Here is a 54,139-nt window from a genome sequence, read left to right as displayed (position 1 = left end):
CTCCGGCTGCTCACCGACGATATAGGTCAGGCCGATATCCGGCAGCTTGGCCACTTCCACCTGCAACTCGCGGGCGAGGCGGGTCAGCCCGTTCGCGGTCCAGCGCGCGGCGGCGGTCGGCTCGGGGGCGAGCGTGACCACGACGATGGCCACGTCGTCGATGCCGCGCCCCACGATCAGGGGCTCGGGAATGCCCACCGGGATGCGGTCCAGGTTCGCCCGCACCTTGTCGTGCACGCGCAGGATCGCGGCATCGGAGCTGGTGCCGACGAGGAACCGCGCGGTGACGACGACGCCATCGTCCTCGGTCTGGGAATAGACGTGCTCGACGCCGTCGATGCCCTTGACGATGGTCTCCAGCGGCTCGGTGACCAGTTTGACCGCATCCTCCGCCCTGAGGCCATTGGCCTCGATGCGGATGTCGACCATGGGAACCGAGATCTGCGGCTCCTCCTCGCGCGGCAGCGTGACGAGGGCGACGATGCCCAGCGCGAAGGCGGCCAGCAGGAACAGGGGCGTGAGCGGCGAGCCGATGAAGGCGCGCGTCAGGTTGCCGGCGATACCGAGCTTCATTTCGTGCTTCCCGGCAGGACGATGCGGTCGCCGTCCTTGAGCCCCGTCAGGACCTCCACCCGCGTCCCGCCATTGTCCGGGAAGGTCTCGCCGAGGATCACCGCCACGTCGAGCGGGCCATCGGGGCTGGCGACGCGGATATAGTCGATGCCGTGGCGCGTCGTGACCGCTTCCGGTGGAACGGCGATGACCGCCCGCCTGCCGACCGGGATCCAGACCAGGGTGCGCTCGTTCACAAAATAGTCGCCCAGCCCCGCGACCTCCACATCGGCGATGACGCGGCCGTCCGATATCTCCGGATAGATCTTGACGATGCGCCCCGGCCGCGCGGTCGTCCGGTCGCCCCCCTTGGCGGGGGAAAGGCCGCGCTGCCCGATCAGGACCGTGTCATTCTCCTTGATGTCCGCGGCGTGGCGCTCGGGCAGGGACAGTCGCAGATAATACTGGCCGCTGGCGATACGGGCGACTTCCTCGCCGGCAAGGATGACCGAGCCGAGAGTCACCGGCACCGTCAGAACGCGCCCGGTCGCCGGCGCGACAATGGCGCCCTCGGTGGCCCTTTGCGCAATGACCGCCTTGTCGGCCTCGGCGGCGGCAACCTGGTTGGCGGCCACGTCGAACTGGGTTTGCAACTGGTCGAGCCGGCTCTGGCTGACGACGCCCCGTGTCAGGAGCTGCTGGTTCCGATCCAGCTCGGTGCGGGCATTGGCGAGCTGGGACCTGAGCTCCTTGATCTTCGCCTCGGCGGCGTTGAGTTCGAGGGCCAGCTTGTCGTCCACCACCAGGGCGATGGCTTGCCCTTCCTTCACTTCGCTGCCCTCGGTGACGCCGATCTGGCGGATCGTGCCGCCGATGCGCGCGCGCGCCGGCACGACGGTGCGGCTTTCCACCCGCCCGAACACCGCCTTCAGTTCCGGGACCGGAATTGCTGTGATTGTCAGCTCCGCGGCGGCGGCAGACGCCCGGCCCATGCCGCCCCCGCCTTCGGCGAGAAGCAAGGCCAGCACGAGCGCGGGAACGAGGACGGTGGTTCGTGGCATGGTTTGCTCGGTGAACGAGGAACTGGCCGGACTCCCGGCGGGGTCGGCGCGCGACACTCCGTCATCGGAAGGACGATGGGCAGCGGCGGGGCCGATTTATTCGAAGGCGACACCGGGCTTGCAGCCCAGTCTCTTGAAGATGAGAGCGGCCGGACAGAAGCCGGTTACCGATGCCTGCATCAGGTTCAATCCGACGAAGGCGGTTAAAAAGTGCCAGTAGGGCGACACGTAAAGCCCGAGCGCCAGGGAGACAAGAACCATAAACCCGGCCAACATGAGCACGGCACGATCTACGGTCATTTTGATACGCTCCTTTGTCTTCGTTCGGCGGTGCTGTCGGCTTCGTGACGGGCCTTCCGCTCGAGGCCTGCACGCCGGCGTGCGGAGGAGATAACATTAAAAGAATTTAAATTCAAGATTATGAATGTAGTGGGCAGGATCCCCGCGGCGGAGGGCCGCCGAGCTGGCATGCCGCCTGTCGTTTCCGCAGCGCCTTTGCGGCCGCTCGCCTATTTTTCCCGGAGCCGCAGCGTGCCGCGGACCAGGTTCATCAGCGAGCCCTCCATGAGCAGGGCGATGCCGATCCGCGCGCCCACCGCCATGCCGGCCAGCGCGAGCGGCCAGGACAGGGCGAGCAGCGACCCTGCGGTCAGTCCCTGTCCGATGGTGCAGCCGCCGCACAGGATGCCGCCTGCGCCCATGAGCACCGCCCCGAGCAGGTGGCGCTTCATTTCGCGGGGATCGTCGAATGCTTCCCAGCGGAATTCGTCCGCCAGCCGGGCGGCCGCGAACGCACCGACGGCGACGCCGAAGACGCTTCCGGCACCGAACTCGGCGAGGCTCGCCTGATCGAACAGCACACCGAACAGCGCCCGCGCCACCGGCGAGACGAAGGTGAGGCTCTGCGGCGCGACCGGATGCGCGAACTCGTCCACCAGCAGGGTCGTGGCGAGCCACCCGGCGACGATGCCGAGCCCGAGCAGCGCGCCCGCCGTCATCAGTCGGGGCGCACGGTGGAGCCGGCGGTCGGCCAACGCCAGCGCCACAAGGCCGAGGCCGGCGAGCCCGAACGCGGCCCGCAGGTCATGACCGGACAGGCGGCCGAGAACGGACGGCAGGTCCGCCTGCAGCCCGGCGGGGAGCGCCACCGCCACCCGCTCCAGCCCATCGACCCGAACTCCCGCGAAGATGCCGCGCAAGGTGGCGTAGGCCGCCGCCCCGAACACGATCAGCACCACGAAGCTGCGCAGGTCGCCCGAGCCGCACCGGACCAGGGATCCGAACGCGCAGGTCCCCACCAGCGCCATGCCGAGGCCGAACAGCAGGCCACCCAGAAGAATGCCGAGCCACGGCACCGCTGACGCCACATAATTGGTGCGCTCGGGCGCGAGAATCCCGAGAAGGGAGAGAAGCTGCGTGCCGGCCACCGCGATGCCGAGCGCCAGCCCGAACACCTTCATGCGACGCCAGTCCTGACCGACCATGGCATCTTCCAGCGCACCGAAGGTGCACAGGCGGGCGCGAAACACCGCAAAGCCTACGCAACATCCCACCAGGAGGCCCGCAAGCGCGGTCCACCAGGGGCTCGAAACGTCCATGCGCCTCCTCCCTGAGACGGCCGGAGCGGGACTTATGCAGTGTCCCGTCGCCGGCCCGGCGCCGAATTTCTTTACTTTTCGCCTGTGGCCGAGGCTCCGCAATAGATGCCGTAGATCACCGAGATGACGCTACGCACGTTCTCGTTGGCCAGGCTGTAGTAGATGGCCTTGCCCTCGCGACGCGTGGTCACGAGACCGTCGAGGCGCAGGCGCGCCAGCTGCTGCGACACGGTCGGCTGGCGCAGCGAGAGAATGTTCTCCAGCTCCGTCACCGAGCGCTCGCGCTCGGCCAGAAGGCACAGCAGCAGCAGGCGGTTCTCGTGCGACAGGGCCTTGAGGAAATCGCTCGCCTTGCGCGCATTGCGCATCAGCTGGTCGAGTTCAGGCGAAATCTCCGGGCCTTCCCGCAGTTCGTCCTCGATCCGCGTGGAGACGATGGGCGGCATGTTCTCAAAACCTTTTCGCTCTCGACGGCAGGCCCACGGCGTCACGGCCGGTCGGGCATGAGCTTGTCCGTCAACGCACCGAGCAGACCCCAGAACGCTTCATCAGAAGCATAACCCGTAATGCGCCCGATTTCGCGCCCGTGATCCACGAGCACGAAAGTGGGCGCGAAGCGCACCGGAGCGGCGAGCGCCATGTCCGCCGGCACGCCATCCGACAGGTCGACCAGGCGCAGCGGCGCCCGCTGACCTTCGTCCGTCCGACCGTAGATCGGCAGCACGTCCTGCTCGAACCTGCGGCAATAGACGCAGCCCGGCCGCTCGAACATCACGAGCTCTCCCGCCTGCGCGCCGTGTGTGGCGGGCAGGCACGAGAAGCCGACGACAAGCCCGACCAAAACCCGGCGAATAACGGAATTGCGCATCAATCTACGGCTCGGATGTGCATTTTGCTATTCATATTATCGCATTCGCATATATCATGAGCAACATAAATCCGCGCCGGCAATGTGCGCGGGAGGGAGGATCATGTCGCTGGATGTCAGCCTGCCCGGCGCCTTCCTGGCCGGGCTTCTGTCCTTCGCCTCGCCCTGCGTGCTGCCGCTGGTGCCGGCCTATCTCGGCTTTCTCACCGGCGCGGCAGGAGCGCAGGAGGATGCGCGGCGGGGCAGGGGCCGCCGCCGCGTGATCCTGGCGGCTGGCTTGTTCGTGCTGGGTTTCGCCTCGGTGTTCATCCTGCTCGGCGCCACCGCCTCCACCCTCGGCCAGGCGCTGATGCGCCACGTGGAGATCCTGACCCTCGTTTCCGGCGCGGCCTTGATTGTCTTCGGCCTGCACATGACCGGGATCCTGCGCATCCCGCTGCTCTACCGCCAGGCGCGGTTCGATGCCGCGGCGACGCCGGCCGGCATTCTCGGTCCCTATCTCATCGGCCTTGCCTTCGGCTTCGGCTGGTCGCCCTGCGTCGGGCCGGTGCTCGCCGCCATCCTGATGGTGGCGGGGGCCGAGGGGTCCGTGGGCAGGGGCATGCTGCTGCTCGCGGTCTATGCGGCGGGCATCGGCCTTCCCTTCCTCCTCGCGGCCGCCTTCACCGGGCCGTTCCTCGCCTGGGCGGGGGCGGCACGGCGGCGGCTGGGGCTGGTGGAGAAGGTGGCCGGCGGCCTCCTCATCCTCACCGGCCTTGCCTTCATCACCGGCTTCATGCCGCAACTCGCCCAATGGCTGCTGGAGAGCGTGCCGGCGCTCGGCACCATCGGCTGACGACCACCCGGAGGACCCACATGTCGGACGCTTCCTCGCTCACCCGCCGGGGCCTTCTGGGCGGCGCAGCTGGCCTTGCCGGGGCGATGCTCGGCCCGGACACCGCCGCGGCCGCCCCCCATCTCGGCGAAGACGGGCTCTATACCCAGGACTGGTACGTGGACAGCTTCCTCGATCTTGCCGAGGACCTCGCCGCCGCCACCGCGCAGGGCCGTCACTTCGCCCTGCAGTGGAGCCAGCGCGGCTGCATCTATTGCAAGACGCTGCACACCGGCTATTTCGCGGATCCGGCCATTGAAGGCCCGATCAAGGCGGCGTTCGACATCGTGCATCTCGACCTGTTCGGCGCGCGCGAGGTGACCGCCTTCGACGGGACCAGGCTGGCGGAGAAGGCGCTCGGCCAGCGCGAGCGCATCCGCGCGACCCCGACCTTCCAGTTCTTCGCGCTGCGCGACGGCACGGCGCGGGAGGTGGCGCGCATGCCGGGACTGCTGCCGCAGGCGGAATTCTCGGCCATGTTCACCTATGTGGCGGCGGGGGCCTACGCGCGCGAGAGCTTCGACGCCTGGCTCGCCCGCGCAGGCCGCAAGAGCTGACCCCCGGGCAAACGAAAACGGCCCCGGCGGACCGGGGCCGTCGCGTGCCGGGACGGCCTACTTGAGCGGCTTGTTGACCGGCGACGCCGGATCGAACAGGTAGGCCACCACGTCCTTGATCTGCTCGCTTCCGAGCACGCCATTGTGCCCGAAGCGCGGCATGGAGGAGCAGGCGAACACGGCCTGGGCGTTGTACACCTTGGCGTAGGCGGCTTTGGCGTCCTCGGCGGCGAACTTGCGGTCCGCGCCGTAATTGACGAGGCTCGGCCCGAGCGTGCCGTAGCTCACCTCCCGCGGGTCCATCTGGTGGCAGGCATAGCAATTGCCGCCGCTGACCGTGCCGGGTGGGTCGGAGAACTGGCCGCCGCGGCCGTTCTGGGCGATCTTCTCGCCCTCCTTCCAATTGCCGATGACGCTGCCTTCCGGCACCTTCACCGTCCTTGCCTCTCGGGCCATGATGGCTTCCGCCTCCCTGGCCGATGGCTGGTTCCGCGTGACCGAGCAGATCTGCATGGTCTCGTCCGGCACAAGGCGCGCCGCCCAGCCTTCCGGCAGCTTGGTGAAGCTCTCCTTCACCACCCTGTCCACCACCGACGGCGGGGCCGCCGGGATCTGCTGGGCGAGGGCGGGCGAGAGCGCCACCGGGCCGGCGAGGAGCGCCGCCGCGAAAAGGATTCTCTGCATGTGTCTTCTCCCCGTCAGCGCTTGATGGACGGAACGTTGAGTTCGCCGCCCGCCGCCTGCGCGTTCAGGAACACGGTGAGGGCGGTGACGACCTCCGAGGCGTAGTCCGGCGCCGGCATGCGCATCTGGCGATAGCAGTCCCACATGCGGTGTTGCATGGTCCTGAGCGCGCTCTGGGAAACGCGGTAGGTGGGCCAGGACGCCATGGTCAGCTGCGCGTCCTTTCCGGGCTTATCGAGCTGGGGCAGCCCCTGCAGCCGGATGCGCTTGCCCAGGTCGCCATGGCAGGTGGAGCAGGAGAAGTCGTTGATGGAGGAGCGCCGGTAGAACAGCGCCTCGCCGATGGCATAGGCCTCCTTCTCCTTGGGATGGGAGAGTGGGACCGCGATGTTCATGCCATTCGACTTGTTGGCGATGAAGGCGACGAGGTCCTCCATGTCCGAGCCCCGGCCGGGGCCGGAAAAGGGCTTGGCCACGATGGGCTTGATGTCGAGGCCCTGGATCTTGTCCATGCACCACAGAAGGCGCTGTTCCAGGTCCATCACCTTGTCGGCGTCGGCGAAGTAGCGCGGCAGGGCGGCGTAGGCGCCCTCCAGCTTGCCCGGCCCCCGGCCGAGGTCACAGGTCTCCAGGGAGACGTTCTTCGTGCCCCGCGGCTCGGACCACAGCGCTTCGCCGCGGTCCACCGCGAGATAGCCGGGATTCGCCATGGGATCGTTGATCATGGCGCGGTAGCGCTCGATCTCCTTCTCGCTCGCATCCTCCTGCGCCCTGAGGGTCAGGAGGGGGACGAGCGCCAGGGCGAAGGCGCACAGACATGTGAGTAATGTGGCTTTGGGTCGCATATATCCTCCCGGACGTGGCGGGCCGTGCGGTTGGGCTTTCTGGCTGAAGCCCTTCAAGGAACACGGCGTCCGATCGTGGAACCCGCCCTCGATAGACGAGAGCGATCATCGGATGGGAGCTACTTTACATTCAAAAAAATCGATATCACAATATGTGAAATTGATCGAGGACGGCGCAGCGCGCGCTGTCCACATCATCAAGCAAAAATAATGGCTTATGAGCCGGCATCGCAGCCGGCCCCAGGAGGAAACGGATGACTCTTCACATGGACGCCACCCTTGTGCCTTCGCGCCGACAGGCGCTGCAACTGGCAGGATTCGCCGCCTTTGCCGCGGTGCTCGCCCCGCGCATGAGCCTCGCGACCGAAGCCCAGGTGGCGGAGGAGATGAAGAAGCTCTTCGGCGGCAAGGCGATGGGCGAAGGCAAGGTCAAGCTCGACGTGCCCGAGATCGCCGAGAACGGCCTCGTGGTGCCCATCAACATCGACGTGGACAGCCCCATGACGGACGCCGATTTCGTCAAGTCTGTTCATGTCTTCGCCGACGGCAATCCGCTTCCCCAGGTGGTCACCTACCATTTCACGCCGGAGAGCGGGAAAGCGTCGGCATCGACCCGGATGCGGCTGGCGCAGACGCAGAACGTGATCGCGGTGGCCGAGATGTCCTCCGGCGCGCTCTTCTCCGCCAAGTCGCAGGTGAAGGTCACCATCGGCGGCTGCGGCGGCTGAGCCGGACGCCAAGCCGAATCACAATAAGCGCGGGCGAAAATCGCCCCACCGAAAGTGTTGGAGGACACAAATGGCCATCAAGTCCGCACCTCGCGTGCGCGTCCCCGCCCAGGCGAAAGCCGGCGAGATCATCGAGATCAAGACCCTGATTTCCCACGAGATGGAAAGCGGCCAGCGCAAGGATGCCGCCGGCAAGACGGTGCCGCGCGACATCATCAATACCTTCGAGGCCTCGTTCAACGGCAAACCCTTCTTCAAGGCCGAATGGTTTCCGTCCATCTCCGCCAATCCCTTCCAGTCCTTCTTCTACAAGGCCAAGGAGAGCGGCGAGTTCACCTTCTCCTGGAAGGACGACACAGGCGGCGAGCAGAAGGCCATCGCCAAGCTCACTATGGCCTGACGTCGAAGCAAATCGCTCGCCACTCATCCGGCCTTCTGGTGCGCTGTGTTGCCGGATCACGCGTTGATCCGGCAAACGGCACCTCCATGACTTTTGGAAAGCGCGATCACCATGATCTCAAGGCGCGATTTTCTGTCCGCCGGGACGGCCCTCGCCGGCCTCCTCGCGACCTCGGGAGCGGGGCTGGCGCAGGCCGTCGGGGGGCAATTGACCCAGAACGACCTCCTGAAGTTCGGCCGGCCCGGCACCTGCACGATCCTGCACGTCACCGACATCCACGCCCAGCTCAATCCGCTCTACTTCCGCGAACCGTCCATCAATCTGGGCGTCGGTGACGCGCGGGGCGTGCCCCCGCATTTGACTGACACGGCCTTCCTTACCTACTTCAACATCAAGCCGGGCACGCGCGACGCTTATGCGCTCACCTCGGAAGACTTCACGGCGCTTGCCCGCAGCTATGGCCGCATGGGCGGGGCGGACCGCCTCGCCACCCTCATCAAGGCCATCCGTGCCGAACGGGGGGCGGACAAGGTGCTGCTGCTGGACGGTGGCGACGGCCTGCAGGGCTCCTGGTCGTCCCTGAAGACGCGGGGCGAGGACATGGTGCGGGTGTTCTCCGCCCTCGGGCTCGACGCCATGGTGGGGCATTGGGAATTCACCTACGGCGCCGACCGGGTCACCGAGATCAAGGAAAAGGCCCCTTTCGCCTTCCTCGCCCAGAATGTCCGCTCCACCGAGTGGGGCGAGCCGGTGTTCGACGCGGTGAAGACCTTCGAGAAGGGCGGCGCCAAGATCGCGGTGATCGGCCAGGCCTTCCCGCGCACCCCCATCGCCAACCCGCGCTGGATGATCCCCGACTGGGAGTTCGGCATCCGCGAGGAGGAGATGCAGAAGCAGGTGGATGCCGCCCGCGCCGGCGGCGCCGACGTGGTGGTGGTGCTCTCGCACAACGGCTTCGACGTGGACCGCAAGATGGCCTCGCGGGTGAAGGGCATCGACGTGATCCTCACGGCCCACACCCACGATGCCATGCCCGCCGCCACCGAGGTGGGCAAGACCTTGCTGATCGCCACCGGCTCCCACGGCAAGTTCCTGTCGCGCCTCGACCTGGACGTGAAGGACAAGTCGGTCACCGGCTACAGGTTCCAGCTGATCCCGGTGTTCTCGGACGTGATCGCGCCTGATCCGGAGATGGCGAAGCTGGTGGCGGACATCCGCGCACCTTATGCCAGGGACCTCGCCCGCGAGGTGGGACGGGCGGAGAGCCTGCTCTATCGGCGCGGGAACTTTAACGGCACCTTCGACGACATGATCTGCGACGCGCTCATGCAGGAGCGGGATGCCGAGATCGCCCTCTCCCCCGGCTTTCGCTGGGGCGGCACGCTGCTTCCGGGCGATCCCATCACCTTCGAGGCCATCTCCAACGCCACCGCCATCACCTATCCCGCCTGCTACCGCAACGCCATGACCGGCCGGCAACTGAAGGATGTGCTGGAGGATGTGGCCGACAACATCTTCCATCCCGATCCCTACTTCCAGGGCGGCGGCGACATGGTGCGCGTGGGGGGTGTCGGTTACGCCATCGACGTCTCCAAGGGCGTCGGCCAGCGCATCTCCGGCCTGACCTTCCTGAAGAGCGGCAAGCCGCTGGACGCGGACAAGACCTATACGGTCGCCGGCTGGGCCTCCATCGCCCAGAACGTGGAAGGGCCGCCCGTCTGGGAGATGGTGGAACGCTATGTGGCCGGCGCGAAGACCGTGAAGATCATCCCTAACGCGTCGGTGAAGGTGACGGGGGCGTGAGGGGGATGGTGGAGCGTTTCGCGCACCGTTCCGTTCAGCTTTCGCCATAAATATTCAAACTTGCGAATAAAAGAATATCAGGGAGGACACCATGCCCGACAACACGGTCCCCCGGACCGGCCACTCCGCCGGAAACGGTGCCGCACCAGCCCTCTCGCGCCGCCGCTTCCTCTCCGTGGCGGGGCAAGGCGCCGTCGTCTCGGCCGGTGTCGCGGCGGCGGCCACCGGTCCCCTCCTGGCGGCTCCGGCCGCCGCCGGGCCCGATCCCAACATCGTGCCCGTGCCGAACTGGTCGAAGGCGCTGGGCGCCGGAGTCAACGTCAACCCCTATGGCAAGCCTTCGAAATTCGAGAAGGACGTGGTGCGCCGGGAAGTGACCTGGCTCACCGCCAGTTCCGAGAGCTCGGTGAGCTTCACCCCGCTCTATGCGCTCGACGGCACCATCACGCCCAACGGCCTGTGCTTCGTGCGCCATCACGGCGGCGAGGCGGAGATCGACCCGGACAAGTATCGCTTCATGGTCCACGGCCTGGTGGACAGGGAACTGGTCTTCACGCTCGAAGACATCAAGCGCATGCCGGGTCGGGTCAACCGCGCCTATTTCCTCGAATGCGCGGCGAATTCCGGCATGGAGTGGCGCGGCGCGCAGCTCAACGGCTGCCAGTTCACCCATGGCATGATTCACAACGTCTATTACACCGGCGTGCCGCTGCGCGCCTTCCTGGACGTGGCCGGCGTGAAGCCCAAGGGCAAATGGGTGCTGGCGGAAGGCGCGGACGCGGCCGTAATGACCCGCTCGATCCCCATCGAGAAGGCGCTGGACGACTGCCTCGTCGCCTTCGCCATGAACGGCGAGGCGCTGCGGCCCGAGCAGGGCTATCCGGTGCGGCTGGTGGTGCCCGGCTGGGAAGGCAACATGTGGGTCAAATGGCTGCGCCGCATCAAGGTGGGCGACCAGCCGTGGCAGCAGCGCGAGGAAACCTCGAAATACACCGACCTCCTCGCCGATGGGCGCTCCCGCCGCTTCACCTTCATCATGGATGCGAAGTCCGTGGTCACCAGCCCCAGCCCGCAGGCGCCCCTGAAGCAGAAGGGCCCCACCGTGCTCACCGGCATCGCCTGGTCCGGGCGCGGCGCCATCAGGCGCGTGGATGTATCGCTGGACGGCGGGCGCAACTGGACCACGGCGCGCATCGAGGGGCCGAACACGCCCATGTCCATGACACGCTTCTACCTCGACTTCGACTGGGGCGGCGAGGAGCTGATGGTGCAGTCCCGCGCCATGGACGACACCGGCTACGTGCAGCCGACCAAGCAGGAGCTTCGGGCCATTCGCGGCACCAACTCCATCTATCACAACAACGGCATCCAGACGTGGCTGGTGCGCTCCAACGGGGAGACGGAAAATGTGGAAGTCGGCTGAGGCGCTGATCGTCGCCGCCGCCCTCGCGGGCACCTTCGCCGCGGCTTCCGTCTCCGCCGTCGCCGATCCCGCTTCTGCGAAGGGCGAGGCGACGAAGGCGGGAGCGCAGGCCAAAGGCGAGAAGGCCCCGGACAAGGACAAGGCCCGGCAGGCCGTCAACGTGCCGGCAGTGGTGCGACCCGGCGTCCCTCCGGCGAAGGCCATCGCCCTCGGCCGGCCCGCGCTGCCGGAGGAGATCGCGGCCTGGAACATCGACGTGCGCGCCGATGGCGAAGGACTTCCCGCGGGCAAGGGATCGGTGAAGCAGGGCGAGGAGCTCTTCCTGCAGAGCTGCGCCGTCTGTCACGGCGAATTCGGCGAGGGCGCCGGCCGCTGGCCGGTGCTTGCGGGCGGTCGCGGCACGCTGAAGTCCGACCGGCCGGAGAAGACCATCGGCTCCTTCTGGCCCTATGCTTCCACCGTGTTCGACTACGTCCACCGTGCCATGCCGTTCGGCAACAACCAGTCGCTCACGCCGGACGAGACGTATGCGATCGTCGCCTATCTCCTGAACCTCAACGACCTCGTCCCGGAAGATTTCGTGCTCTCGAAGGAGAATTTCCCGAAGGTGAGCCTCCCCAACGAGGCGACCTTCTATGACGACGACCGGGAGACGACGGAAAAATCGTTCTGGAAGGCCGCCCCGTGCATGAAGGACTGTTCCGGCGAGGTGCATGTGACCGCCCGCGCCCAGATCCTCAACGTGACGCCGGACGCCGATCCGCCGAAGGGCAACCTTGAGTGATATTCACCGCGGCCGGCATCCGCGACTCCGTCAACGACAGACAAGCGAAAGGATCCGCGGGTGCGAAAGATCTTCCTCCTTGCCGCCCTCATCACCATCGCCGCAGGTCCCCGGGCCATGGCGGAGCCGGATGCGGCCATGGGCGAGACCATCTTCAAGAAGTGCATGGCGTGCCATGCGGTCGGCCCGGATGCCAAATCGAAGGTGGGGCCGCCGCTGAACGGCATCGTCGGTGCGAAATGGGCCCATTTCGAGGGCTATTCCTATTCCCAGGACATCAAGGACGGCGGGGCTGCCGGAAAAATCTGGGACGCCCCGACCCTCGGGGCATATCTTGAAAACCCGAAGGCGCTCGCACCCAAGGGCAAGATGGCGTTCGCCGGCATCAAGAAGGACACCGAACGCGCCGACCTCATCGCCTACCTCGCCCAGTTCGACGCGAGCGGTGCGAAGAAGTGAGGCCGCTGGAGGACACGCCACGCCGGACGTTCCCAATTGTCGTGCGCCGCCGCCCCACATGACGATATGACGCTTTCGTTCATACCCTGCACGGAACGAGTGCTCGAAATGGACGACCAAGGCGCGCCAAGCGCCGAATGACGGGAGGGAGACGATGCCCCATTTCGACCGCCGGGCTTTCCTCGGCACCATGGCCCTCGCCGGCGCGGTTCCCGCGGCGGCGCATGCCGCGCAGAGCGTTGAAACGAAGGATATCGCCAAGGAGGCCGACCATGCCTGCCTCTATCACTGCGACTATGGCGATCCCAACCGCTTCGCCCAGACCCTGAACAACATCTCGAACCATTATGCCGCCTACGGTGCCGACCCGTTCGCCATCCAGCTGGTGCTGGTGGCTCATGCGGGCGGGGTGAAATTCTTCCTGGACAGCCTTTCCGGCACCTTGTGGGAAAAGGAGACGCTGGACCCGCAACTGGTGGAGAAGATCGATTCCCTCGGCAAGAACGGGCTCAAGATCTATCTGTGCTCCCTGACCTTCGAGCGGAACAAGCTCGACAGGGAGAAGGCCCGCAAGGCGCCGTACATCAGCTTCGTCCCGTCCGGCGTCGCCACCGTCGGCGAACTGCAGAACAAGGGCTTCGCCTATCTCAAGGTGGGATGATCCCATGGCCCCCCCGGGTGCGATCTCCCGCAGGGCCTTTCTGGGCGGCGCGGTATTGGCCGCGGGTGCCCTGCAGGCGCCCCACGTGCACGCCCGGGCAAGGCCCCGTCTGGTGATCGTCGGTGGCGGCGCGGGCGGTGTCTCCCTCGCCCGCGCGGTCGTCACGGACAGCGCCGGCGGGATCGCGGTGACGCTGGTGGAGCCGCACGCTCGCTACTTCGCCTGCTTCCAGTCCAACCTCGCGCTCGGCGGCCTGCGTGATCCCGACAGCCTGCTGTTCTCCTATGCCGGGCTGGCGAAGGCCGGCGTGGAGGTGGTGCCGGCCGCCGCCTCCGCCATCGATCGCGATCGTCGAGAGGTGCGGCTCGGCGACGGCCGCCGCCTGGCCTATGACCGCCTCGCTTTGTCTCCCGGCATCGACCTGAAATACGATTCCGTTCCGGGCTGGAGCCGCGAGGCCGAGGACGCCATGCCGCACGCCTGGACGGGCGAGCGCCAGTTCCGCCGCCTCAAGGCACGGCTCGATGCGGTGCCGGATGGCGGGCTCATCGTGATCATCGCCCCGCCGAACCCCTCGCGCTGCCCACCGGCGCCTTACGAGCGCGCGTCCATGATGGCGCATGCGCTGAAATCCACCGGACGGGAGCGGGCGAAGATCATCATTCTCGATCCCAAGCCGAAATTCCCCAAGCAAGGCCTCTTCCAGGAGGGTTGGGAGGCCCATTATCCGGGCATGATCGAATGGATGGCGCCGGATATCTCGGAGGGTGTCCAGTCCGTTGATCCGAAGACCGGCACCGTGGTCACCGGCTTCGAGACCTATGCGCGCGCGGATCTCGTGAACGTCATCCCGGCGCAATGGGCGGGCGCCATGGCCCGTGCGGCGGGGCTTGCGGATGTCTCGGGGTGGTGCCCCGTCGTCCCAGACACCCTGGCCTCGACCATCGACCGCACCATCCTCATCATCGGCGACGCGGCGAACGCCGGTGACATGCCGAAATCCGCCTTCGCCGCCAACAACCAGGCCATGGTGGTTGCCGCAGCCCTGCGCAGCGAGCTGCTGTCCGCCCATGCCGATGCCCCCGGTTACGCCAACACCTGCTGGAGCGCGATCGCCAGGGACGACGTGGTGAAGGAAAGCAGCCGCTACGCTGTCGCGGACGGCAGGATCCGCGAAACCGAGACCTTCCTCTCCCAGTCCGGCGAGCCGGCCGACCTGCGGGGCCGGCTCCGCGCCGAAAACGACGCGTGGTATGCGGCTCTGGTGCGCGGCCTCTTCGATTGATCGCCATCGTCGAGGCCGGGCCTCCCCACGGGAGGTCACGCAGGTGATCTCGTCACAGGAAGACTGCCCCCTCGCGGCTTCGCATGGGAGCAGTCCGCCTTTTTGTCCAATCAATAGGTCGCGGCGGGATTGACCTGCCAGATCTCGTCGACGAGCTTGCCGTCGCGATAGACCAGCACGTAGCGCACCTTGACCGTGCTCTTGCCGGCGAAGGCGACGTCCGCCGTCACCGTCGCGCCCTTGGGATTGGCGGCTTCCGCGAGGGTGGCGACACTTGCCTTCTGGGCGCCCTGGGCGGTGAAGAACTTCGACCACACCTGCTTGATCGCGTCGGGCGCGGCATAGCTGCCGTCGAGCGGGCCGCCGACCCAGTGCAGGGTCGCGCCGGGTCCATAGGCGCTGGTGACGGCGGCGAGATCGCCGCCGGCGACGGCATCGATGCGCAACCTGGCAAGGTCCTCGGCGGGGCCGGCGACCGCCGCGGTGGCGCAGAAGGCGGCGAGGACCAACGGGGCGGCGAAGGCGGACAGGCGGATCATGGACGGCTCCTCTCGTGGAAGGGACGTGAGGCAGACGCGCCGCCGCCCCGCTTTATTCCCTCGCCCCGCGCTTTTTTCCGCACCCGTCCAGGAACCGCCTTTGCGGACCGCTCCGGGCGCACCGGAAAGATTCGTGCCGCCTCGGAATAAATGCCGCCCGGCGGAGTCCACCCTCCTGAAGGCGCCGTCGCGCCGCAGGAGAACCGTCATGCGCATTCGCGCTCCATCCCTCGCCATCGGCCTGATCGCCCTTGCCGCGGCGTGCACCGCGGGGACCGCCGCCACGCAGGCGCAAGATGTCGCTCCGGCCGGCCCGGCAGCCGCCCGCCCCGTCGACGAAGCGCCGTTCCTCGCCGAGAACGCGGCGGCGATGGACAAGATGATGGCGGACATGGACGTCGCCCCGACCGGCGATGTCGATGTCGATTTCGCCGCGATGATGATCCCGCACCACCAGGGCGCCGTGGACATGGCGGTCGCCTATCTGCGCTACGGCCGGAACGAGCAGCTGCGGCGTCTCGCGCAGGAGATCGTGGTCGAGCAGCAGCAGGAGATCGCTGCGATGCGCCTCGCCCTCGGCCAGTCTTTGCCGCCCTCGGCGCCGGCGCCGACCAAGCTCGGGGCGGAGGCCGCCGGCCCGGTCCACGCCCCGTCCGCCCAGGGGGCCATGCCTCACGGCGGCATGTCTCACGGCGGCATGTCTCACAGCGCCGCGTCGCCGGCGATGCCGATGTCGATGAAGTAGGAGACGACCGATGAAGACCCATTTCCTGACCGGCCTGCTGGCGAGCGCCATGCTCGCCTGCGCGCTGCCCGCATTGGCCGGGCAGGCGCCCTTCGCCGCCTCGGCTCCCGACATCCCGCTGAGCAGCCGCGACCGCGTCTACGCTGCCGAGCAGTTCTCCAATACCGTTTCCGTCACCGATCCCGCCACCAACCGGCTGCTCGGCGTCATCCGCCTCGGCGATCCGCAGCCGGGCAATTTCAGCCCGCTCTACAAGGGGCAGGTGCTGGTGCACGGCATGGGCTTCTCGCCGGACCGCAAGACCATCGCCGTGGTCTCGATCGGCTCCAACGCGGTGACCTTCGTGGACACCGCCACCAACAAGGTGACACACACCACCTATGTCGGCCGCTCGCCACACGAGGCGTTCTTCACGCCCGACGGCAAGGAGGTGTGGGTGACGGTGCGCGGCGAGGATTATATCGCCGTGCTCGACGCGCAGAGCTACCAGGAGAAGACCCGCATCAAGGTGCCGAACGGCCCCGGCATGCAGATCTTCTCGCCGGATGGCGCATACGGCTATGTCTGCTCGTCCTTCACTCCCGAGACCGAGGTCATCAGCGTCGTCGACCACCAGGTCGTGGCCCGGGTGAAGCAGGAGAGCCCGTTCTGCCCGAACATCGCGGCGACGCCGGACGGCAAGCAGGTCTGGTTCACGCTGAAGGACATCGGCAAGACGCAGGTGTTCAACGCCCGGCCGCCCTTTGACATCATCAGGACCATCGACACCGGGGCGATCACCAATCACGTCAACTTCGCCCGCAACGCCAACGGCACCTTTGCCTATGTGACGGTCGGCGGGCTGAACGAGATCAAGGTGTTCCGCACCGACGACTTCACGCAGGTCGCGACCATTCCGGTCGGCAATCTTCCCCACGGCATCTGGCCGTCGGGCGACGGATCGCGGGTCTATGTCGGGCTCGAGAATGCCGACGCGCTCGCGGCCATCGACACCCTGACCAACACGGTGGTCGCCACCATCCCGATCGGCCAGGCACCGCAGGCGGTCAACTACGTGCCCGGCGCGGTGCCGGATGGCGACGGCATGGCGGGTCTCCAGACGCTCGGCGTGGCGGGACAGACGGCGCACCTCACCCTCGGCCGGGCCGGCAGGGGAGAAGGCAAGGCGCCGACCAGCGTCTCGCTGTTCGACCAGGGCCTGATCCAGATCCTGCAGGCCTCGGTGACCGGGCTGGAGCCGAAGAAGCCCTACGTGCTGGCGCTCGCCGGCCAGCCGGACGGCAAGGGCGCGCTGGAGCCGCTCTCGGCCTTCATGACCAACCCGGCGGGCTCCGCCATCGTCAACGCCACCGGCCCGATCCGCCAGATCGTGCAGGGCGACGCGAAGGCGGCGCGGCGCTACCTGGTCATCGCCGAGGGCACGGCCGCCCAGCCCGGCGCCGTGGTGCAGCGCCAGACGATCAACTGACGCGCAGGGCCGCCTTTCCCGCCGCATTCGTGCGGCAGAAAGGCGGCCCTCGGCCCTGTCCTCCACGGGATGCCTGCGATGACCGAGATGGTGCGTCTGATCGAACCGCTCATTCCCGCGCTGCGGCGCTATGCGCGCGCGCTGTTGCGGGATCGCGCGGCGGCCGACGATCTGGTGCAGGACTGCCTGGAACGGGCGATCGGCCGCTGGCACCAGCGCCGCGCCGACAGGGAGCCGCGGGCCTGGATCTTCGCCATCCTGCACAACCTCGCCATGACGCGGCTGCGACGGATATCCAGCCGGCCTCGCCCGGTGGCGGTCGAGGACGTGGGGGAGGGCGATCTCGCCAATCCGGCGTCGCAGGAAGACGGCCTGCGCTACCGCGATCTCGTTTCCGCCTTGTCGCGACTGCCGGACGAGCAGCGCACGGTGCTTCTGCTGGTCTGCGTCGAGGAACTCTCCTATGCCGAGGCGGCACGGGTGCTCGACGTGCCGATCGGCACGGTCATGTCGCGTTTGTCGCGGGCGCGCGAGCGGCTGCACAAGGAGATCTCCGACACGCCGAGGCCGGAAAGTGCCCACCCGCACCTGCGGAGAGTGAAATGACCACCCGCCCGATCGCCGAAGACGACCTCAACGCCTATGTGGACGAGGCCCTCGACGCCGAGCGCCGCGCCGAGGTCGTCGCCTATCTCGAGACCCACCCCGAGGTGGCGGAGAAGGTCGCCGCCCATCGCGCCGAGCGCGACCTGCTGCGCGCCGCCTTCGCGCCGGTGGTGGAGGAGCCGCTGCCGCCGCAGCTCTCGCTTGCGCGCATGATCGAGGCCCGGCGGCGCCCCGCGGGCACGCCCCGCTGGGCCATGGCTGCGGCCGCCGTCCTGCTGCTGGGCGTTGGTGCTGTGGGCGGGTGGTCGCTGCGCGGCATGGGCGTTGCCTCCTCCGGTGGACTGCAGGCGCTTGGGCGGGAAGCGGCGGCGAGCTATGCAGTGTTTGCGCCCGACCAGGCGCGGCCGGTGGAGATCCGTGCCGAGAACCGGGCGCAACTCGTCGCCTGGACCTCGCGCCGGCTCGGACGGCCGGTGGCCATTCCCGACCTCGCCTCTTCCGGCTACCGCCTCATGGGCGGGCGTGTCGTCGCCACCGAGCACGGACCAGCGGCGCTGTTCATGTATGACGACGACAAGGGCAATAGGCTGGTCATGTTCGCGCGGCCGATGGCCAGCGGCCCCGACATGCCGATGGCGCCGCACGTTCAGGATGGGATCAACGGCTACACCTGGGCGGACGATGGCCTCGGCTACAGCCTCGTCGGAGCGGTGGCGCCCGGCATGCTGCATCCGCTGGCCGACGAGGTCCGCCGCCAGATCCGCAGCGAGGCGTGAATGCGGAAAATCCCGCGTCCAACATGGAGCGTGGGTGCGGCCTCACACCGCTGTTATCCGCGCCCTCCTTCGAGGGCCTCTTCGACGCACTTTTGTGCGGGGAGGTGATCAACGACCTTAGTTGCATCGCGCAGGCTGGCGCGAGCGGGCAAACAGGCCCGGTGACATGCCGACGCGCCGCCGGAACGCTGTGCTGAAGGCGCTGGCAGATTCATAGCCGATCTCCTCCGCGAGGCGCTCGAGCGATTGTCCGCCGCGGCTCAGCGCGTCCTGCGCCAGGGCCATCCGCCAGCGCGCGAGATACTCGATGGGGGCGCAGCCGAGGGTCTCGCCAAATCGGGCGGCAAAGGCCGATCGCGACATGCCGGCGAGGGTCGCCAGATCGGCCACGGTCCATCCGACCCGAACGTCGGCGTGCATGGCGCGCAGAACCTTGGCCAAGGCCGGGTCTCGCATCCCCGCCAGCAGGCCGGCGGGCCGGGTATCGTCGGTGAGGCCGTGCCAGCGCAGGCACTCCACCAGCATCACCTCCAGCAGCCGCTCCAGGATCATGTCCCGGCCGGGCCGATCAGCTCCGCATTCGTCCATGATGAGATCGACGATGCGGCCGAGGCGACCGGTGTCGGCGTCGCTCGACCGGACATGGATCATCGCCGGCAGCAGCGCCAGCAGGACCGGCGCATTGACCGGGTCGATCCTGAAGCTGCCGCCAAGCATCCGGAAATCCGGCTCGCCTTCCGGCTCGCCGTGATGGACCGCCACCTCCGAGGGTTCGCGAAGGACGCAGGCGACGCCCGGCCGGCTGAACAGGGCAAAGGCCGGCGTGGCGGGCAGGAGCACGAAGTCGCCTTGATCGAGCAGGACCGGATCTTCCTGGCCGATGGCGAGCCAGCATCGCCCCGCGAGCACGATGGCGAAGCCCGGCTGCCCATAGGCGGCATAGCGTACCCCCCAGTCGCCACGTCCGGTAATCGGCTTGGAGAGCGCGGCGCACGGGCGGAGCAGGGCGATGACGTCGCTGAAGGGATCCATTTTGGACGATCGATAATGTTTGATAGCGTATCGATTATATATCGTATCGCCCGCCTGTCTATCCTGACATCGGAAATGGAGACAGGCATGACCAGGACAATTCTCATCACCGGCACATCGTCGGGCTATGGCAAGGCCATCGCGGAGCACTTTCTGGATCTCGGCTGGAACGTCCTCGCCACCATGCGGCGGCCGGTCCCCGATCTCTTCCCGGCCTCGGACCGGCTGAAGGTGCTGCAGCTCGACGTCACCGATGCCGACAGCATCGCCCGCGCCATCGCCGACGGCGTGGCGGCCTTCGGCGCCATCGACGTGCTGGTGAACAATGCCGGGATCGGCATGGCCTCCGTGGTGGAGGCGACGCCGGACAGCATCATCCGCGAGATCTTCGAGACCAACAGCTTCGGCGTGTTCGCCACCTGCCGCGCCATCATCCCGCACATGCGCCGGCAGGGGCACGGCGTCATCGTCAATATCACGTCGAGCACGGCCATCGGCGTCATGCCACTGGTAGCGATCTACGCCGCCAGCAAATGCGCCGTCGAGGGCTTCACGGAATCATTGTCCTATGAGCTGGAACCGTTCGGCATCAGGGCTCGCCTCGTGGAGCCGGGCTACGGGCCGACGACGAACTTCACGGCCAATGGCGGGGCCCGCATGCAAGGCCTGATCCCGGAGGGCTATGGGGCCTTCGCCCAGTCCTGTTTCCAGAAGATGGCCAGCTATCCGACGGCCTATTGCACCGAGGCGGAGGTGGCGCAGGCCGTGTTCGCGGCTGCGACGGCGGAAGGGGAGGAGATCCGCTATCCGGCGGGCCCCGACACCAGACTGCTTGCGGAGCTACGCTGGACCACATCCGAACCCCATTATCTGGAGAAGATGCGGGAGATGTTCCGCCCGAACTTCTCAACACCGTCCCTGGCCGAAGGGCGTGCGCTCTAAGGTCGCGTTCCCACGTCCGCCCTCACGTCGGCACGGGCGCCATTTGCGGGTCAGGCGACGCCGTCTTGCCGATCGTGGAGTCTCGCCGATCGCGGAGATCGCCAAAGCTCCGCTGGCGATCAGGCCTGCGGACAGATGCTGAAGCCGGCAGTCACCCGTCGCGTGTCGGGGACCGCCGGCTTCAGCTCTTCGGCCGGTTCCTCCGCAGGCGTCACGGCCATGTCCAGGGACGCGGAGAACGACCCCAGCGGGGCGGGGGCTACAGGGCCGGTGCACCGCGGGCGAGGATCGAGCGGGCACGGATGCGGACCGGCTCGTCCACCATGGCGCCATCGACGTTCGCAGCGCCGTCGCCCGACGCCAGCACCTTGCGTGCCCACTCGATTTCTTCCGCATCGGGCAGGAAGCCGTCGCGGATCGGCGTGATCTGGCGGGGATGGATGGCGAGCTTGCCGCCGAACCCGAGGGCGCGGGCATAGCGGGCGTCGTCGCTCGCCGCCGAAGGATCGTCGATGCGGGTGGTGACGCCGTCGAGCGGAGCGGCAAGGCCGCCGAGGCGGGAGGCGAGCACCAGTTCCGCGCGGGCGGCGAGCAGCGCTTCGCGCACATGGGCGCAGCCGATATCGGCGGAGAAATCCACCGAGCCGAAGGCGATGCGCCGGACCGTCGGATGGGCGGCCACGGCGCGGGCGTGGGCGAGGCCCGCAGCCGTCTCCACCAGGGCAATGACCGGCACGTCCGGTCCGAGCACGGCGGCCACGCCATCGAGCAACGCCGGGCTCTCGGCCTTGGGCAGGATCACGGCCGCCGGCTTCAGCCGGGCCACGGCCGCCATGTCCGCCTCGTGCCACGGCGTGCCGGAGGCATTCACCCGCACCAGCACCGGACGCCTGGTGAAGCCGGTGTCGAGGTTGGCGCGCGCGGCATCCTTGGCGTCGGGCGGAACCGCGTCCTCCAGGTCGAGGATGACCGCATCGGGGGCGGCGCCCGCCGCCTTCTCGAACCGCTCGGGCCGATGCCCCGGCACGAACAGGGGCACGATGATATCGAGCACGGTCATCACCATTCCGCCTCCGCCTGCATGGCCACCGGCCCTCCCGCGCGGGCGGTCCACAGCGTGAGCTTGCCCGCATCCTCCTCCGCATTGAGGAAAAGCGGAACGTTGGCGAAAGCCGGCGAGAGCCCACGGAACGAAAAGCGCACAGGCGGCGCGCCGCGGATCTCCGTCGCGAACCGGTACAGCAGCGTCGCCTGCAGGGGGCCGTGCACCACGAGGCCCGGATAGCCTTCCACCTGCGTGACATACGGGTCATCGTAATGGATGCGATGGCCGTTGAAGGTCAGCGCCGAATAGCGGAACAGCAGGGGCGGGGAGGGATCGACCGCGCGGCGGAACGCGCCCTCGGCGGCGGGCTCGGGCGCGCCGGCGGGCGGGCCGCCGGCATCGAGGCCGCGATAGACGATGTGCTGCGTCTCGGAGAGGGTAGGGCGCCCGTCGACATCGATCTCATGCCGAACCGTCACGAAGCACAGGGCGCCCGTGCGTCCCGCCTTCGCCTCCACGCTCTCGATGCGCGAGATGCGGCGCATGGTGTCCCCCACGCGGATCTCGCCATGGAAGGCGAGGCGGCCGCTCGCCCACATGCGGCGGGGCAGGGGGACGGGCGGCAGGAAGCCGCCGCGGGCGGGATGGCCGTCCGGCCCGAGCGCGTGGGAAGGAGCCGCCGGCTGGGCAAGGCACCAGTGCAGCAGCCGCGGTACGGCCTGCGAGGGCAATGGCGCGCCGGGATCCTCGTCGAACGTGGCGCAGAACCGGCGGACCAGCTCGGCCGTCACCAGCTCGGCGGCGGTGTCCTCGCGGCCGATCCAGGACCGCAGGTGATCAATGTCGAGCGTAGGTGCGTCGGCCATCGCAGGGGTTCCTCGGAACGAGGCCATCAGAACGACCTCGGCAGGCCGAGGACGTGCTCGGCGACGTAGCTCAGGATGAGATTGGTGGAAATCGGTGCCACCTGGTAGAGGCGGGTCTCGCGGAACTTGCGCTCCACGTCGTACTCGCAGGCGAAGCCGAAGCCGCCATGGAACTGGATGCAGGCGTTCGCCGCTTCCCAGGAGGCCTTGGCGGCGAGGTATTTCGCCATGTTGGCCTGGGTCCCGCAGGGCGCGTGCGCGTCGTAGAGGCGGCAGGCCTCGAACCGCATGAGGTTCGCCGCCTCGACCTCGATGAAGGCGTCCGCGATGGGGAATTGCACGCCCTGGTTCTGGCCGATGGGCCGGCCGAAGACGATGCGCTCCTTCGCATAGGCGGTCACCTTGTCGATGAACCAGTAGCCGTCGCCGATGCATTCGGCGGCGATCAGCGTGCGCTCGGCGTTGAGGCCGGTGAGGATATATTTGAAGCCCTGGCCCTCCTCGCCGATCAGGTTCTCGGCGGGGATCTCCAGATTGTCGAAGAACAGCTCGTTGGTCTCGTGGTTCACCATGTTGAGGATGGGCTGGACCGTCATCCCCTTGGCCATCGCTTCTTGAATGTCCACGATGAAGATGGAGAGGCCTTCGGACTTCTTGCGCACCTGGTCGAGGGGCGTGGTGCGGGCGAGAAGGATCATCAGGTCGGAATGCTGGACGCGGGAGATCCAAACCTTCTGGCCGTTGATGACGTAGCGGTCGCCGGTCTTCACCGCCGTGGTCTTGATCTTGGTGGTGTCGGTGCCGGTGGTGGGCTCGGTGACGCCCATGGACTGGAGGCGCAATTCGCCCGAGGCGATCTTCGGCAGATAGCGCCGGCGCTGCTCCTCGGAACCGTGCCGCACCAGCGTGTTCATGTTGTACATCTGGCCGTGGCAGGCCCCTGAATTGCCGCCCGCCCGGTTGATCTCCTCCATGATCACGGAGGCTTCGGTGAGGCCGAGGCCGGAGCCGCCATAGGCCTCCGGGATCAGCGCCGCCATCCAGCCGGCCCTGGTCAAGGCGTCGACGAACTCCTCCGGATAGCCGCGGGCCTCGTCCACCTTGCGGTGGTACTCGGCGGGGAAGTCGGCGCACAGGGCGCGCACTGCGTCGCGGATGTCCTGGAACTGGTCGCTGCCAACGGTCTGCATGGGGGTAAGCCTCGATCGAAGTCGTCGTTGATGGGCCCGCTTGCTGGGGCGCTCACGTCCGCGCGGGGTGGGGCGAGGTCTCCTCGCCTGCTTCCAGTGCCGCCCGGAATTCAGGGGCGGCGATGTCGATCATGCGGCGTCGGCGCTCGCCGAGGCCGAGGCCGCGGAGGTCGGCGACGCCGTATTCCGTTACGATAATGCCCGCATCCGCGCGGGCCGTGCTCGTCGGTCCGCCGAGCCGGATGACGATCCGGCTGCGCGCGCCCTCGCGCCCTCTCACGGTGGCGGGAAGGGCAACGATGGGCAGTCCGCCCCGCGACGCCCTCGCGCCGCGCAGGAAGTCGGCAGCCCCACCCACGGCACCCACATAGCGCCCGCCCGCCACCTCGGCGTTGATCTGTCCGGTGAGATCCACCTCGATGGCGGCGTTGATGGCGGTGAACCTCCGGTGGGCGCTCAGCACGTCGAAGGCATGGGTATAGGTCGTGGGGCGCAAGGCGAAGCACGGATTGCGGTTCACATAGCGCATCAGCTGCGGCCCGCCGGCCACAAGCCCCGCCACGGCGATCCCGGCATCGATGCTCTTGCGCGCATTGGTGAGCGCGCCGGCCTCGACCAGGCCGGCGACGCCGTCGGAGGCGAGGCCGGAATGCAGGCCGAGGTCGCGGTGCCCGGCGAGGGCGGCGAGGATCGCCTCGGGCAGCCCGCCGATCCCTATCTGCAGGGTGGCCTCATCTTCCACGAGACCGGCGACGCGCGCGGCGATGGCCCGCTCCACCTCGCCGGGTTCTGTCTTGGGGGACGTGGCGGGCGGCCGGGAGGTGCGCACGATGATGTCGATGTCGTCGGCGGACAGGGTGCGCTCGCCGCAGGACCAGGGCGTCTGATCATTGACCTCGGCGACGACGAGCCGGGCGCTGTCCACCAGCGGCGCCAGATATTCGAGGGCGGCGCCGAAGCTGAAGCGCCCGGTCCCGTCATCCGCCAGATTGAGAAGCAGCACGTCCACCTGCCGGGCGAGCAGCCCCGGCAGGTCCGAATAGTGGCAGGGCAGGATATCGAGCGCGCCCGCCCGCTCCAGCACGCGATTGTGGCCGGCGCCGCAATAGGACTGGAAGCGCATCGCTTCCACCCCGTCGAACGGTGTTCCCCAGCTCATGCCGACGAAGGCGCGCAGGCCGGGAATGGCTCCGCTCTGCGTGAACAGGCGGGCGGTCAGCGCCGTCGGCTCGGCGGAGGCCTGGCCCCAGGCGAGGTACTCGCCGGGGAGGAGCAGGGTGGTGAAGTCGAGCATCTCCGGCTGGAGCTCGATGGCCATGGTGGGGCTCCGTCGCCGATCAGGCGCGCTCGAAGATGGCGGCCGCGCCCTGGCCGCCGCCGATGCACATGGTTTCCAGGCCATAGCGGACGCCGCGGCGCTGCATCTCGTGCAACAACGTGGTCATGATGCGGATGCCCGTCGCGCCGATGGGGTGGCCGAGGGAAATGCCGGAGCCGTTCACGTTGAGCCGGTCCTGGTCGTCCCAGCCCCAGCCCTTGAGCACGGAGAGCACCTGGCAGGCGAAGGCCTCGTTGACCTCGGCGAGGCCGATGTCGTCGAAGGAGAGCCCGGTCTTGGCGAAGAGGCGCCGCGTGGCGGGCACCGGACCGAAGCCCATGATGGCCGGATCGCAGCCGGCCACCGCCCAGCCCGCGAGGAAGCCCAGCGGCTCGAGGCCGAGGGCGGCGAGCTTGTCCTCGGCGACGACAAGACAGGCCGCGGCGGCGTCGTTCTGCTGGCTGGCGTTGCCGGCGGTGACGGTGCCGCCGGGGATGATGGGCTTCAGCTTGCCGAGGCTCTCCGCGGTGGCATCGGCGCGGATGCCCTCATCGCGGGTGAAGGGCTGCGGCGGGCCGCGTCGCTGGGGCACATCGACGGGCACCACCTCGGCATCGAACCGGCCGTCCGCCCAGGCGGCGGCGGCGCGCTGGTGGCTGCGGAGCGCGAAGGCGTCCGCGTCCTCGCGGGTGATCTGGAATTGCCGCGCCAGATTCTCCGCCGTCTCGATCATGCCGGAGATGACGCCGAAGCGCTCCACCGGCTGCGAGCGCTCGCGCCCGCGATCGAGCCGGTCGTAGAGCTGGGTCGTGCCGGCGCGGCGGCCCCACCGCATGTCGGTGGTGTAGAACTCGATGTTGCTCATGCTCTCCACGCCGCCGGCCAGCACCACGTCGCAGGCGCCGGTCTGGACCATCATGGCGGCGGTGACGAGGGCCTGAAGGCCGCCGCCGCAGCGCCGATCGAGCTGCATGCCCGGTACCTCGATGGGAAGGCCCGCCTGGAGCGCGATCCAGCGGCCGACGCAGGGTGTCTCGCTGTTGGCATAGGACTGGGCGAACACCACGTCCTCGATGAGGGCGGGATCGATGCCGGTGCGGTCCAGCACCGACTTCACGACAAGCGCCCCGAGCTGCTCCACGGGCACTGGCCGCAGGCTGCCGCCGAAAGTGCCCACGGGCGTGCGCACCGGGCTGACGATGGCCGCGCGTCTCATGCAGCGTCTCCTCAAAGTTCTTGCTTGTAGGAAAAACGGAGCAGCTTTCCGCCGCGCCGGATAGTGTATTCATCGGGACATGAACTATCAGACTATTTCGTCCGATAGAAAAGCTGCTTCATTATTTCCGTTATGCCGGTCCGGCATGGACGAGTTGATCTCCCCGGGCGCCGGGCCGCCCCACACGCCGGAGACGGCGAGGCTGCGTGCCGTCTCTTCCACCGCCTCCACGAAATGCTGGGCGGCTCGGCTCGGCGGACGGTCGATGGGGGTGGCGAGCACCAGCTGGCGGGTCACCTCCGGTGCGACCAGCGGATGCGCCACGAGCCGACCGGCGCTGATGTCGGCATGGGCCGCCGCTGCCGGCAGCACGGTGGAGCCGAAGCCGCGCCGCACCAGGTCGAGCTGGAGGGGGAGGGAGTCCACCTCGATGACCGGCGCGAAAGTCATCCCCTGGCGTGCGGCGACCGCATCGAGCAGGCGCCTCAGGCCATGCTGGGGCCGGGGCAGGATGAGCCGTCGCGCGAAGAGGGCTTCCACCGGCACCGAAGGGGCGCCGGCCGCGCCGTCCTCACGCCGTTCGATCAGATGAAGCCGCTCCGGCAGCAGGGCGCGCAGGCGCATGGCGGGCGACGCGGCAACATCGTAGAGCACCGCCACATCCACCACGCCGCGCTGCAGCCAGTCGAGCACATAGCCGCTGTACCCGGTGGAAATGGAAAGCTGCACTTGCGGGAAGCGGCTGCTGAAGCGCTCCACAAGGGGGCCGCAGAGAATCTCGGCGACCGTCGGCGGCAGCGCGAACGAGACCTGACCACGCGGCGCTTCGGCCGCGTTGTGCAAGTCCTCGCGCATCCCGTCGAGTTCCCGCAGCACGCCGGCGGAGCGGGCGAGCATCAGCTTGCCGGCATCGGTGAGGACTACGCCGCGTCCATTCCGCTGGAACAGGCGCACGCCCAGCTCCTGCTCCAGCGCCTGCAGATGGCGGCTGAGGGCGGGCTGGGCCACGTGCAGGCGCTCGGCCGCGGCGCTGATGCTGCCGAGCTCGGCCACGTGGACGAACGTTCGTATCTGGCGCAATTCCACGTCCGTTCCTCCCGATGCGAACCTTCCCGTTCGATGGACCGGAAATATGCCGCTCCGGCGCTCCGTGCCTCTACGTCGCTCGCCGTCGACGGCATGCTTGCAATTTAACGGACGAAAGTCCAGTACGCGGACAATTGGCGCTCGATGCCGGGCCGGGCTCCCGCCCGGGCCGATCGCGCGGGTCGGAGCGTGCCGCTGGGCGCCGATGTCGAATGAAGCGGACCGGCGGGGCGCGGAGTGCCGATGCGATCGAAAGGATCGCCCCGGCGCACGGGGACGAGGCGGGCCCAGGGGGGAGGGGAATGATCCGCGTCGCAGGCGCCCGGGCCCGGCTCCAGGCGTGGGGTCGGCATCCGGCAGCATCGCTTGCCGGGCGCGGGCGCCGGCTGCCGTCGGCAAGCGGCGCGACAGGTCGCGGATGCGGTCCCTGCGCGCCGGAGAAGGCTAAGGTTGCAGCCACCCGTTCATCGTGCGCTCGATCTCGTTCGCGGCCTCGCGCAGCGCCGGAAGGAAGACCTTGCGCATGTGATCGAGGGAGGCGCGCGCCGCCGTGGTGCCGATATTGAGTGCGGCCACGGTGCGCCCGTCCCGGTCGTGGACCGGAACCGCGATGGATCGCACGCCCACATCCATCTCGCCGTCGATGATGGCATATTGGAGACGGCGCGCCTCGAGCACTTTCAGGCGCACCTTGTCCGGTTCGGTGATGCTGCGCGGCGAGGGCGCGACGAAAGCCTCTTCCGCCAGCCAGCGGTCGAGCTCCTCGTCGTCGAGCCCGGCCAGCAGCACCCGGCCGAGGGAGGAGCAGAAGGCGGGAAGGCGGGAGCCCACTTCGAGGCCCGAGGAGAAAATGCGGCGGGTTTCGACGCGGGCCACATAGACCACCTCATGGCCGTCCAGCATGGCCATGGAGGAGGATTCCCCGATCTGGTCCGTGAGGGTGCGGATGACGCTGCGCGCGGCCTCAGCCGGGGCGCAGGTGGACAGATAGGCGCTGGAAAACTGCAGGACCTTCGGCGTCAGCCAGAACAGCTTGCCGTCGCTGTCCACATAGGTGAGGGCCTGCAGGGTCAGCAGGAAGCGGCGCGCCGTTCCGCGGCTGAGGCCGGTGGCCTCCGCCACCTGGGTGAGGGTCATGCGGCGTGGCGCCCGTCCGAAAGCCGCGAGCACATTGAGTCCGCGTTCGAGGGCCGTGACGAATTCCGGCCCGCGCGTGTCGTTTTCCGAGACCTTCTTGATCACGAGTAGCTCTTCTCAAAATCGTCCAGCTGAGGCACGCTGAACCTCGACGCTGCGGCGGCAGGCGGAAACACCCTCGCCGTGGGCCGCGCCCGGCCTCAGATCTCCCCATTTGTATCATCATGCGAACGTTTGTCCAATTGGCGGACAGTCGTCGGCGCCCTTCGCGGCCGGCGCCCACGCCAGGATTCCGCCATCCCCCGGTCCGTCCATCGCCGCCGGGCTCCACGTGTCCGAGGTGAGGAGAGCCTTGACAGGTCGGCGCCACCGCGCTCTATTTATCGGACAAATGTCCAATACGCGGACAAATGAAGATCGGGACGGCGCAGCGAAGGCCGTTCGCCGGCGGAATGGGTGGGAGGCGATGATCGATAAATTTGTGCCCTCGGTCGCAACGGCCCTGGCGGGGGTGAAGGATGGGGCCACGATCCTCGTCGGGGGATTCGGCGCCGTCGGGCAGCCGGACCTGCTCATCGAGGGGCTCATCGAGCAGGGCGCCGGCGACCTCACCGTGGTCGCCAACAATGCCGGCTACGGCCGTGTCGGGCTCGCGCGGCTGCTGGCCGCCGGGCGGGTGCGGCGGCTCGTGTGCAGCTATCCGCGCATCCCCGGCTCCGTGATCTTCGAGGATCTCTATCGCGCCGGCCGCCTGGAGTTGGAACTGGTGCCGCAGGGCACGCTCGCCGAGCGGCTGCGGGCGGCGGGAGCTGGTATTCCCGCCTTCTTCACCCCCACCGGTGCCGGCACGCGCCTCGTGGATGGCAAGGAGACGCGCCGCATCGGCACCCGCGACTATGTGCTGGAGCACGCGTTGCACGGCGATGTGGCGCTGATCGAGGCCTGGCAGGCGGACCGCTGGGGAAACCTCACCTACCGGGGCTCCTCGCGCAACTTCAACCCGGTCATGGCGACGGCGGCGGAGCTCACCATCGCCCAAGTGTATCATGCGGCCCCGCTCGGCGCGCTCGACCCGGAGGCCATCGTCACCCCGGGCATCTACGTGGACCGCATTGTTCATCATCCAGCAGGGGCGCTCCATGCGTGAGGACACCTTAGAGATCACGGCGCGCGCTCATGCCCCTTTGTCCCGTGACCAGATGGCGGCACGGGCCGCGGCCGACATTCCCGAGGGCTGGTACGTCAATCTCGGCATCGGCATCCCGACGCTCATCGCCAATCATGTGCCGGCCGACCGGGAAGTCATCTTCCAATCGGAGAACGGGCTGCTCGGCTTCGGCCCGGCCCCGGCAGCCGGGGAGCTCGATCCCTTCCTCATCAATGCCGGCAAGCAGCCGGTCACGCTGTTGAACGGCGCGGCCTTGATGCATCAGGCCGACAGCTTCGCCATGATCCGTGGCCGGCACCTCGATCTGTGCGTGCTCGGCGCCTTCCAGGTGGCGGCCAATGGCGATATCGCGAACTGGGCCACCTCCGATACCGATGCCGCCCCCGCGGTGGGCGGGGCGATGGATCTTGCTTTGGGCGCCCGGCGCGTCTGGGTGATGATGGAACACACCACCCGGGACGGTGCGCCGCGCATCGTGTCGGACTGCAGCTATCCGCTTACCGCGCTCGGCGTGGTGAGCCGCATCTATACCAACCTGGCGGTGATCGACATCACGCCGCAGGGCCTGCGGCTGGTGGAGCTGGTGGACGGCCTCACCCGGTCCGAACTGCAGAAGGTCACAGCCGCGCCCATTCTCGCGTGAACCACAAGGTGCCGCGAATGGCGCCGAAAAAAGGGAGGGACTACAACATGCTGACCCGCCGCACCGTTCTTGCCGGCATGCTCGCCAGCACGGCGTTCCCGGCAGCGCTTCGCGCCGCCACCGAGCCCTATGTGCTCGGCACCCTGTTTCCGATGACCGGGCTGCTGTCCGAGCTCGGCTCGATCTACACCGCCGCCACCGCCCTCGGGCTGGAGCATGTGGCCCAGGACAAGCGCCTCTCCCAGCCCATCGTGCTCAAGGCGCAGGACAGCCAGAGCACGCCCCAGGGCGGCGCCGTCGGCATGTCGAAACTCGCCAATGTGGACCGCGCGCCGTACGTGCTGGTGGGGCTCACCGGTGTGGCCAAGGCGGCCGAGCCCATCGCCACGCGCGCCAAGGTGGTGATGGTGAATGGCGGCGGCGTGGGGCCGGACCTTGCCGGCCTCTCTCCCTATTTCTGGAACATCATTCCGCTCGCCAACCAGGAGCTGCCGACCGCGTTCAGCTGGATGAAGCGCAACGAGATCAGGCGCGTGGCGCTCATCTATCTGGACGACCCGCTGGGCAATGCCCTCCGCAAGGGCCTTCAGGACGGCCTGCCGGCCATTGGCGCCGCGCTGGTGGGCGAATTCAGCGCCGCCCCCTCCGCCCAGCAATTCTCGGCCATGATCGCCAAGATCCGCGAGACCAAGCCCGACCTTGTCTATGTGGCGAGCTACGGCACCCAGCAGACCCAGATCTTCAAGCAGCTGCGCGACAACGGCATCACCCAGCCGCTGATGACCTATTCGGTGGGTGGCACCCCCTCCGTGGCGGCGTTGCCGGAATCGGAAGGGCTGCTGTTCACCTCGCAGGTGGCCGACTGGGATGCGAAGGATCCGCTCACCCGCCGCTTCGTCGAGGGCTGGCGCGCCCGCCACAAGGACAACCCCAGCACCTACGCGCAGAATTACTACAACGCCGTGCTGCTCTACGCCCAGCTCATCGAGCGCCTGGAGAAGGAGGGCAAGCCGCTGAACGGCGACACCCTGCGCGAGGGCCTTGCCACCGGCACCTTCGATCTGGTGGGCGGTCGGGCGCGCTTCTCGCCGAGCGGCGCCATCGACATGCCGACCCAGCTCAACCGCGTACAGAACGGCAAGTTCGAGAAGGTGAGCTGACCCCATGCTCCTGACCCAGCTGGCGGTGGCAGGCATCCAGACCGGGATGCTGTATGCCCTCACCGCCGCGGGCTTCGCGCTGATTTTCGGCGCCACCCGCGTCTTCCACGTGGCCCATGGCGCCACCTTCATCCTGGCCGGCTACGCCTTCCTCGAAGCCATGCAGATGGGCGCCCACTGGGCGATCGCGAGCCTGGTCGCCCTAACGGTCGCGGTGGCGTTCGGGCTGTTCATGGACATGCTGGTCTACCGGCCGATCCAGAAGCACGAGGGCTCCTTCTTCACCGTGTTCGTCGCCTCCTTCGGCGCCGGCATCGCCATGCAGGCGCTCATCCAGTTCTTCTTCGGCGGCGGCTTCGCCACCATCTCCCTGCCCCTCACCCGGGCGACGGAGCTGCTGCCGGGACTCTATATCGCGCCCGTATTCTGGGTGGCGCTCGCGGTGGTCCTGCTGGTGTTCGCGGCGATCACCCTGTTCCTGGAACGCACCCATGCCGGCCTCGGCCTGCGGGCGCTTTCGGAAAATCCCGAGCTGCTGCGGGCCTACGGCCTTTCCGCGCGCCGCCTCTCGGCGCTGGCGTTCGTGCTCGGCTCGGCGCTCGCGGTGCCGGGTGCGATCCTCACCACGGTCACCACCGGCATCCAGCCGGCGGACGGGGCGCATGTGATGCTGGTTTCGCTCGCCGCCACGGTGGTCGGCGGCATCGGCTCCATCCGTGGTGCCGCGCTCGCGGGCCTGGTGCTCGGCCTGGTGGAGAATCTCGTGGTGAGCGTGGTGGACACCCAGTGGAGCCAGGCCGCGAGCTTCGTGATGCTGTTCGGCTTCATCCTGTTCCGCCCGAACGGGCTCATGGGGAGGGCGGGCGCGCGATGATCGCCTATCTCGTCAATCTGGCGACGCTCATCGCCATCTTCGGCATCGCCGCCACCAGCCTCAACCTGCTGATCGGCTATGCCGGCATCTTCTCCATCGCCCATGCCATGTTCTTCGGCATCGGCGCCTATGTGGCCGCCCAGGTCGCGCTGACGTTCAGCGCCGATTTCCTGGTGGCGGCGCTCGCCGCGGCGGTGGCGGCGGCGGCCCTTTCCCTGTGCCTTGCCTTGCCGGCACTGCGGGTGCGCGGCGAGTATTTCGTCGCCGCCTCCCTCGGCTTGCAGATGATGGCGTCCACCCTCTTCGCCGAGGCGCACGGTTTCACCGGTGGTGTGGGCGGTCTGGTCGGCATCCCCCCGGCGCGGATCCTCGGCTTCGACGTCGCCTCGCCCGATGCGTTCCTGGTGCTGGCGCTCGCCTGCCTCGCGCTGACGCTGCTGGCGGTCCGCACCCTCATGCGCGGCAGCTTCGGCCGCTCGCTGATGGCCCTGCGCGACAGCGAGAGCGCTGCCGAGGCCTTCGGCAAGGACGTGCGGGCCCTGAAGACGCTGGCGGTGGTCATCGGCTGCTTTTTCGTCGGGATCGCCGGCGCCCTGTTCGCCTTCCACATGGCGTTCGTGAACGTGGAGAGCTTCACGCTCGAGCAGTCGGTGGTGCTGATGGCCATGGTGATCATCGGCGGCGCCGGCACGCTGACCGGCCCGCTCGTGGGTGTCATCGCCCTGCTCAGCCTGCCGGCGGCGCTCTCCTTCCTGCCCTTCATCCCCTCCACGCAGATCGGCACCGTGCAGCAGTTCATCTACGGAGCGCTCATGACGCTGCTCATGATCTTCCGGCCGAGCGGCCTCGTGGGCCTGTCGCGGGGGTGAGATGAGCGAGCCGATCCTGCTCTCGGCGCGGGGCATCTCCCGCAGCTTCGGTGGCCTCGCCGCAGTCCAGGACGTGACCCTGGAGCTGCGCCAGGGGGTCGTCACCGCCCTTGCCGGCCCCAACGGCGCCGGCAAGACCACGCTGTTCAACCTGATCACCGGCCACCTCGTGCCCGATCGCGGCGCGGTGGAGCTGAAGGGGGAATCGATCCTGCGGCAGAAACCGCACAAGGTGGCGCTCAAGGGCATCGCCCGCTCCTTCCAGGACCTGCGCCTGTTCGGCTCCATGAGCGTCTATGACAACGTGCTCGCCGCCATCGAGCCAACGCCCTGGCTGTGGCAGCCCGGCGGCAGCTCGGGCGCGGCGGCGCGGCGGCTTGAGGTGGAGCGGGCGCTGGCCGCCACCGGGCTAGAGGAACTCGCCGGCACGCGGGCCGTGGACCTCTCCTATGCGGAGACGAAGTTCCTTTCCATGGCGCGCATCATCGCCACGGGGGCGCCCATCTGGCTGCTCGACGAGCCTGCGTCGGGGCTCGATCCGGCCTCGCGCTCGCGGTTCGTGAAGCTGGTGAGGGACGCGACGGCGGCGGGCGTCACCGTGTGCCTCATCGAGCACAATCTCGACATCGTCACCGAGCTCGCCGACCGGATCGCCTTCCTGGACCAGGGCCGCAAGCTCGCCGAGGGCACGCCCGCGGAGATCCTCGGCAACGCCGAGCTCATCGCCATCTATTTCGGGGAGCGCAGGGAATGAACATGAGCGTCTCCATCCCCTCCACCGCGACCCCTGCGCCGGCCATGGCGGTGCGCGGGCTACGGGCTTCCTATGCCGGACGCGAGGTGCTGGCCGGCATCGATCTCGACCTCGCGGACGGGGAGGTCCTTTGCCTCATCGGGCACAATGGCGCCGGCAAGTCCACCCTGCTCAAGATCCTGTTCGGCCTGCATCCGGCGGATGCGGGCGAGGTCCGGTTGCGCAGCCGGGCGCTGAAGCCCCATCCGAGCCTGATGGCGCGGGACGGTGTCGCCTATGTGCCGGAAGGGCGGGGCGTGTTCCCCGGCCTCACGGTGAAGGAGATATTCACCCTCGCGCTCTGGTCGGCGAGCCTGGACGCCGGCGAGGGCCGTGCCCGTATCGACGAGGTGCTGGAGCTCCTGCCGAAGCTGAGGGACTTCTGGACCAAGCGCGCCGGCCAGCTCTCGGGCGGGCAGCAGCAGATGGTGTCCATCGGCCGGGCGCTCCTGTCGCGCCCGAGCATCCTCCTCCTGGATGAGCCGTCCATCGGGCTCGCCCCCAAGCTGTTCCAGGATCTGCTCACCCCCATCCGCGCCATCCAGCAGCGCCGGGGCATGTCCATCCTGCTGGTGGAGCAGAATGTGGGCGAGGCCTTCGCCGTCTCCGATCGGGTGGTGGCCATGAAGTCGGGCGTCACCATCTATGAGGGCAAGCCGGCCGACCTTGCCGATCACGCCAAGCTGCTCACGCTTTTCTGATCTGACGCCAAGACTTGAGAATAATCCCTGGGGAGGGATGCATTGAAGACCATCGAGGACCGCCTGAAGCTGGTCGAGGACCAGCTGGAGATCGCCCAGCTTCGGGCCCACTATTGTCATCTGCTCGATACGCGCAGATGGGACGAGTTCATCGCGCTGTTCACGCCCGACGGCGTGTTCGAGGGACTGGAGGCGGTGTGCGGCCACGACGCCCTTCACGCCTTCTTCAGCGAGCGGGTGCCGAAGCTCGCGGAGGATTTCTGGCACTTCTGCACCAACGGCACGGTCGATCTGGACGGAGACGTCGCCACGGGGCGCATCTCCATGGAATATCTCTCCGTCACCGACGGGGTGTCCTTCGTCTCCGCCGGGCACTACGACGACGTGATGCACCGCGTGGACGGGCGCTGGCGCTTCGCCTCCCGCAAGATCACCTTCTATTTCCTCTCGCCCCTCAGCGAAGGCTGGGCGGGCCGGCCCTTCCCGGGGCGGGCACCGGCCCCTCGGGGGGCGGCATGAACTGGATCGAGGCCAACGGCGGCGGCACCCGTTACGCCGTCGACAGCGACGGGCCGGTCCCGCTCGTGCTGATCCACGAGATGGGCGGTGCCCTGGAGAGCTGGGCGCCGCTCCTGCCGTTGGTGGCCAAGGGCCGCACCGTGCTGCGCTACGACATGCGTGGCTTTGGCGACGCCTCCAAGCTGCGTGGCGCCGGCATCATGGACGAACTGGTGTGCGACCTCGTCGCGCTGCTCGACGCGCTTTCCATCATCGAGCCGGCCGACCTGTGCGGCATGGCGGTGGGCGGCGCGGTGGCGCTCCATGTCGCGGCACGGCATCCGGAGCGGGTGCGGCGCCTCGCCCTCATGGGGCCGGCGCTGGGCATCGCGCCCGAGCGGCGCGACGCGGTGCGCGCACGGGCCGACGCGCTGGAGGCGGGTGGCATGGCTTCCATCGCGGACGGCGAACTGGCGCTCACCTATCCAAAGGTGCTCCGGGACGACGGCCGCTTCGCCACCTATCGCGCGCGCTGGCTCGGCAACGATCCTTCGAGCTACGCGGCCACCTACCGCATGCTGGCGGCGCTGGACTCCGGCCCCGCCCTCGCCGCCGTGCGCTGCCCGGCGCTGCTGCTCGCCGGCGCGCACGATCCGCTGCGGCCGCCGGGGATCGTCGCCGGCGCCGCGGCCGCCATCGCCCGCGCCCGCTTCGAGGTGGTGCCGAGCGGGCATGTGATGGCCCATCAGTCCCCGGATCTGGTGGCGCAGCAGCTTGATGCCTTCTGGCGCGCCGCCTGAGGGCGCCGCCGAAACCGAAAGCCCATTCCCATGAAGATGCACTGGTCCCCCCGCTCCCCGTTCGTGCGCAAGGCGATGATCGCCATCCACGAAATGGGCCTTCAGGATCGGGTCACCTGCGTGCGCACGGTGGCCTCGCCGTTCAAGGCGCACGAGGAGCTCATGGACGACAACCCCCTGAGCAAGCTGCCCACTCTGGTCCTCGATGACGGTACGGTGGTCTACGATTCCCACGTCATCTGCGAATATCTCGACACGCTGCACGACAAGGCGCGCCTGTTCCCGGCCGAATGGCCGGGGCGGCTCGTCGCGCTCAGGAACGAGGCATTGGGCGACGGGCTGATGGATCTCGGCCTGTTGTGGCTCATCGAGCGCCTGCGCGGCGAGGGCATGCAGTCGGACGATCTCGTCACCGCCAACGCGCGCAAGGTGGAGCGGGTGCTGGCGCGCCTGGAAACCGACGCCGGGCTGCTCGCCGACCGGCCGTTCGACATCGGTCATCTGACCATCGGCACGGCGCTCGGCTATCTTGATTTCCGCTTCCCCTTCCTCGAATGGCGCGAAGGCCGACCGGCCCTTGCGGCCTGGCACGCGGAATTCCTGGAGCGGCCCTCGGTGAAGGCCAATCCGGTGGTGGACGATTCTTGACCCTGCCGCCTCCGTCCACCCGTTCGCACGCCGAAACCCGTCGAGGATTCCATGATTCAATCGCGCATGGTGGGGGAAGTCCGCGTCACCCGCCTTCTCGAATACGCTGCGCCCACCCATGATCCGGCCTTCCTGTTTCCGGACATGGCGCCGAGCCTGCTCAAGGACAATGCGAGCTGGCTCGCCCCGCACCATTACGTGCCGGAGATGAACCGGCTCATCGTCACCATCCAGCTGTGGATCGTGCATGCGGGGGGCAACGTCATCATCGTCGACACCGGCGTGGGCAACCGCAAGCCGCGCGTGGCCGCGCGGATGCACCAGCTCAATGGCCTCGTGCTGCCGTGGCTGGAAGCGGCGGGAGCGGCGCCCGACAAGGTGACCCATGTGGTGCATACCCATCTGCACAGCGACCATGTGGGCTGGAACACGGTGCCATCCGCCGACGGGCGCTGGGTGCCCACCTTTCCCAATGCCCGCTACCTGATGCCGAAGCTCGAATACGACCACTATGTGGAGGCGCTGGCGAAGTCCCCCGATCCCATCATCGACGCCGCCTTCGACGACAGCGTCCGCCCCATCGTGGAGGCGGGGCTCGCCGACTTCATTCCCGATCACGGGGATATTGCCGGCCTGCTCGCCATCGAGGCGGCACCGGGCCATTCGGTGGGCCACCAGACCTACCGCATCCGATCCCGCGGGGAGGAGGCCCTGTTCAGCGGCGACGTGATGCACAGTCCCGCGCAGATCGCCGATCCCACCCTCAACACCACCTATTGCGCTCTGCCGGACGTGGCGCGGCATACCCGCGCGGCGCTGCTGGCGCGGGAGGCCGAGCGCGGCACCCTCATCATGCCCATGCATTTCGGCGCGCCCCACTGCGGCTACATCCGCCGCCAGGGCGAGGGCTATGCCTTCGAGCCCGCCGTGTGGTGAGCCCGGGCCGGGGACAAGGCGCAGAACAATCAATATAGGGAGGAAAAGTGATGAGGATTCTGCTCGCGGCGATGGCCTTCGCCATCGGCTGGACCTGCGTGGCGCAGGCCGGGGAGGCCCGCACGCGCTACACCATCAAGCGCGGTGACGTGGCTATCGACGTCATCGATGAGGGCAGGGGCCCCCTGATGGTGCTGCTGCCGTCGTCCGCCCGGGATTCCGAGGATTACGACGCGGTGGCGGAGGGGCTTGCCAAGGCCGGGTTCCGCGTGCTGCGGCCCCAGCCGCGCGGAGCCGGCGCCAGCACCGGCCCCACCGAGGGCATCACCCTGCACGATCTTGCCAACGACGTCGCCTTCACCATCGAGAATGCGCGGGACGGGCGGGCCATCGTGGTCGGGCACGCCTTCGGCAATTGGGTCGCGCGCATGACCGCGGTGGATCATCCGAGCCTCGTGCGCGGCGTGGTCATCGTGGCGGCTGCGGCCAAGAACTACCCGAAGGAATTGCTGGTGTCCCTGCGCGACGCCGGCAACGTCACCCTGCCCGATGCGCAGCGCGTCGCGGCGCTGAAGGTCGCCTTTTTCGCGCCTGGCAACGATGCCTCGGTGTGGCTCGCGGGGTGGCACCCCAAGATGGCGGCCTACCAGCGGCCCATCATCGCGGCGCCGAAGGAGGAGGAATGGTGGTCCGGCGGCTCGGCGCCCCTGCTCGACCTGCAGGCGCTGCAGGACCCCTTCCGGCCGCGCTCCACCGCCAATGACATCAAGGCGGAATTCGGCGACCGGGTGACCATCGCCACCGTGGACAACGCCAGTCACGCCCTCATTCCCGAGCAGCCCGCCGCCGTGGTCGCGGCGATCGCCGGCTGGGCGCGGACGCTGAAGCCCTGATCGCGAGCTGAAAGGCGCCGGCGCCGCGAGGGGGCGGGCGCTGCGACGGAAGACGGCCGGGGCGCCATGGCGGCCCCGGCCCGGTCTCACCCGATACGTTCGAAGATCGCGGCGAGGCCCTGGCCGCCGCCGATGCACATGGTCTCCAGGCCATAGCGGCTGCCACGGCGCTCCATCTCCCGCAGCAGCGTGGCGAGGATGCGCACGCCGGTCGCCCCCACGGGATGGCCCAGCGAGATGCCGGAGCCGTTGACGTTCAACCGCTCGAAATCGGCCTTGCCGAACCGCCATTCGCGGGTGCAGGCCAGCACCTGCGCCGCGAACGCCTCGTTGAGCTCGATCAGGTCCATGTCCTTCAGCGACAGCCCGGTCCGGGCCATCACCTTTTCGGTCGCTGGCACCGGGCCTATTCCCATGATCTTCGGGGCGACGCCCGCCGCCGCCCATCCGACCAGTCGGGCGAGCGGCCGGAGGCCGAGCGCCTCGGCCGTTTCCCGCGTCGTCACCAGGCAGGCGGCGGCGCCGTCGTTCTGGCCGCTCGCATTGCCGGGGGTGACGGTGGCGTCGGCATCCTGCGCCTGCATGATGGGCCGCAGGGCGGCGAGCGTCGCCGTGCTCGTGTCGGCGCGCGGGTGCTCGTCGCGGGTGATCGCGAGGGGAGGCTTGCCGCGCTTGCCCGGCACTTCGACCGGCACGATCTCCTGGGCGAAGCGGCCGTCCTCGATGGCCGCCACCGCTCGCTGGTGGGACATGACGGCGAGCTCGTCCTGCTCCTCCCGGCCGATGCCGTAGGCGCGACGGAGGTTTTCCGCCGTCTCCAGCATGCCGCCCGGCACAGGATAGCGCTCGCCGCCCGCCGTGACGCGTCCGCGGCCGAGCCGGTCGTGGAGCGTGGTCGGCCGCCCGTTGGCGCCCCAGCGGACGTCCTCGGAATAATATTCGGCCCGGCTCATGCTCTCGACGCCGCCGGCGATCACCACGTCGCACACGCCCGTCTTCACCCGCATCGCCGCGTCCAGCACGGCCTGGAGGCCGGAACCGCAGCGCCGGTCGATCTGCAGGCCGGGCACGGTGACGGGAAGGCCGGCATCGAGCGCCACGACGCGGCCGATGGCCGGAGCCTCGCCGTTGGGGTAGCACTGGCCGAAGAGCACGTCGTCGATGCGTGCCGGGTCGATGCCGGTGCGGGCGACCAGCGCTTCGATCACCTGTCGCCCGAGCCGCGCGGCCGGCACCTCCTTGAACATGCCGCCGTAGCGGCCGACGGCGGTGCGCACAGGTTCGCAGATGACGGGGTCGCGGTCGCTCATGGTCTCCGGGGCTCTCGGCTGGATGTGAAGCTGCGGCCGAGGACCCGGCCCGCCGACGCGGCGGCTGCCGCTTCCGTCGCGCTCCGTGGACGGCGCGGCCGCTCAGTATTTCGACGGGCTTCACCAGTACAGAGGATCATTCCCCGCGCAACCGGAAAGATGGAGCGGTCTACATCATCTTGCGGGGTGTGGCGAACGGGCCGTGCCGGAGGGCCTCAGCTATCGGGGATGGGCGTCGGTTGAAAGGCGGCCACACGCCAGGCGTCGCCCTCCGCGATCCACACGGTGAGGGTCCGGTTGTTGAGGCGCCGCTCGGTCTTGCCCTCCATGAGGACCCGCGCTGTCATCCGGCCGATCACGAGGACCGTCGAGCCGTGGCGGATGATCTGCTCCTCGGGATGGGTGATCTCCAGATAGTCGAAATACTTGTCCGCGACCTTGGCGAGGTAGCTCGCCTTGCTGTCGACCGTGGCGTTGGAGTGGGTGTAGACCAACTGGTCGGCGAGCAGGGCGTCGAGGGTCGGGATGTCGGCGTCGAGCATGGCGGCGTAGCGCCGCTCCTCAAGGTCGCGGATAAGGCTGAAGATGTCGGCGTCCGTGGGCATGATGCCTCCGTATGGGAATTGGGTCGAAGCGTCTCGGCGTCAGAGGGTGCGGCCGGAATCGATCTTCAGCAGGGTGCCGGTCATGTGCGGGGCGGCGTCGCTCAGGGCGAACACCACGTAGCGCGCCAGCTCCTCCGGCTCGGTCACGGCGCCGAGGGGCAGGGCGCGGGCCACCTCGTCGAGATAGCCCGGCATGGCGCGCGTCGCCTCGGTCGCGGTGGTTCCCGGCACCAGGGTGTTGACGCGGATGCGCCAGGGGGCGAGTTCCAGGGCGAGGGCGTGCATGAGGGCATGGACCCCGCCCTTGGACGCGGCATAGGGGGCGAGGCCGGGGACCGGCTTCAGCGCCGTGGAGGAGCCCGTGGCGATGAGCGAGCCGCCGCCTCCCTGGGCGATGAGGCGGCGTGCGGCCGCGGCGAGGGTGAGGAAAGTGCCGGTGAGATTGACCGCCAGCACCGCCGCGAGGTCTTCCGGGGCAAGATCGATGACCGCCTTGCGCACGCCGATGATGCCGGCGTTCGCCACCGCGCCGTCGATCCGCCCGAAGCGCTCGACGGCGGCGGCGAACAGATGCTCCACCGCCGCCGGGTCGCGCACGTCGGTCGGGACGGCGAGAACCCGCCCTCCCTCCGCGCCGATGTGGCCCGCCGCCTCGCCGAGGCGCTCGGCGGCGATGCCGGCCAAGACCACCGCCGCGCCGGCGGCCGCTGCGGCCGTCGCGATGGCGCGGCCGATGCCGGATTCGGCTCCGGTGACCACCACCACCTTGCCCGATAGATCCATCCTGCTCTCCCGCGTGCTCAGCTGGCCAGCGCGATCAGGCCGTCGGGTGCGGCGAACGGCGACATGTGCTCGATCCACGCCCGAGGCGGGGGGGCGCCCCAGCGGTTCACCACTTTGATGTTGCTGAGATCGGGTGGGCACGAGATGACGCTCGGCGGGCGGTCGTCGAGGATCACCTCCATTTCCGCCGAGCATTCGACCATGAAGCCGGCGCGATCGACGTAATAGGAAAACAGGTTGTCGCCGCAGCCGTGCCGGCCGGGGCCCCAGACCATCAGCCGGTCCTGGGTGTCGAGCAGGTCGCCGAGGCGCATGAAGTCACTGAACTGGGCAAATTCCCAGGCGAAGTGGTGAAGCCCCGGCTCCGCGCTCTTGGCGATGCCGACCGTGTGGTGCCGGCCGTCGGCGGCGCGCATCCACATGAGCTCGCAGCCCTCGGTCCGCTCGGAGAGCTTGAGGCCGAGCGTCTGCGCCAGCAGGCGCTCGAACGCCGCCGGGTCTTGCGAGGCGAGGTTGACGTGGCACAGCCGGCGGGGGTGGACGCCGGGGCCGCCATGGCGGCGCGGCTGGTCCTCGGGCAGCGGCGTGTGGATCTCCAGCACGTGCCCCTCGGGCGAGGCGATGGTGACGGCGCGGGCGATGGCGGGAACGGAGGGATGCTCGGCGACGATGCTCCAGCCGAGCCGGCGCGCCCGCACGGCGGCCTCCTCGACCTCGGCGGTGCCCGGCGCTTCGAGGCCGATGGCGCGCACCGCGTCCTGCCCGGCGCGGTGCAACACCAACTCGGCATGCTGGCGGTTGGAGGTGAGCAGGGCGCGGTCGGCGCTGCGCTCGACGATGCTGAGGCCGGTGATGGAGGTGGCGTCGGCAATGGCGGAGTCGAGATCCGTCACGTTGAGCGCGACATAGCCCAGGCGGTTCACGAGACTGGTCATGGCGTTCCTCTTGTGTTGCGGCCGCTGTGGCGCGACTTCTTTTCGGAGTTTGGTTCGGGAGCGGGTTTTCAGGGCCTTTCCAGAAGAGCCGCGGCGCCGCGCGCCGGCGCCGCGGCTCGAGCTGATCAGGCGGCGGCGGCGTCGAGGGAGGCCACCTCGTCGCGGACCGGGTTGCGCAGGACGCCGAGGCCTTCCACCTCCACCTCGCACACGTCGCCGTCGCGCATGTACAAGGGTGGCTTGCGGGCGAAGCCGACGCCGGCGGGCGTGCCGGTCATGATGACGTCGCCGGCCTCCAGAGTCATGACCTCGCTCACGACGGAGACGAGGGTCGCCACGTCGAAGCACATGTCGGCGGTGGAGGCGCTCTGCACCACCGCGCCGTTGAGCCGGGTCTCGATCCTCAGCCCGTGGGCGCCCGGAGGCAGTTCTTCCGCCGTGACGAAGTCCGGGCCGAAGGGGCCGGTGGCGTCGAAATTCTTGCCGACGGTCCATTGCGCCGACTTGAACTGGTAGTCGCGGATGGAGGCGTCGTTGAAGATGGAGTAGCCAGCCACGTGGGCGAGCGCGTCGGCCTTGGCGATGTGGCGGCCGGTGCGTCCGATGATCACCGCCACCTCACCCTCGAAGTCGAGGTCATGCGACACCGTCGGGCGGATGATGGGCGCGCCGTGGCCGATGAGGCTGGAGGAGAAGCGCGGGAACACGGCCGGATAGTCCGGCACCTTCAGGTAGGGGCTTTCGGCCGCGTGGTCCACGTAGTTGAGGCCGATGCACAGGATCTTGCCGGGCCGGGCGAGCACGGGGCGGTAGGCGACCGCCGCCGCATCGAGGATCGGCCCGTCCACACCGGCGAGGGCCGCCAGCGCCCCGGGACCGGTGGCGAGGATGTCTTCCAGGCGGCGTGGGCCGAGGTCTCTCAGCCCGCCGGTGGTGCGCAGCGCCAGGCCGGTTCGGCCATCCAGAGCATAGGAAACCAGACGCATGAGGGGTGCCTCCTTGGGATGACGGCACCTTAGGGAGGGATTTTAGGACGTTCAAGAATATTTTCGAAAAAATAGTCAATCGCCGAATATGTGAGATGGAGAGGAGAGGAGGATCTGGCACGTGCGGTCGAGATGGCGGCGCGACAGGAACACGGCGGCCTCCGTGTCCCGTGCCAGCACCGCGTCGGCGATCTCGCGGTGTTCGACGAGGTCGTCGCGCGGTGCGTGCATATAGTGGACCGCGACCCGCCGGTAGCGGTCCGCCTGGTCGTAGAGCTGGGAACGGAAGCGCTGCAGCCATTCCGAGCCGCTGGCGGCGGTGAGGGCGTTGTGGAAGGCGCGGTGGCGCGCCTCCCATTCATCGTCGACCAGGCCATCTGGGCCGAGCTTGCTGCGTTTCGCGAGTTCATGGAGCGCGGCGACGATGCCGGCCTCCCAGTGGTCGTCGCCATGGGCGATGGAGAGCCGAATCGCCATGGATTCGAGCTCCTTGCGCATGTTGGTGATATCGACAAGGCCGGCGCGCGACACCGGCGCGACGCGAAATCCCTTGTGTTCCTCGAGCTCCACGAGGCCGTCGGAGGCGAGCTTCATCAGCGCCTCGCGCAGGGGGCTCAGCCCCGTGTCGTAATGCGCCTTCAACTCCTCGAAGCGCAGGCGCGCGCCCGGCTTCCAGAGGCTGCGCACGATGTCGCGGCGCAATTCTTCGTAGGCGCCGGCGGTTCGGGTGCGTCCACCGCGCTCCACCGTTGCTCCGGCCACCTTCACGCCTGCCGCCTGCGCCACTTTCATTCTCCCGACTTGGCGATTCCCGATCGCGGGCTTCCATCCTAGCCCAAATTTATTTTCGAAGAAAATTGACATAATCGAAAAAGATTCCTAGCGTCCCATCACCGCGCCCAACAGCGCCAAGAAACCAACATGGGAGGAATCTTCATGCGACGCATCTCGTGCGGCGCTCGGCGCCGTCGCGTCCTGCTGCTCATCGCCGGCATGGCCCTATCCACTGCCGGAGCGGCTTCGGCCCCGGCGCGAGCGCAGGCGACCTCCGGGGAGCCGGTGACCATCGGAGCCATCCTCTCGGTGACCGGCCCGGTGGCGGGGGTCGGCCAGCCGGAGCGGGACGGCGCGCTGCTCGCCGAGAAGATCGTCAACGCCTCGGGCGGTGTCGGTGGCCGGCCGCTGAAGCTGGTCATCGAGGATGACGCCTCCAATCCGGACACCGCCATCTCCAAGGCGACGGGGCTCATCCGCTCCACCAAGGTCCGGGCGCTGATCGGCTCCTCGAACCTGCCGAGCACGGTGGCGATCGGCGGCCTTACCGATCCCATCAGGCTGCCCCAGGCGGCGCTCTCGGGCATCGGGCCGGCGGTGGAGGCCAAGCGCACCTGCGTGGTGCATCTGCTCGCCCCGCAGGAGCTCAACGCCCGCGCGGCGCTCACTTATGTGCGGGACGCCCTGAAGGCGAAGCGCGTGGGGCTGCTGCACGATTCCGGCTATGGCCAGGCGGTGGCCAACAGCCTGAAGGCGGTGGCGCCGGAATACGGTGTCGAGCTGGCGCAGGTGGAGAAGTTCGAGATCGGCGCCACCGACGTCAGTGCCCAGGCGGCCAAGGTGAAGAATGCCGGCGTCGACGTGGTCGTCATCGTCGCATCCTCCGCGACGCCGTTCCGCAACGTCCACGACCTGCGCATCGGCGTGCCGGTGATCGGCTCCATCGCCTCCTCGTCCTATGACTATGTGCGGGCGATGGGAGAGGCGGCGGAGGGGGTGATCTTCCCCGAATTCCTCATCGCCGAGGATCCGCTGCCGCATCAGGTGAAGTTCGTCGCCACCTTCAAGGAGGCCTACGGCCGGTTGCCGAAGAACTATGAAGCGGCGGGATGGGACGCGGTGAACCTCCTTGCCAAGGTGCTCGCCGAGGCGGGCCCCGAGGCCGACAACGCGGCGGTGTGCGCGGCGCTGCGCAAGCCCTTGCGCGGCGTGCTCGCGACCTATGACTTCTCCGCGCCGGACATGACCGGCCTTGGCCTTTCGAGCTTCAGCTATTCGCAGGTGAAGAACGGCAGCTTCGTCCGCCTGCCGCTCCCTGCGCGCTGAACTTCGGAGCGAACCTTCAGGAGGGCGGAAGATGACTGCGGCCTTGTTCGTCCAGGCGCTGTTCGCAGGCCTTACCAACGGATTCGTCTATGCGCTCGTGGGCCTCGGCATCGCCGTGATCTTCAAGGGCAGCCGCACGGTGAACGTGGTGCAGGGCGAGTTCGTCGTCATCGGCGCGCTCGTCGTGGTGGGGCTGCTCGATGCCGCGGGCCTGCCCTATCCGGTGGCGGCCCTCGCGGGCATCGTCGGTGGCCTCCTGCTCGGAAGCTTCACCGAGGTCGCCTTCATCCGCCCGCTGATCCGCCGACGGGCCGGGGAGGACGCGCTGCTGCTCGTCTCCATCGGCCTCGCGGTGGCGATGTCCGCAGCCGTGCTCTACGTGGCCGGCCGCGGGTCCTACCTCCTGCCCGCCGTGGGCGGGAACGCGGTGGTGAACCTCGCCGGGGCCACGGTGCGGGTGCATGCGCTGTTCCTCATCGCCAGCGGCGCGGCTCTGGTCCTCGGGCTCGCCTGGTTCTTCCGCCACACCATGCTGGGTCTCTCCATGATGGCGGCGGCCATGGAGCCGGACGGCGCCACGGTGACCGGCATCGACACCGAGCGCATGCGCACCCTCACCTTCGCCTTGGGCGGGGCCCTGGGTGCGGCCGCCGGCATCCTGGTCGCCCCCCTCACCGAGGTGAATTACCAGATGGGCCTCGCCTTGACCCTCAAGGGCTTCGCCGCGGCGGTGCTGGGCGGCCTCGCCAATCCCCTCGGGGCCGTCGCCGGCGGCATCCTCATCGCCATGGTGGAGGCGTTCGGCATCGTCTTCATCGCCTCGGGCTACAAGAACGTGTTCGCCATGTCCGTGCTGATCCTCGTGATGGTGCTGCTGCCCAACGGCCTCCTCGGCCGCAGGGCGCGGGCGGGGGGCTGAGCCATGCCCGCGCCCTGCTCCCTTCTCTCGACCCGCCGCGCAGCGCTCGCCGCCATGGTGGCGCTTGCCACCGCGGTGCCCCTCGCCGCCCCGGTGGAACTGGTGGACCGACTGACGTTCGCCGCCATCTACGGTGTCGCCGGCCTCGGCGTCGGTCTGCTGCTTGGCCAGTGTGGCATCCTCAACCTGGCGCAGGCGGTGTTCTACGGCATCGGCGCCTATGCCAGCGCCTACGGCTGCGTGGAGCTCGGCTGGCCGCCGGTCGCCGGCATCCTCGCGGGCATGGCGGTGAGCGGCGCGCTTGCCGGCCTCATCGGCTGGCCGACGCTGCGGCTCAACGGCTATTTCCTTGCGCTGGCGACGCTTGCCTTGTGCATCGCCGGCGGGGAGCTGTTCTTCGAGTGGGACTGGCTCACCGGCGGCTCCTACGGCATCGGCGGCATCCCGGCGCTGGACTTCGCCATCGTGCGCTTCGACAAGCCGGAGAAATTCTATTACCTCGCCTGGGGCGTCCTCGCGCTGGCCCTTGTCCTGGCGCGCAACCTCATCGCCTCGCGCGACGGCCTCGCCGCCCAGGCCATGCGCGATGCGCCCGATGCCGCGGCGGTGCTCTCCATCGACATGCACGCCCTCAAGGTGAAGATGTTCGTGCTGAGCGCCATGCTCGGCGCCCTCGCCGGCTCGCTCTTCGCCCATTATGTCAGCTTCGTCAGCGTGCAGAGTTTCGGGGTGGAGCGCTCCATCCTGTTCCTGCTCGTGCCGGTGCTGGGAGGGGCGCGCGCGCTCTCCGGCATCATCATCGGCGCCCTGTTCGTGGCGCTGGTGCCGGAGGTGCTGAGCGCGTTCGGCGAGATCCACCATGTGCTGTTCGGCCTCGCTTTGGTGGCGGTGGTGATCCTGTGCCCGGAGGGCCTCGCGGGGCTGTGGACGCGCCTGCGCGGGGCGCGGCGCCCGGCGCGCCGGCCCGCGCCCGTGACGACGGCGAAGGAGGTGGAACATGTCGCATGATGCGGCCTTCTTCGCGGTGGAGGGCGTGGCGCGCAGCTTCGGCGGCTTCCAGGTGCTCGCCGACGTGTCCCTCGCCATCGGTCAGGGTGAGGTCGTGGGCCTGCTCGGGCCGAACGGATCGGGAAAGACGACGCTCTTCAACATCGCCACCGGCTTCCTGCCGCCTTCCGCCGGAGCCATCCGCTTCCGCGGCAGGGACATCTCGGTCTTGAGCGTTCAGGACCGCAGTCGCCTCGGCGTGGTGCGTACCTTCCAGACGCCCAAGGTGTTCGAGGGCCTCACCGTGCGGGACAATGTGGCCCTGGGCTTCTACCGGCAGATGCGGGCAGGCCTGGTGGAGGGCCTGTTCGGCGCCCCGCGCGCCCGGCGCGAGGTGGCCGACGCACGGGAGGCGAGCGAGCCGCTGCTGGCGCGGTTCGGCCTGAAGGACCTCGCCGACACGGCGGCGGCGCGGCTCACCGCCGGGCAGCGGCGCAACCTGGAGGTCGCCCGCGCGCTCGCCGGCGCGCCCCGCCTGCTCATGCTCGACGAGCCTTCCACCGGCCTGACGCGGGACGAGGCCGTGGCGCTGGGCGACATGCTGCTCGACCTCAGTGCGGAGGGCATGACCATTTTCGTGGTCTCCCACGACATGGAATTCCTGCGCATCGTGGGCCGTGCCCATGTGCTCTATTTCGGCCGCATTATCGCCTCGGGCACCCTGGCCGAGATCCAAGCCGATCCGCAGGTGCGGCAGATCTATTTCGGCAGCTGAGGGGGGCGCCATGCTGGAAATCGAAGCGGTCCACGCCGGCTATGGGGCGCTCCCGGTGCTCGAGGCCATCGGCTTCCATGTGGAGGAGGACGAGGTGGTGGGGCTCGTGGGTCCCAACGGCGCCGGCAAGACCACGCTGGTGCGTGCCCTTGCCGGCCTGCTGCGGCCGAGCGCCGGCGCCATCCGCTTCGCCGGGCACGACGTCACGGCCGAGCCCGGCCACCGCAGGGCAGGGGAGGGCATGGCCTTCGTGCTGGACAACCGGGCCTTGTTCTCGGAGCTGACCGTGCGCCAGAACCTGGCACTCGCCGAGCGCATGGGCCGGCGCAGCGGGCGCCTGAAATGCTTCAGCGACGACGCCGAGCTGTTCGACCTGCTGCCGGTGGTGAGGGAGCGGATCGACACGCCGGTGCAACTTCTGAGCGGCGGGCAGCAGCAGATGGTGGCCATCGCCCGCGCGCTGCTGCTGCGCCCGCGCCTGCTGGTGATGGACGAGCCCTCCGCCGGCCTCGCCCCGCTCATCGTGAAGCACATCCTGGAGCTGCTGCACCGCCTGAAGGGCCGGGGCATCGGCATCCTGGTGGTGGAGCAGAACGTGCGCCTCATCGCCGAGGTGGCGGACCGCGGCTATGTCATGTCCCTCGGGCGCCTGGTGCACGAGGTGCCTCGCGGCGCCTGGCGGTCCCTGCTGGAGGACGAGCGCCTCGTCCATGCCTATCTCGGCGGGTGAGGCCGTGCGGCGCGTGCTCTAGGCGCATTCCAAGCGGGTCCCGGTGGACGCCGGTGGCGCGAGGCGTTGCGCCGCACGAAGGAAGGCATCGAGACTTGCGATGATCCGCGCCTTGTCGATGCCCTGCGTGATGAAGACCAGAAAACCCGGGCTGCCGTCGTCCTCCGCCTCGCTGAGGTGGCGGGGCGGATGCATCATGTGCTGGACGCCGTGCAGCACCAATGCGTTGCGTCCGGCGGTGGTGCGCAGCAGGCCCTTGACCCGGACGATCCTCGCGCCATGGGCATGGAGCAGGGCGGAGAGCCACATCGTGAAGGCGGGCCGACGGCCCACAGCTCGCTGAGCGTGGGGGCGACGCGGCAGCGTCCATCCCAGTCCTCGCAGGTCACCTCGAAGCCAGCGATAAGATGGTTGATCAAAGCGATGCGGCGGCGGCGCGCCGCCGCGCGGATGGCCCCGGAACCATCGCGCGCTCCGGACGTCCGCTGGCATCGGCAAGCTTTCGGCTAAAAGACCTGAAGCAGGCGCACCGTGCCGCGGAAAGCCTCCGGAAAGCCGCCTGAGGCAGCGACATCCCGCTGGATCAATCCCAGCACCTGGAACGTCGGCGTGACGAACTTGGACAATTCGAGCCGAACTTGCGAGCGGTCGGTTGCATTGCCCGTGGGCATGCCGGCGAGATATTCGGTCCCGCCCCAGAACTGGGAATAGCCCACGGCGGCCGACCAGGTGGGGGCGAAGGCGTAGGAGAGCCAGGCCTGGAGCTGGTAGGTGGGATCCTGCGACAGGGTCTGCGTGCCATTGCCGCCCTGCGTGTTGTCGCCATACCAGACGACGTCGCCGGTGAGTTGGAGCGCGACCGCGTTCGTGAGACCTTGATACCATCCGACCTGCAGATCGAGCTTCCAGCGGTTCTCGCCGAGGTTCAGAACCTGCCCTGCACTGTATTGGCCGACGGGCAGGAACAGATACGGCATGATGCCGATGTAGGTCTGAGTGGCCTTGTTGTTCACCACCCACACCGTGGTCGCGAGGATGGGATCGGCGACGCCTGCGGCGGCATCGAACGCGGTGCCCTCGAAGCGGCCATTGTAGAGCGTGCCGGCCGGAATGAGCACCTGCGGTGCCACCGTGAAGCCGCCGATGTCGAAATAATGCACGTAGCGCAGAATGTTGACGTAGGAGTCGAGGCCGGTGTCGTTGGAGAAATTCTGCCCTGAGGAACTGACATATTCGTCGCGCGTCGCGTACTGGCTATAGAAAACGAGAAGGTTGGTGCCGGCGGGCGCCGGCAGGTAGTCGCCCGAATTCACGTCGGCGGCGCTGACGGGAGCCGCAGCGAGCGCTGCGCAGAAGACGGCGAGACTGGAACGCCTGAGAAAGTGGATCATTATTTCCTCCGGAATTTTGTTGGTTGAAGGGGCGGCCTCGGCGTGCCGCCCCCCACCGCACGCAGGTCTGCTGCGCCGGCCCGCCTCGGGCGCAAAGCGTCCCGGAGTCGGGTCCCGCCGATGCGAGGGGCCGACGGAGCGGGAGCGCCGCGTTGGTCAGGCCCTGAGGCGGGAGAGCTGCTGGAGCACGAATTCCGGCTCCGCCCCCTCGGGAATTTCGGCGAAGTAGAATTGCCCCGCGCCGAGGGTCGCGAGGGGCGCCCCGCTCCAGAGATCCCGGCTCACGTCAAGGCCGAGGGCGAGGTCTCCGCCTTCTAACGGTGCGGTGGAGATGAGGGTGTCGAGCTCATGCGCACCGGGTCCCGCCCGCCCGCGCAGAGCAAGCCCCCAGCGATAGTGCCGGGCGATATTCGCCAGCGGCCTGACGGCCTCGATATCTCCGTCTTCCGCCGCGTCGTCCTCCTCCAGCAGCAGCCCGCCGATGGGAAGGGCGGAGACCACTCGCGCGAGATCTGCCATGTACATGGCGGCGCTTTCCACCGTGTCGGTGTCGATGTCGATGGACACGCGCCCGGCAAAGCCGGCCGCCTCGGCAAGCCAGCGCCGTGGAGCGGGCATGGCGAGGACCAGCGGCGTCTGCCCACGCAAGCTCGCCGCCACCGCCTCCACCACCTCGGTGAGCAGACGGCGTGGCCCGTCCTCCTCCAGCATCCGTTTGAGGGGGAAGGCGGCGCGGGGCTTGGCCGCCATCTCCGCAGTCAACGCGGGATGGCGGGCGAGCCACGAGCGGTAGAGATCGCCCACGTCCACCACGCCCACGTCCGACCTCAGGAGGCCGTGGGCCTGGGTGAAGAAGGAGAGATAGCGCGGCGCGCTCTCCCAGGGGTCTCCGGCCTCCCCGCAGAGAAGCCGCCGGGCATAGCCCGACGACTTCAGCCAGATCCTGAGGCCGGGCACGCCGGACGGCCGCGGCAGGTCGTCCACGAGACGCGGGCTCATTGCTTCTCGCCCCCCATGCCGCCGAAGGCGGAGAGGCGCGCTTCCAGCTCGGCGATGCGCACATCCTTGGGGTGCGGCATGTAGTTCGGCCGCGGGGTGTCGGCGGAGCGGGTCTTCTCCGGCCCCCCCATGTAGAGAACGGACACATCATCGCCCCATGCGCCGAAATACTGCAGGTGCGACGGCGGAGTGGGCTTGCTCCAGTCCTTCACGAACTCGGAATAGGGCCTGGAGCGGGCGACGCGGGCACGACGCTCGGCGGCGCGGGCCTCCGCGGTCGCCGCCTCGTCGATGGCCAGGGTCTCCGGGTCGAACACCGTCTTGTAGAGGCGGGCTGCGACCTCCGGGGAGATCAGCCCTTCCTCGATGTCCTTGATGACGCCGCGCGGATCACGCTCCAGCAGGTCGCCATAGCCGGCGCCCCCCCTGCGAGATCATGAACAGCTCGCCGCGCTTCGAGATCTCGAAGCCCATGCCCATGTGGTGGGTGGTGTAGCTCGCGCCCTCGAAGGGCTGCTCGTTCATGATCTCCTCGATGGAATGCTTGAACTTCTCCGGCGTGTTCATGAGCACGTCGTAGACGTCCACGCCCTTCACCTTGGAAAGCGGATAGCAGCCGCAGGCATAGCCGCCGAACAGGCCCTGCAATGGGGGAATCTTGGCGCCCTGACACACGGTCATGAAGCCCCATTGCTCGCTATCCTTGGTGGCCACCATCATGGTGTAGCCCTGGCCGCCGCGATACTTGCCCGGCGCGATGGCGTCCCGCGTCATCTTCTTGGACACGAGCTGGAGGAACGGCACCTCCTCCTCGTTCAGCTCCTGTTCGCCGATGTCGGCCATGGTGGCGAAGATGGGCGCCAGGGCATGCTCGCCGTCCCGGTCCACGGTGGCGCCGGCGCCCATGCCGTTGAGGTCCGCGCAGAGGTTGCCCAGCGTCTCGCCGTGCTGGGACACGCCGCCCCACACGAACGTATTGATCATGTTGAAGGTCGGCGCGTGGACCTTGGTGAACTTCTCGGGGCAGGAATAAAGGAACTTCGCTACCGCGTGCTGGCCCGCCGTGAAGCCCGTGAAGATGGACATCAGGCTTTGCGAGTTGGGCGCGTCATAGGAGCAGTTGACGATGGAATGGGGGTCGGTGATGACCTCGATGGGCGCGAACGCCGCCTGGCCGCGCGGCAGGTCCGGCCACACATAGCACAGGAACACCTGCGCCAGCATGCCCTTGAGGCCGGCGACGATGGTGTTGGTGGCGCGGTTGGTGAACTCGGGGGCGGATCCCCGGAAATCGAAGATCAGCCGGTCGCCCGTCTTGGTGAGCTTGCAATTGATCTTCACCACGCAGTTCTCGCGCAGCGTCGAGTCCTGGATGATGTAGGTGCGCACGGTCATGTCCGGCCATTCGGAAATGCGGCGCTTCACCTCGGCGCGCACATTCTCCATGGTCAGGCGCAGGGTGGAGACGAGGGCGCCGGGGCCGTCGGTGTTCAGCGTCTCCTCGATGCGCTGCTTGATGCGCAGGCAGGCGAACAGCTTCACCTTCATGTCTTCATATTGCAGCTTCGGCTCGCGCACCGAATTCTGCAGGAAGGTGAGGATGTCGCGCTTGATCTGGTAGTTTTCCACCACCTTGAAGGGCGACATCTTCAGCCCTTCGTCCGAGGGGCTTTCAGCCATGGAGGGCATGCCGCCGGGCTCGATGGCGCCGTTCTCGCCCTCGTGCACGGTGGAGGCCACCCAGCACACGAGCTTGCCCTCATGGAAGATGGGCAGGATCATGGACTGGTCGGTGTTGTGCACGTTGCCGTAGCGGCTGTCGTTGTGGATGAAGCCGTCGCCTTCGCGCACGCCGACGGTGGGGTCGTTGATCCAGTTCTTGATGATGAACTTGATGGGGTGGTGCACCAGCGCGGAGAAGATCAGCACGCCGCCGGCGGAGGCGATGGCCAGATCACCGGAGGCCGAATACACGCCGGTGATGACATCGCCCCACTTGGCGCCGGGTGCGGCGCCCATCTGCTCCACCATCTCGTAGCCTTCGTCGCAGCCGGCCTGGATGCGGTCGCGGATCTTGGCGATGATGTGGGCATCGCAGACCTTGGCGATGGCCTCCTCCTCATCCGCCGAGCGCGGCATGAGGTCGTGATTCTGCATGATCTCGGGGTCCGGCCCGAGGAACAAGGTGGTGTCGTTCAGGAACTTCTGGATGAGCGCTGTCTCTTCGGCGCTCGGCAACTTCCCGCGGCTGGTCATGCTCATGTCGTTCATGGGGGTCCTCCCGGAATATGTCGATGGGCGTCGCGCGGTCGCGCGGCGCGGGGCTCCCCCTGCCGGCACGCAGGGGGAGCGGCGCGGCGTCAGTGGGGCTTGCCCGGTGCCTTGGCGCGCAGGAACCAGGACGCCCCCTGCTTCGCCGCCACGAAGGTCCAGCCCGGATTGACGAGGAAGGTGGTGACCTCGGAGGCGACGATGGCCGGCCCCTCGATCTGGGTTCCCGGCGCGATGTCCGTGCGGCTCCACACCGGGGTCTCCAGCGGGCCGTCCTGTCCCACGAAGTGACAGATGCGGGTGGCGGCCGGTGGCGGGGGCGCCTTGCGCTCGCTCTCGGGCACCGGCTTGATGTCCTCGAAGCGCACCGTCTCGTGATGGACGTAGGCCGCCACGCGGATGGTGTTGATGCGGATGCCCGCCTCCGGCGCCTGCGAGCCTTCGCCGAAACGCTTGCCGTAGTCGGCGGAGAACTGGGCGATGATGGCGAGGACGTCGGCGGGCCCGCTCACCTCGTGCCTCGGGATCACCGCCGTGGTCTGCACCAGCTGGTTGCCGTAGCGCATATCCAATTCCAGATTGTGGCGGATGTCGGCGAGCGACACGCCCTGGCGCAGCAGGTCCTGGGTGCCGCGCTCCTTCAGGTCGGCGACGATGGCGTTGAAGCGGTCATAGTCGTCGAACAAGGCGCGGGTGTTGCTGTCGTACAGCACCATGTAGAGCGACTGCTCGTGGATATGGAGCTGGTGCATGTTGCCCGCCCCCACCGCCGAGAACACGGAGGAGAGCGGCGGGGCCAGGATGCGGTCGATGTTGA

At 68.4% G+C, this 54,139-nt stretch carries 61 protein-coding genes (2 of these 61 only partly in view); 32 read left to right on the top strand and 29 right to left on the bottom strand.

The genetic code is table 11. The features are described from left to right. From EZH22_RS00575 to EZH22_RS00550, 6 genes are all read right to left on the bottom strand, one after another. A protein-coding gene (locus EZH22_RS00575; RefSeq protein ID WP_203193898.1) for an efflux RND transporter permease subunit crosses the window boundary here: on the bottom strand, positions 1-573 show its 5' portion. The gene continues 2,655 nt to the left of window position 1, outside the view; only the first 573 of its 3,228 coding nucleotides appear in the window; the start codon lies at positions 571-573; its stop codon lies beyond the left edge, outside the window. Beyond that, a complete protein-coding gene (locus EZH22_RS00570; RefSeq protein ID WP_203193897.1) occupies positions 570-1,613 on the bottom strand; it encodes an efflux RND transporter periplasmic adaptor subunit in 1,044 nt (347 codons plus the stop codon). The genes EZH22_RS00575 and EZH22_RS00570 overlap by 4 nt, the downstream gene beginning before the upstream one ends. A 96-nt stretch (positions 1,614-1,709) precedes the next feature. Further along, positions 1,710-1,913 (bottom strand): YgaP family membrane protein, encoded by a 204-nt coding sequence (locus tag EZH22_RS00565; protein WP_203193896.1) that lies wholly within the window; start codon positions 1,911-1,913, stop codon positions 1,710-1,712. A 209-nt stretch (positions 1,914-2,122) separates the two neighbouring features. Further along, a complete protein-coding gene (locus EZH22_RS00560; RefSeq protein WP_203193895.1) occupies positions 2,123-3,211 on the bottom strand; it encodes a YeeE/YedE family protein in 1,089 nt (362 codons plus the stop codon). Between the two features lie 71 nt (positions 3,212-3,282). Beyond that, on the bottom strand, positions 3,283-3,657 hold the full coding sequence (locus EZH22_RS00555; protein ID WP_203193894.1) for an ArsR/SmtB family transcription factor: 375 nt from the start codon (positions 3,655-3,657) through the stop codon (positions 3,283-3,285). A gap of 41 nt (positions 3,658-3,698) precedes the next feature. Continuing rightward, entirely contained in the window at positions 3,699-4,079 is a 381-nt protein-coding gene (locus tag EZH22_RS00550; RefSeq protein ID WP_203193893.1) for a thioredoxin fold domain-containing protein, read from the bottom strand. A gap of 103 nt (positions 4,080-4,182) precedes the next feature. Between EZH22_RS00550 and EZH22_RS00545 the strand changes: the two genes are divergently transcribed. Beyond that, positions 4,183-4,914 (top strand): cytochrome c biogenesis CcdA family protein, encoded by a 732-nt coding sequence (locus EZH22_RS00545; protein WP_203193892.1) that lies wholly within the window; start codon positions 4,183-4,185, stop codon positions 4,912-4,914. A gap of 20 nt (positions 4,915-4,934) precedes the next feature. Then, positions 4,935-5,510 (top strand): thioredoxin family protein, encoded by a 576-nt coding sequence (locus EZH22_RS00540; protein ID WP_203193891.1) that lies wholly within the window; start codon positions 4,935-4,937, stop codon positions 5,508-5,510. 57 nt (positions 5,511-5,567) lie between these two features. Here EZH22_RS00540 and soxX read toward each other — a convergent pair whose 3' ends face one another. Beyond that, a complete protein-coding gene (gene soxX / locus EZH22_RS00535) occupies positions 5,568-6,194 on the bottom strand; it encodes a sulfur oxidation c-type cytochrome SoxX (protein WP_203193890.1) in 627 nt (208 codons plus the stop codon). 14 nt (positions 6,195-6,208) lie between these two features. Continuing rightward, complete coding sequence (gene soxA, locus EZH22_RS00530; protein ID WP_203193889.1) at positions 6,209-7,039, bottom strand: sulfur oxidation c-type cytochrome SoxA; 831 nt, start codon at positions 7,037-7,039, stop codon at positions 6,209-6,211. A gap of 254 nt (positions 7,040-7,293) precedes the next feature. Here soxA and soxY point away from each other — a divergent pair, with 254 nt between their 5' ends. The 8 genes from soxY to EZH22_RS00490 all read left to right on the top strand — a co-directional run bounded on the left by soxY (position 7,294) and on the right by EZH22_RS00490 (position 14,582). Beyond that, complete coding sequence (gene soxY, locus EZH22_RS00525; protein WP_203193888.1) at positions 7,294-7,767, top strand: thiosulfate oxidation carrier protein SoxY; 474 nt, start codon at positions 7,294-7,296, stop codon at positions 7,765-7,767. A gap of 70 nt (positions 7,768-7,837) precedes the next feature. After that, positions 7,838-8,167, top strand: a complete 330-nt coding sequence (soxZ, locus tag EZH22_RS00520; RefSeq protein WP_203193887.1) for a thiosulfate oxidation carrier complex protein SoxZ — start codon at positions 7,838-7,840, stop codon at positions 8,165-8,167. Positions 8,168-8,278: 111 nt separating this feature from the next. Further along, positions 8,279-9,970, top strand: a complete 1,692-nt coding sequence (gene soxB, locus EZH22_RS00515) for a thiosulfohydrolase SoxB (RefSeq protein WP_203193886.1) — start codon at positions 8,279-8,281, stop codon at positions 9,968-9,970. A 91-nt stretch (positions 9,971-10,061) separates the two neighbouring features. Then, entirely contained in the window at positions 10,062-11,393 is a 1,332-nt protein-coding gene (gene soxC / locus EZH22_RS00510; protein WP_203193885.1) for a sulfite dehydrogenase, read from the top strand. Then, on the top strand, positions 11,377-12,177 hold the full coding sequence (locus EZH22_RS00505; protein WP_231711239.1) for a c-type cytochrome: 801 nt from the start codon (positions 11,377-11,379) through the stop codon (positions 12,175-12,177). The genes soxC and EZH22_RS00505 overlap by 17 nt, the downstream gene beginning before the upstream one ends. A gap of 117 nt (positions 12,178-12,294) precedes the next feature. Continuing rightward, a complete protein-coding gene (locus EZH22_RS00500) occupies positions 12,295-12,636 on the top strand; it encodes a c-type cytochrome (RefSeq protein WP_203196309.1) in 342 nt (113 codons plus the stop codon). A 154-nt stretch (positions 12,637-12,790) separates the two neighbouring features. After that, positions 12,791-13,297, top strand: coding sequence for a DsrE family protein (locus tag EZH22_RS00495; RefSeq protein ID WP_203193884.1), 507 nt, complete (start codon positions 12,791-12,793; stop codon positions 13,295-13,297). A 4-nt stretch (positions 13,298-13,301) separates the two neighbouring features. Continuing rightward, entirely contained in the window at positions 13,302-14,582 is a 1,281-nt protein-coding gene (locus EZH22_RS00490; RefSeq protein ID WP_203193883.1) for an FCSD flavin-binding domain-containing protein, read from the top strand. A gap of 110 nt (positions 14,583-14,692) precedes the next feature. Here the strand turns inward: EZH22_RS00490 and EZH22_RS00485 are convergent, their stop codons facing one another. After that, positions 14,693-15,121: a nuclear transport factor 2 family protein gene (locus EZH22_RS00485; protein ID WP_203193882.1), complete on the bottom strand. Its 429-nt coding sequence runs from the start codon at positions 15,119-15,121 to the stop codon at positions 14,693-14,695. Between the two features lie 208 nt (positions 15,122-15,329). On the opposite strand from EZH22_RS00485, the gene EZH22_RS00480 reads away from it, so the two are divergent. The 4 genes from EZH22_RS00480 (at position 15,330) to EZH22_RS00465 (ending at position 18,716) form a co-directional block, all read left to right on the top strand. Further along, the gene (locus EZH22_RS00480; RefSeq protein WP_203193881.1) at positions 15,330-15,866 is read left to right on the top strand and encodes a DUF305 domain-containing protein; all 537 of its coding nucleotides are present in this window, start codon (positions 15,330-15,332) and stop codon (positions 15,864-15,866) included. A 10-nt stretch (positions 15,867-15,876) separates the two neighbouring features. Further along, complete coding sequence (locus EZH22_RS00475) at positions 15,877-17,334, top strand: YncE family protein (protein WP_203193880.1); 1,458 nt, start codon at positions 15,877-15,879, stop codon at positions 17,332-17,334. Between the two features lie 78 nt (positions 17,335-17,412). Further along, entirely contained in the window at positions 17,413-17,940 is a 528-nt protein-coding gene (locus tag EZH22_RS00470) for a sigma-70 family RNA polymerase sigma factor (RefSeq protein WP_203193879.1), read from the top strand. Then, the gene (locus tag EZH22_RS00465) at positions 17,937-18,716 is read left to right on the top strand and encodes an anti-sigma factor family protein (protein ID WP_203193878.1); all 780 of its coding nucleotides are present in this window, start codon (positions 17,937-17,939) and stop codon (positions 18,714-18,716) included. Before EZH22_RS00470 ends, EZH22_RS00465 begins: the two co-directional genes overlap by 4 nt. A gap of 117 nt (positions 18,717-18,833) precedes the next feature. Here the strand turns inward: EZH22_RS00465 and EZH22_RS00460 are convergent, their stop codons facing one another. After that, complete coding sequence (locus EZH22_RS00460) at positions 18,834-19,748, bottom strand: AraC family transcriptional regulator (RefSeq protein ID WP_203193877.1); 915 nt, start codon at positions 19,746-19,748, stop codon at positions 18,834-18,836. 87 nt (positions 19,749-19,835) lie between these two features. On the opposite strand from EZH22_RS00460, the gene EZH22_RS00455 reads away from it, so the two are divergent. Next, entirely contained in the window at positions 19,836-20,690 is an 855-nt protein-coding gene (locus EZH22_RS00455; RefSeq protein ID WP_203193876.1) for an SDR family oxidoreductase, read from the top strand. A 259-nt stretch (positions 20,691-20,949) separates the two neighbouring features. Here the strand turns inward: EZH22_RS00455 and EZH22_RS00450 are convergent, their stop codons facing one another. The 7 genes from EZH22_RS00450 to EZH22_RS00420 form a co-directional block, all read right to left on the bottom strand. Then, the gene (locus EZH22_RS00450; protein ID WP_203196308.1) at positions 20,950-21,753 is read right to left on the bottom strand and encodes an HpcH/HpaI aldolase/citrate lyase family protein; all 804 of its coding nucleotides are present in this window, start codon (positions 21,751-21,753) and stop codon (positions 20,950-20,952) included. Beyond that, positions 21,750-22,601, bottom strand: a complete 852-nt coding sequence (locus tag EZH22_RS00445) for an FAS1-like dehydratase domain-containing protein (protein ID WP_203193875.1) — start codon at positions 22,599-22,601, stop codon at positions 21,750-21,752. Before EZH22_RS00445 ends, EZH22_RS00450 begins: the two co-directional genes overlap by 4 nt. Positions 22,602-22,627: 26 nt before the next feature. Further along, a complete protein-coding gene (locus tag EZH22_RS00440) occupies positions 22,628-23,791 on the bottom strand; it encodes an acyl-CoA dehydrogenase family protein (RefSeq protein ID WP_203193874.1) in 1,164 nt (387 codons plus the stop codon). A gap of 52 nt (positions 23,792-23,843) precedes the next feature. Continuing rightward, entirely contained in the window at positions 23,844-25,109 is a 1,266-nt protein-coding gene (locus EZH22_RS00435) for an acetyl-CoA hydrolase/transferase family protein (RefSeq protein WP_203193873.1), read from the bottom strand. 19 nt (positions 25,110-25,128) lie between these two features. After that, complete coding sequence (locus EZH22_RS00430) at positions 25,129-26,325, bottom strand: acetyl-CoA C-acetyltransferase (RefSeq protein WP_203193872.1); 1,197 nt, start codon at positions 26,323-26,325, stop codon at positions 25,129-25,131. Positions 26,326-26,412: 87 nt separating this feature from the next. Then, positions 26,413-27,411: a LysR family transcriptional regulator gene (locus tag EZH22_RS00425; RefSeq protein WP_203193871.1), complete on the bottom strand. Its 999-nt coding sequence runs from the start codon at positions 27,409-27,411 to the stop codon at positions 26,413-26,415. 444 nt (positions 27,412-27,855) lie between these two features. Continuing rightward, positions 27,856-28,653 (bottom strand): IclR family transcriptional regulator domain-containing protein, encoded by a 798-nt coding sequence (locus EZH22_RS00420; RefSeq protein ID WP_203193870.1) that lies wholly within the window; start codon positions 28,651-28,653, stop codon positions 27,856-27,858. A 364-nt stretch (positions 28,654-29,017) separates the two neighbouring features. On the opposite strand from EZH22_RS00420, the gene EZH22_RS00415 reads away from it, so the two are divergent. Genes EZH22_RS00415 through EZH22_RS00360 form a run of 12 tightly spaced genes read left to right on the top strand, consistent with a single transcriptional unit; the run spans position 29,018 to position 38,531 of the window. Next, positions 29,018-29,695, top strand: a complete 678-nt coding sequence (locus tag EZH22_RS00415; protein ID WP_203196307.1) for a 3-oxoacid CoA-transferase subunit A — start codon at positions 29,018-29,020, stop codon at positions 29,693-29,695. Then, positions 29,688-30,359: a 3-oxoacid CoA-transferase subunit B gene (locus EZH22_RS00410; protein WP_231711237.1), complete on the top strand. Its 672-nt coding sequence runs from the start codon at positions 29,688-29,690 to the stop codon at positions 30,357-30,359. The genes EZH22_RS00415 and EZH22_RS00410 overlap by 8 nt, the downstream gene beginning before the upstream one ends. A 47-nt stretch (positions 30,360-30,406) precedes the next feature. Beyond that, positions 30,407-31,519, top strand: a complete 1,113-nt coding sequence (locus EZH22_RS00405; protein ID WP_203193869.1) for an ABC transporter substrate-binding protein — start codon at positions 30,407-30,409, stop codon at positions 31,517-31,519. Between the two features lie 4 nt (positions 31,520-31,523). Further along, positions 31,524-32,393, top strand: coding sequence for a branched-chain amino acid ABC transporter permease (locus EZH22_RS00400; RefSeq protein ID WP_203193868.1), 870 nt, complete (start codon positions 31,524-31,526; stop codon positions 32,391-32,393). After that, entirely contained in the window at positions 32,390-33,262 is an 873-nt protein-coding gene (locus EZH22_RS00395; protein WP_203193867.1) for a branched-chain amino acid ABC transporter permease, read from the top strand. The genes EZH22_RS00400 and EZH22_RS00395 overlap by 4 nt, the downstream gene beginning before the upstream one ends. A 1-nt stretch (position 33,263) precedes the next feature. After that, the gene (locus EZH22_RS00390; RefSeq protein ID WP_203193866.1) at positions 33,264-34,016 is read left to right on the top strand and encodes an ABC transporter ATP-binding protein; all 753 of its coding nucleotides are present in this window, start codon (positions 33,264-33,266) and stop codon (positions 34,014-34,016) included. Then, positions 34,013-34,756, top strand: a complete 744-nt coding sequence (locus EZH22_RS00385; protein ID WP_231711236.1) for an ABC transporter ATP-binding protein — start codon at positions 34,013-34,015, stop codon at positions 34,754-34,756. The genes EZH22_RS00390 and EZH22_RS00385 overlap by 4 nt, the downstream gene beginning before the upstream one ends. A gap of 42 nt (positions 34,757-34,798) precedes the next feature. Then, on the top strand, positions 34,799-35,275 hold the full coding sequence (locus EZH22_RS00380; RefSeq protein WP_203193865.1) for a nuclear transport factor 2 family protein: 477 nt from the start codon (positions 34,799-34,801) through the stop codon (positions 35,273-35,275). Then, positions 35,272-36,054 carry an alpha/beta fold hydrolase gene (locus tag EZH22_RS00375; RefSeq protein WP_203193864.1) on the top strand — a complete coding sequence of 261 codons (783 nt, stop codon included), beginning with the start codon at positions 35,272-35,274 and terminating at the stop codon, positions 36,052-36,054. The genes EZH22_RS00380 and EZH22_RS00375 overlap by 4 nt, the downstream gene beginning before the upstream one ends. Positions 36,055-36,084: 30 nt before the next feature. Further along, the gene (locus EZH22_RS00370; RefSeq protein WP_210352032.1) at positions 36,085-36,702 is read left to right on the top strand and encodes a glutathione S-transferase family protein; all 618 of its coding nucleotides are present in this window, start codon (positions 36,085-36,087) and stop codon (positions 36,700-36,702) included. 51 nt (positions 36,703-36,753) lie between these two features. After that, positions 36,754-37,638 carry an MBL fold metallo-hydrolase gene (locus tag EZH22_RS00365; protein ID WP_203193863.1) on the top strand — a complete coding sequence of 295 codons (885 nt, stop codon included), beginning with the start codon at positions 36,754-36,756 and terminating at the stop codon, positions 37,636-37,638. Positions 37,639-37,688: 50 nt separating this feature from the next. Beyond that, positions 37,689-38,531, top strand: a complete 843-nt coding sequence (locus EZH22_RS00360) for an alpha/beta fold hydrolase (RefSeq protein WP_203193862.1) — start codon at positions 37,689-37,691, stop codon at positions 38,529-38,531. Between the two features lie 86 nt (positions 38,532-38,617). Here EZH22_RS00360 and EZH22_RS00355 read toward each other — a convergent pair whose 3' ends face one another. From EZH22_RS00355 to EZH22_RS00330, 6 genes are all read right to left on the bottom strand, one after another. Next, positions 38,618-39,841, bottom strand: a complete 1,224-nt coding sequence (locus EZH22_RS00355) for an acetyl-CoA C-acetyltransferase (protein WP_203193861.1) — start codon at positions 39,839-39,841, stop codon at positions 38,618-38,620. 215 nt (positions 39,842-40,056) lie between these two features. Next, the gene (locus EZH22_RS00350) at positions 40,057-40,446 is read right to left on the bottom strand and encodes a nuclear transport factor 2 family protein (protein ID WP_203193860.1); all 390 of its coding nucleotides are present in this window, start codon (positions 40,444-40,446) and stop codon (positions 40,057-40,059) included. Positions 40,447-40,485: 39 nt separating this feature from the next. Further along, positions 40,486-41,229 carry an SDR family NAD(P)-dependent oxidoreductase gene (locus EZH22_RS00345; protein WP_203193859.1) on the bottom strand — a complete coding sequence of 248 codons (744 nt, stop codon included), beginning with the start codon at positions 41,227-41,229 and terminating at the stop codon, positions 40,486-40,488. A gap of 17 nt (positions 41,230-41,246) precedes the next feature. Continuing rightward, positions 41,247-42,164: a VOC family protein gene (locus tag EZH22_RS00340; RefSeq protein ID WP_203193858.1), complete on the bottom strand. Its 918-nt coding sequence runs from the start codon at positions 42,162-42,164 to the stop codon at positions 41,247-41,249. Positions 42,165-42,289: 125 nt separating this feature from the next. Then, positions 42,290-43,150, bottom strand: a complete 861-nt coding sequence (locus EZH22_RS00335) for a fumarylacetoacetate hydrolase family protein (RefSeq protein WP_203193857.1) — start codon at positions 43,148-43,150, stop codon at positions 42,290-42,292. Positions 43,151-43,225: 75 nt separating this feature from the next. Continuing rightward, positions 43,226-43,936 carry an FCD domain-containing protein gene (locus EZH22_RS00330; RefSeq protein WP_203193856.1) on the bottom strand — a complete coding sequence of 237 codons (711 nt, stop codon included), beginning with the start codon at positions 43,934-43,936 and terminating at the stop codon, positions 43,226-43,228. 150 nt (positions 43,937-44,086) lie between these two features. Here EZH22_RS00330 and EZH22_RS00325 point away from each other — a divergent pair, with 150 nt between their 5' ends. The 5 genes from EZH22_RS00325 to EZH22_RS00305 are packed head-to-tail and all read left to right on the top strand — an operon-like array spanning position 44,087 to position 48,661. Next, the gene (locus EZH22_RS00325; RefSeq protein ID WP_203193855.1) at positions 44,087-45,250 is read left to right on the top strand and encodes an ABC transporter substrate-binding protein; all 1,164 of its coding nucleotides are present in this window, start codon (positions 44,087-44,089) and stop codon (positions 45,248-45,250) included. A gap of 31 nt (positions 45,251-45,281) precedes the next feature. Further along, positions 45,282-46,169, top strand: coding sequence for a branched-chain amino acid ABC transporter permease (locus EZH22_RS00320; RefSeq protein ID WP_203193854.1), 888 nt, complete (start codon positions 45,282-45,284; stop codon positions 46,167-46,169). 3 nt (positions 46,170-46,172) lie between these two features. Next, positions 46,173-47,177, top strand: coding sequence for a branched-chain amino acid ABC transporter permease (locus tag EZH22_RS00315; RefSeq protein ID WP_203193853.1), 1,005 nt, complete (start codon positions 46,173-46,175; stop codon positions 47,175-47,177). Continuing rightward, entirely contained in the window at positions 47,167-47,931 is a 765-nt protein-coding gene (locus tag EZH22_RS00310) for an ABC transporter ATP-binding protein (protein ID WP_203193852.1), read from the top strand. Before EZH22_RS00315 ends, EZH22_RS00310 begins: the two co-directional genes overlap by 11 nt. A 10-nt stretch (positions 47,932-47,941) precedes the next feature. Next, a complete protein-coding gene (locus EZH22_RS00305) occupies positions 47,942-48,661 on the top strand; it encodes an ABC transporter ATP-binding protein (RefSeq protein WP_203193851.1) in 720 nt (239 codons plus the stop codon). A gap of 18 nt (positions 48,662-48,679) precedes the next feature. Here the strand turns inward: EZH22_RS00305 and EZH22_RS00300 are convergent, their stop codons facing one another. The 6 genes from EZH22_RS00300 to EZH22_RS00280 form a co-directional block, all read right to left on the bottom strand. After that, the gene (locus EZH22_RS00300) at positions 48,680-48,970 is read right to left on the bottom strand and encodes a CobW C-terminal domain-containing protein (protein ID WP_203193850.1); all 291 of its coding nucleotides are present in this window, start codon (positions 48,968-48,970) and stop codon (positions 48,680-48,682) included. Between the two features lie 197 nt (positions 48,971-49,167). Next, positions 49,168-50,052 carry a transporter gene (locus EZH22_RS00295; protein WP_203193849.1) on the bottom strand — a complete coding sequence of 295 codons (885 nt, stop codon included), beginning with the start codon at positions 50,050-50,052 and terminating at the stop codon, positions 49,168-49,170. 156 nt (positions 50,053-50,208) lie between these two features. Continuing rightward, complete coding sequence (locus EZH22_RS00290; protein WP_203193848.1) at positions 50,209-51,051, bottom strand: hypothetical protein; 843 nt, start codon at positions 51,049-51,051, stop codon at positions 50,209-50,211. Then, entirely contained in the window at positions 51,048-51,368 is a 321-nt protein-coding gene (locus tag EZH22_RS31510) for a hypothetical protein (protein WP_231711235.1), read from the bottom strand. The genes EZH22_RS00290 and EZH22_RS31510 overlap by 4 nt, the downstream gene beginning before the upstream one ends. Positions 51,369-51,441: 73 nt before the next feature. Continuing rightward, positions 51,442-53,322 carry a hydantoinase B/oxoprolinase family protein gene (locus EZH22_RS00285; protein WP_231711234.1) on the bottom strand — a complete coding sequence of 627 codons (1,881 nt, stop codon included), beginning with the start codon at positions 53,320-53,322 and terminating at the stop codon, positions 51,442-51,444. An 89-nt stretch (positions 53,323-53,411) separates the two neighbouring features. After that, on the bottom strand, positions 53,412-54,139 hold the final stretch of the coding sequence (locus EZH22_RS00280) for a hydantoinase/oxoprolinase family protein (RefSeq protein WP_203193847.1). The gene runs 1,429 nt beyond the window's last position; only the last 728 of its 2,157 coding nucleotides appear in the window; its start codon lies beyond the right edge, outside the window; the stop codon is at positions 53,412-53,414.

The organism is Xanthobacter dioxanivorans, assembly GCF_016807805.1.
Classification (GTDB): domain Bacteria; phylum Pseudomonadota; class Alphaproteobacteria; order Rhizobiales; family Xanthobacteraceae; genus Xanthobacter; species Xanthobacter dioxanivorans.
Note: the sequence above shows the minus strand (reverse complement) of the source record. Positions and strands in the feature narration are given on the sequence as shown.

Excerpts from the sequence above, each read along its gene's own strand:
- EZH22_RS00565 (WP_203193896.1), bottom strand. The coding sequence starts at position 1,913 with ATGACCGTAGATCGTGCCGTGCTCATGTTGGCCGGGTTTATGGTTCTT.
- EZH22_RS00465 (WP_203193878.1), top strand. The coding sequence starts at position 17,937 with ATGACCACCCGCCCGATCGCCGAAGACGACCTCAACGCCTATGTGGAC.
- EZH22_RS00485 (WP_203193882.1), bottom strand. The coding sequence starts at position 15,121 with ATGATCCGCCTGTCCGCCTTCGCCGCCCCGTTGGTCCTCGCCGCCTTC.
- EZH22_RS00400 (WP_203193868.1), top strand. The coding sequence starts at position 31,524 with ATGCTCCTGACCCAGCTGGCGGTGGCAGGCATCCAGACCGGGATGCTG.
- EZH22_RS00385 (WP_231711236.1), top strand. The coding sequence starts at position 34,013 with ATGAACATGAGCGTCTCCATCCCCTCCACCGCGACCCCTGCGCCGGCC.
- EZH22_RS00495 (WP_203193884.1), top strand. The coding sequence starts at position 12,791 with ATGCCCCATTTCGACCGCCGGGCTTTCCTCGGCACCATGGCCCTCGCC.
- EZH22_RS00455 (WP_203193876.1), top strand. The coding sequence starts at position 19,836 with ATGACCAGGACAATTCTCATCACCGGCACATCGTCGGGCTATGGCAAG.
- EZH22_RS00435 (WP_203193873.1), bottom strand. The coding sequence starts at position 25,109 with ATGGCCATCGAGCTCCAGCCGGAGATGCTCGACTTCACCACCCTGCTC.
- EZH22_RS00360 (WP_203193862.1), top strand. The coding sequence starts at position 37,689 with ATGAGGATTCTGCTCGCGGCGATGGCCTTCGCCATCGGCTGGACCTGC.
- EZH22_RS00315 (WP_203193853.1), top strand. The coding sequence starts at position 46,173 with ATGCCCGCGCCCTGCTCCCTTCTCTCGACCCGCCGCGCAGCGCTCGCC.
- EZH22_RS00560 (WP_203193895.1), bottom strand. The coding sequence starts at position 3,211 with ATGGACGTTTCGAGCCCCTGGTGGACCGCGCTTGCGGGCCTCCTGGTG.
- EZH22_RS00305 (WP_203193851.1), top strand. The coding sequence starts at position 47,942 with ATGCTGGAAATCGAAGCGGTCCACGCCGGCTATGGGGCGCTCCCGGTG.
- EZH22_RS00475 (WP_203193880.1), top strand. The coding sequence starts at position 15,877 with ATGAAGACCCATTTCCTGACCGGCCTGCTGGCGAGCGCCATGCTCGCC.
- soxA (WP_203193889.1), bottom strand. The coding sequence starts at position 7,039 with ATGCGACCCAAAGCCACATTACTCACATGTCTGTGCGCCTTCGCCCTG.
- EZH22_RS00430 (WP_203193872.1), bottom strand. The coding sequence starts at position 26,325 with ATGAGACGCGCGGCCATCGTCAGCCCGGTGCGCACGCCCGTGGGCACT.
- EZH22_RS00410 (WP_231711237.1), top strand. The coding sequence starts at position 29,688 with ATGCGTGAGGACACCTTAGAGATCACGGCGCGCGCTCATGCCCCTTTG.
- EZH22_RS00310 (WP_203193852.1), top strand. The coding sequence starts at position 47,167 with ATGTCGCATGATGCGGCCTTCTTCGCGGTGGAGGGCGTGGCGCGCAGC.
- EZH22_RS00470 (WP_203193879.1), top strand. The coding sequence starts at position 17,413 with ATGACCGAGATGGTGCGTCTGATCGAACCGCTCATTCCCGCGCTGCGG.
- EZH22_RS00570 (WP_203193897.1), bottom strand. The coding sequence starts at position 1,613 with ATGCCACGAACCACCGTCCTCGTTCCCGCGCTCGTGCTGGCCTTGCTT.
- EZH22_RS00320 (WP_203193854.1), top strand. The coding sequence starts at position 45,282 with ATGACTGCGGCCTTGTTCGTCCAGGCGCTGTTCGCAGGCCTTACCAAC.
- EZH22_RS00285 (WP_231711234.1), bottom strand. The coding sequence starts at position 53,322 with ATGAACGACATGAGCATGACCAGCCGCGGGAAGTTGCCGAGCGCCGAA.
- EZH22_RS00365 (WP_203193863.1), top strand. The coding sequence starts at position 36,754 with ATGATTCAATCGCGCATGGTGGGGGAAGTCCGCGTCACCCGCCTTCTC.
- EZH22_RS00505 (WP_231711239.1), top strand. The coding sequence starts at position 11,377 with ATGTGGAAGTCGGCTGAGGCGCTGATCGTCGCCGCCGCCCTCGCGGGC.
- EZH22_RS00540 (WP_203193891.1), top strand. The coding sequence starts at position 4,935 with ATGTCGGACGCTTCCTCGCTCACCCGCCGGGGCCTTCTGGGCGGCGCA.
- EZH22_RS00500 (WP_203196309.1), top strand. The coding sequence starts at position 12,295 with ATGGCGGAGCCGGATGCGGCCATGGGCGAGACCATCTTCAAGAAGTGC.
- EZH22_RS00340 (WP_203193858.1), bottom strand. The coding sequence starts at position 42,164 with ATGACCAGTCTCGTGAACCGCCTGGGCTATGTCGCGCTCAACGTGACG.
- soxY (WP_203193888.1), top strand. The coding sequence starts at position 7,294 with ATGACTCTTCACATGGACGCCACCCTTGTGCCTTCGCGCCGACAGGCG.
- soxC (WP_203193885.1), top strand. The coding sequence starts at position 10,062 with ATGCCCGACAACACGGTCCCCCGGACCGGCCACTCCGCCGGAAACGGT.
- EZH22_RS00370 (WP_210352032.1), top strand. The coding sequence starts at position 36,085 with ATGAAGATGCACTGGTCCCCCCGCTCCCCGTTCGTGCGCAAGGCGATG.
- EZH22_RS00375 (WP_203193864.1), top strand. The coding sequence starts at position 35,272 with ATGAACTGGATCGAGGCCAACGGCGGCGGCACCCGTTACGCCGTCGAC.
- EZH22_RS00445 (WP_203193875.1), bottom strand. The coding sequence starts at position 22,601 with ATGGCCGACGCACCTACGCTCGACATTGATCACCTGCGGTCCTGGATC.
- EZH22_RS00460 (WP_203193877.1), bottom strand. The coding sequence starts at position 19,748 with ATGGATCCCTTCAGCGACGTCATCGCCCTGCTCCGCCCGTGCGCCGCG.
- EZH22_RS00345 (WP_203193859.1), bottom strand. The coding sequence starts at position 41,229 with ATGGATCTATCGGGCAAGGTGGTGGTGGTCACCGGAGCCGAATCCGGC.
- EZH22_RS00295 (WP_203193849.1), bottom strand. The coding sequence starts at position 50,052 with ATGATCCACTTTCTCAGGCGTTCCAGTCTCGCCGTCTTCTGCGCAGCG.
- soxB (WP_203193886.1), top strand. The coding sequence starts at position 8,279 with ATGATCTCAAGGCGCGATTTTCTGTCCGCCGGGACGGCCCTCGCCGGC.
- EZH22_RS00300 (WP_203193850.1), bottom strand. The coding sequence starts at position 48,970 with ATGTGGCTCTCCGCCCTGCTCCATGCCCATGGCGCGAGGATCGTCCGG.
- EZH22_RS00290 (WP_203193848.1), bottom strand. The coding sequence starts at position 51,051 with ATGAGCCCGCGTCTCGTGGACGACCTGCCGCGGCCGTCCGGCGTGCCC.
- EZH22_RS00390 (WP_203193866.1), top strand. The coding sequence starts at position 33,264 with ATGAGCGAGCCGATCCTGCTCTCGGCGCGGGGCATCTCCCGCAGCTTC.
- soxX (WP_203193890.1), bottom strand. The coding sequence starts at position 6,194 with ATGCAGAGAATCCTTTTCGCGGCGGCGCTCCTCGCCGGCCCGGTGGCG.
- EZH22_RS00555 (WP_203193894.1), bottom strand. The coding sequence starts at position 3,657 with ATGCCGCCCATCGTCTCCACGCGGATCGAGGACGAACTGCGGGAAGGC.
- EZH22_RS00395 (WP_203193867.1), top strand. The coding sequence starts at position 32,390 with ATGATCGCCTATCTCGTCAATCTGGCGACGCTCATCGCCATCTTCGGC.
- EZH22_RS00545 (WP_203193892.1), top strand. The coding sequence starts at position 4,183 with ATGTCGCTGGATGTCAGCCTGCCCGGCGCCTTCCTGGCCGGGCTTCTG.
- soxZ (WP_203193887.1), top strand. The coding sequence starts at position 7,838 with ATGGCCATCAAGTCCGCACCTCGCGTGCGCGTCCCCGCCCAGGCGAAA.
- EZH22_RS00480 (WP_203193881.1), top strand. The coding sequence starts at position 15,330 with ATGCGCATTCGCGCTCCATCCCTCGCCATCGGCCTGATCGCCCTTGCC.
- EZH22_RS00335 (WP_203193857.1), bottom strand. The coding sequence starts at position 43,150 with ATGCGTCTGGTTTCCTATGCTCTGGATGGCCGAACCGGCCTGGCGCTG.
- EZH22_RS00405 (WP_203193869.1), top strand. The coding sequence starts at position 30,407 with ATGCTGACCCGCCGCACCGTTCTTGCCGGCATGCTCGCCAGCACGGCG.
- EZH22_RS00550 (WP_203193893.1), bottom strand. The coding sequence starts at position 4,079 with ATGCGCAATTCCGTTATTCGCCGGGTTTTGGTCGGGCTTGTCGTCGGC.
- EZH22_RS00490 (WP_203193883.1), top strand. The coding sequence starts at position 13,302 with ATGGCCCCCCCGGGTGCGATCTCCCGCAGGGCCTTTCTGGGCGGCGCG.
- EZH22_RS00355 (WP_203193861.1), bottom strand. The coding sequence starts at position 39,841 with ATGAGCGACCGCGACCCCGTCATCTGCGAACCTGTGCGCACCGCCGTC.
- EZH22_RS00350 (WP_203193860.1), bottom strand. The coding sequence starts at position 40,446 with ATGCCCACGGACGCCGACATCTTCAGCCTTATCCGCGACCTTGAGGAG.
- EZH22_RS00325 (WP_203193855.1), top strand. The coding sequence starts at position 44,087 with ATGCGACGCATCTCGTGCGGCGCTCGGCGCCGTCGCGTCCTGCTGCTC.
- EZH22_RS00440 (WP_203193874.1), bottom strand. The coding sequence starts at position 23,791 with ATGCAGACCGTTGGCAGCGACCAGTTCCAGGACATCCGCGACGCAGTG.